General features: G+C 75.1%; 50 protein-coding genes (1 of these 50 running past the window's edge). 29 read left to right on the forward strand and 21 right to left on the reverse strand.

Annotated features, from left to right (window positions below):
- The first annotated feature begins 66 nt into the window (after positions 1–66).
- From lanM to AB0I11_RS18855, 7 genes are all read left to right on the forward strand, one after another.
- Positions 67–3,168 carry a type 2 lanthipeptide synthetase LanM gene (gene lanM, locus AB0I11_RS18825; RefSeq protein ID WP_357321567.1) on the forward strand — a complete coding sequence of 1,034 codons (3,102 nt, stop codon included), beginning with the start codon at positions 67–69 and terminating at the stop codon, positions 3,166–3,168.
- Positions 3,156–5,384 (forward strand): peptidase domain-containing ABC transporter, encoded by a 2,229-nt coding sequence (locus tag AB0I11_RS18830; RefSeq protein ID WP_357321571.1) that lies wholly within the window; start codon positions 3,156–3,158, stop codon positions 5,382–5,384. The genes lanM and AB0I11_RS18830 overlap by 13 nt, the downstream gene beginning before the upstream one ends.
- A complete protein-coding gene (locus AB0I11_RS18835) occupies positions 5,366–5,974 on the forward strand; it encodes a flavoprotein (RefSeq protein WP_357321575.1) in 609 nt (202 codons plus the stop codon). Before AB0I11_RS18830 ends, AB0I11_RS18835 begins: the two co-directional genes overlap by 19 nt.
- Positions 5,967–6,623 carry a DUF3105 domain-containing protein gene (locus AB0I11_RS18840; protein WP_357321578.1) on the forward strand — a complete coding sequence of 219 codons (657 nt, stop codon included), beginning with the start codon at positions 5,967–5,969 and terminating at the stop codon, positions 6,621–6,623. Before AB0I11_RS18835 ends, AB0I11_RS18840 begins: the two co-directional genes overlap by 8 nt.
- A gap of 118 nt (positions 6,624–6,741) precedes the next feature.
- Positions 6,742–7,203 carry a DUF4231 domain-containing protein gene (locus AB0I11_RS18845; RefSeq protein WP_357321582.1) on the forward strand — a complete coding sequence of 154 codons (462 nt, stop codon included), beginning with the start codon at positions 6,742–6,744 and terminating at the stop codon, positions 7,201–7,203.
- Positions 7,204–7,313: 110 nt separating this feature from the next.
- Positions 7,314–7,502, forward strand: a complete 189-nt coding sequence (locus tag AB0I11_RS18850) for a hypothetical protein (RefSeq protein WP_357321584.1) — start codon at positions 7,314–7,316, stop codon at positions 7,500–7,502.
- Complete coding sequence (locus tag AB0I11_RS18855; RefSeq protein WP_357321588.1) at positions 7,499–8,665, forward strand: FxsB family cyclophane-forming radical SAM/SPASM peptide maturase; 1,167 nt, start codon at positions 7,499–7,501, stop codon at positions 8,663–8,665. The genes AB0I11_RS18850 and AB0I11_RS18855 overlap by 4 nt, the downstream gene beginning before the upstream one ends.
- Here the strand turns inward: AB0I11_RS18855 and fxsT are convergent.
- The 5 genes from fxsT to AB0I11_RS18880 all read right to left on the reverse strand — a co-directional run bounded on the left by fxsT (position 8,658) and on the right by AB0I11_RS18880 (position 15,592).
- A complete protein-coding gene (gene fxsT, locus AB0I11_RS18860; RefSeq protein ID WP_357321590.1) occupies positions 8,658–12,551 on the reverse strand; it encodes an FxSxx-COOH system tetratricopeptide repeat protein in 3,894 nt (1,297 codons plus the stop codon). The two genes, AB0I11_RS18855 and fxsT, sit on opposite strands and share 8 nt — an antisense overlap.
- Positions 12,552–12,582: 31 nt before the next feature.
- A complete protein-coding gene (locus AB0I11_RS18865) occupies positions 12,583–13,362 on the reverse strand; it encodes a TIR-like protein FxsC (RefSeq protein ID WP_357321593.1) in 780 nt (259 codons plus the stop codon).
- The gene (gene fsxC / locus AB0I11_RS18870; RefSeq protein ID WP_357321596.1) at positions 13,359–14,561 is read right to left on the reverse strand and encodes an FxsC protein; all 1,203 of its coding nucleotides are present in this window, start codon (positions 14,559–14,561) and stop codon (positions 13,359–13,361) included. Before fsxC ends, AB0I11_RS18865 begins: the two co-directional genes overlap by 4 nt.
- Before the next feature lie 237 nt (positions 14,562–14,798).
- Positions 14,799–15,077 carry a hypothetical protein gene (locus AB0I11_RS18875; RefSeq protein ID WP_357321599.1) on the reverse strand — a complete coding sequence of 93 codons (279 nt, stop codon included), beginning with the start codon at positions 15,075–15,077 and terminating at the stop codon, positions 14,799–14,801.
- Positions 15,078–15,193: 116 nt separating this feature from the next.
- Complete coding sequence (locus AB0I11_RS18880) at positions 15,194–15,592, reverse strand: DUF2267 domain-containing protein (protein WP_357321602.1); 399 nt, start codon at positions 15,590–15,592, stop codon at positions 15,194–15,196.
- Positions 15,593–15,773: 181 nt separating this feature from the next.
- Between AB0I11_RS18880 and AB0I11_RS18885 the strand changes: the two genes are divergently transcribed.
- The 4 genes from AB0I11_RS18885 to AB0I11_RS18900 all read left to right on the forward strand — a co-directional run bounded on the left by AB0I11_RS18885 (position 15,774) and on the right by AB0I11_RS18900 (position 20,067).
- The gene (locus tag AB0I11_RS18885) at positions 15,774–16,526 is read left to right on the forward strand and encodes a dienelactone hydrolase family protein (protein ID WP_357321606.1); all 753 of its coding nucleotides are present in this window, start codon (positions 15,774–15,776) and stop codon (positions 16,524–16,526) included.
- Positions 16,527–16,640: 114 nt separating this feature from the next.
- On the forward strand, positions 16,641–17,969 hold the full coding sequence (locus tag AB0I11_RS18890) for an FUSC family protein (RefSeq protein WP_357321609.1): 1,329 nt from the start codon (positions 16,641–16,643) through the stop codon (positions 17,967–17,969).
- The gene (locus AB0I11_RS18895; RefSeq protein WP_357321612.1) at positions 17,966–19,198 is read left to right on the forward strand and encodes a low temperature requirement protein A; all 1,233 of its coding nucleotides are present in this window, start codon (positions 17,966–17,968) and stop codon (positions 19,196–19,198) included. The genes AB0I11_RS18890 and AB0I11_RS18895 overlap by 4 nt, the downstream gene beginning before the upstream one ends.
- A gap of 155 nt (positions 19,199–19,353) precedes the next feature.
- Positions 19,354–20,067, forward strand: a complete 714-nt coding sequence (locus AB0I11_RS18900; RefSeq protein WP_357321615.1) for an RraA family protein — start codon at positions 19,354–19,356, stop codon at positions 20,065–20,067.
- A 24-nt stretch (positions 20,068–20,091) separates the two neighbouring features.
- On the opposite strand, the gene AB0I11_RS18905 is transcribed toward AB0I11_RS18900, so the two are convergent.
- From AB0I11_RS18905 to AB0I11_RS18955, 11 genes are all read right to left on the reverse strand, one after another.
- Complete coding sequence (locus tag AB0I11_RS18905; RefSeq protein ID WP_357321619.1) at positions 20,092–20,718, reverse strand: response regulator transcription factor; 627 nt, start codon at positions 20,716–20,718, stop codon at positions 20,092–20,094.
- Positions 20,715–21,992, reverse strand: a complete 1,278-nt coding sequence (locus tag AB0I11_RS18910) for a histidine kinase (protein ID WP_357321622.1) — start codon at positions 21,990–21,992, stop codon at positions 20,715–20,717. The genes AB0I11_RS18905 and AB0I11_RS18910 overlap by 4 nt, the downstream gene beginning before the upstream one ends.
- Before the next feature lie 105 nt (positions 21,993–22,097).
- On the reverse strand, positions 22,098–23,024 hold the full coding sequence (locus AB0I11_RS18915) for a hypothetical protein (protein WP_357321626.1): 927 nt from the start codon (positions 23,022–23,024) through the stop codon (positions 22,098–22,100).
- 102 nt (positions 23,025–23,126) lie between these two features.
- Positions 23,127–23,930, reverse strand: a complete 804-nt coding sequence (locus AB0I11_RS18920; RefSeq protein ID WP_357321629.1) for a TIGR02452 family protein — start codon at positions 23,928–23,930, stop codon at positions 23,127–23,129.
- 61 nt (positions 23,931–23,991) lie between these two features.
- Entirely contained in the window at positions 23,992–25,179 is a 1,188-nt protein-coding gene (gene dinB, locus AB0I11_RS18925; protein WP_357321633.1) for a DNA polymerase IV, read from the reverse strand.
- A gap of 49 nt (positions 25,180–25,228) precedes the next feature.
- Positions 25,229–26,149: an NADP-dependent oxidoreductase gene (locus AB0I11_RS18930; protein WP_357321637.1), complete on the reverse strand. Its 921-nt coding sequence runs from the start codon at positions 26,147–26,149 to the stop codon at positions 25,229–25,231.
- 34 nt (positions 26,150–26,183) lie between these two features.
- Positions 26,184–26,687, reverse strand: coding sequence for a DUF2231 domain-containing protein (locus AB0I11_RS18935; RefSeq protein ID WP_357321641.1), 504 nt, complete (start codon positions 26,685–26,687; stop codon positions 26,184–26,186).
- A 73-nt stretch (positions 26,688–26,760) separates the two neighbouring features.
- Positions 26,761–28,908: a glycogen debranching N-terminal domain-containing protein gene (locus tag AB0I11_RS18940; protein ID WP_357321644.1), complete on the reverse strand. Its 2,148-nt coding sequence runs from the start codon at positions 28,906–28,908 to the stop codon at positions 26,761–26,763.
- Between the two features lie 107 nt (positions 28,909–29,015).
- On the reverse strand, positions 29,016–32,213 hold the full coding sequence (locus AB0I11_RS18945) for a penicillin acylase family protein (protein ID WP_357321648.1): 3,198 nt from the start codon (positions 32,211–32,213) through the stop codon (positions 29,016–29,018).
- Between the two features lie 230 nt (positions 32,214–32,443).
- Positions 32,444–32,857 (reverse strand): VOC family protein, encoded by a 414-nt coding sequence (locus AB0I11_RS18950; RefSeq protein ID WP_357321652.1) that lies wholly within the window; start codon positions 32,855–32,857, stop codon positions 32,444–32,446.
- Between the two features lie 152 nt (positions 32,858–33,009).
- A complete protein-coding gene (locus AB0I11_RS18955) occupies positions 33,010–34,143 on the reverse strand; it encodes an N-acetylmuramoyl-L-alanine amidase (RefSeq protein ID WP_357321655.1) in 1,134 nt (377 codons plus the stop codon).
- Between the two features lie 326 nt (positions 34,144–34,469).
- On the opposite strand from AB0I11_RS18955, the gene AB0I11_RS18960 reads away from it, so the two are divergent.
- The 3 genes from AB0I11_RS18960 to AB0I11_RS18970 are packed head-to-tail and all read left to right on the forward strand — an operon-like array spanning position 34,470 to position 38,689.
- Positions 34,470–35,792: an NAD(P)/FAD-dependent oxidoreductase gene (locus AB0I11_RS18960; RefSeq protein WP_357321658.1), complete on the forward strand. Its 1,323-nt coding sequence runs from the start codon at positions 34,470–34,472 to the stop codon at positions 35,790–35,792.
- Entirely contained in the window at positions 35,780–36,829 is a 1,050-nt protein-coding gene (locus tag AB0I11_RS18965) for a glucose 1-dehydrogenase (protein WP_357321661.1), read from the forward strand. Before AB0I11_RS18960 ends, AB0I11_RS18965 begins: the two co-directional genes overlap by 13 nt.
- Before the next feature lie 12 nt (positions 36,830–36,841).
- Positions 36,842–38,689, forward strand: a complete 1,848-nt coding sequence (locus AB0I11_RS18970; protein ID WP_357321664.1) for a glycoside hydrolase family 15 protein — start codon at positions 36,842–36,844, stop codon at positions 38,687–38,689.
- Positions 38,690–38,784: 95 nt separating this feature from the next.
- On the opposite strand, the gene AB0I11_RS18975 is transcribed toward AB0I11_RS18970, so the two are convergent.
- Entirely contained in the window at positions 38,785–38,958 is a 174-nt protein-coding gene (locus tag AB0I11_RS18975) for a hypothetical protein (RefSeq protein WP_357321667.1), read from the reverse strand.
- A gap of 104 nt (positions 38,959–39,062) precedes the next feature.
- On the reverse strand, positions 39,063–39,566 hold the full coding sequence (locus AB0I11_RS18980) for a MarR family transcriptional regulator (protein WP_357321670.1): 504 nt from the start codon (positions 39,564–39,566) through the stop codon (positions 39,063–39,065).
- Between the two features lie 134 nt (positions 39,567–39,700).
- Between AB0I11_RS18980 and AB0I11_RS18985 the strand changes: the two genes are divergently transcribed.
- The 3 genes from AB0I11_RS18985 to AB0I11_RS18995 are packed head-to-tail and all read left to right on the forward strand — an operon-like array spanning position 39,701 to position 42,057.
- A complete protein-coding gene (locus AB0I11_RS18985; protein ID WP_357321674.1) occupies positions 39,701–40,585 on the forward strand; it encodes an SPFH domain-containing protein in 885 nt (294 codons plus the stop codon).
- 42 nt (positions 40,586–40,627) lie between these two features.
- Complete coding sequence (locus AB0I11_RS18990) at positions 40,628–40,975, forward strand: PadR family transcriptional regulator (RefSeq protein ID WP_357321677.1); 348 nt, start codon at positions 40,628–40,630, stop codon at positions 40,973–40,975.
- Complete coding sequence (locus AB0I11_RS18995; protein ID WP_357321680.1) at positions 40,972–42,057, forward strand: hypothetical protein; 1,086 nt, start codon at positions 40,972–40,974, stop codon at positions 42,055–42,057. The genes AB0I11_RS18990 and AB0I11_RS18995 overlap by 4 nt, the downstream gene beginning before the upstream one ends.
- 22 nt (positions 42,058–42,079) lie before the next feature.
- On the opposite strand, the gene AB0I11_RS19000 is transcribed toward AB0I11_RS18995, so the two are convergent.
- Genes AB0I11_RS19000 through shbA form a run of 3 tightly spaced genes read right to left on the reverse strand, consistent with a single transcriptional unit; the run spans position 42,080 to position 45,184 of the window.
- Complete coding sequence (locus AB0I11_RS19000; RefSeq protein ID WP_357321684.1) at positions 42,080–43,690, reverse strand: ATP-binding protein; 1,611 nt, start codon at positions 43,688–43,690, stop codon at positions 42,080–42,082.
- A gap of 46 nt (positions 43,691–43,736) precedes the next feature.
- Complete coding sequence (locus tag AB0I11_RS19005; protein ID WP_357321687.1) at positions 43,737–44,609, reverse strand: anti-sigma-D factor RsdA; 873 nt, start codon at positions 44,607–44,609, stop codon at positions 43,737–43,739.
- Positions 44,606–45,184, reverse strand: coding sequence for an RNA polymerase sigma factor ShbA (shbA, locus tag AB0I11_RS19010; protein ID WP_357321690.1), 579 nt, complete (start codon positions 45,182–45,184; stop codon positions 44,606–44,608). The genes AB0I11_RS19005 and shbA overlap by 4 nt, the downstream gene beginning before the upstream one ends.
- Before the next feature lie 164 nt (positions 45,185–45,348).
- Here shbA and AB0I11_RS19015 point away from each other — a divergent pair, with 164 nt between their 5' ends.
- The 12 genes from AB0I11_RS19015 to AB0I11_RS19070 all read left to right on the forward strand — a co-directional run.
- Entirely contained in the window at positions 45,349–46,332 is a 984-nt protein-coding gene (locus tag AB0I11_RS19015; RefSeq protein ID WP_357321695.1) for an ABC transporter ATP-binding protein, read from the forward strand.
- 17 nt (positions 46,333–46,349) lie between these two features.
- Positions 46,350–47,099 (forward strand): ABC transporter permease, encoded by a 750-nt coding sequence (locus AB0I11_RS19020; RefSeq protein ID WP_357321918.1) that lies wholly within the window; start codon positions 46,350–46,352, stop codon positions 47,097–47,099.
- Position 47,100: 1 nt separating this feature from the next.
- The gene (locus AB0I11_RS19025) at positions 47,101–47,904 is read left to right on the forward strand and encodes an ABC transporter permease (protein ID WP_357321698.1); all 804 of its coding nucleotides are present in this window, start codon (positions 47,101–47,103) and stop codon (positions 47,902–47,904) included.
- Positions 47,905–47,909: 5 nt separating this feature from the next.
- Complete coding sequence (locus AB0I11_RS19030) at positions 47,910–49,196, forward strand: MCE family protein (protein ID WP_357321701.1); 1,287 nt, start codon at positions 47,910–47,912, stop codon at positions 49,194–49,196.
- Entirely contained in the window at positions 49,193–50,227 is a 1,035-nt protein-coding gene (locus AB0I11_RS19035) for an MCE family protein (RefSeq protein ID WP_357321704.1), read from the forward strand. The genes AB0I11_RS19030 and AB0I11_RS19035 overlap by 4 nt, the downstream gene beginning before the upstream one ends.
- On the forward strand, positions 50,224–51,210 hold the full coding sequence (locus AB0I11_RS19040) for an MCE family protein (RefSeq protein ID WP_357321708.1): 987 nt from the start codon (positions 50,224–50,226) through the stop codon (positions 51,208–51,210). Before AB0I11_RS19035 ends, AB0I11_RS19040 begins: the two co-directional genes overlap by 4 nt.
- On the forward strand, positions 51,210–52,454 hold the full coding sequence (locus AB0I11_RS19045) for an MCE family protein (RefSeq protein WP_357321711.1): 1,245 nt from the start codon (positions 51,210–51,212) through the stop codon (positions 52,452–52,454). The genes AB0I11_RS19040 and AB0I11_RS19045 overlap by 1 nt, the downstream gene beginning before the upstream one ends.
- Complete coding sequence (locus AB0I11_RS19050) at positions 52,451–53,905, forward strand: MCE family protein (RefSeq protein WP_357321714.1); 1,455 nt, start codon at positions 52,451–52,453, stop codon at positions 53,903–53,905. Before AB0I11_RS19045 ends, AB0I11_RS19050 begins: the two co-directional genes overlap by 4 nt.
- Positions 53,902–55,137 (forward strand): MlaD family protein, encoded by a 1,236-nt coding sequence (locus AB0I11_RS19055; protein ID WP_357321717.1) that lies wholly within the window; start codon positions 53,902–53,904, stop codon positions 55,135–55,137. Before AB0I11_RS19050 ends, AB0I11_RS19055 begins: the two co-directional genes overlap by 4 nt.
- A gap of 23 nt (positions 55,138–55,160) precedes the next feature.
- Positions 55,161–56,066: a hypothetical protein gene (locus AB0I11_RS19060; protein ID WP_357321720.1), complete on the forward strand. Its 906-nt coding sequence runs from the start codon at positions 55,161–55,163 to the stop codon at positions 56,064–56,066.
- 13 nt (positions 56,067–56,079) lie between these two features.
- Positions 56,080–56,586, forward strand: a complete 507-nt coding sequence (locus tag AB0I11_RS19065) for a hypothetical protein (RefSeq protein ID WP_357321723.1) — start codon at positions 56,080–56,082, stop codon at positions 56,584–56,586.
- 238 nt (positions 56,587–56,824) lie between these two features.
- Positions 56,825–57,671, forward strand: partial view of a serine/threonine-protein kinase gene (locus AB0I11_RS19070; RefSeq protein WP_357321727.1) — the 5' portion only. The gene runs 821 nt beyond the window's last position; 847 of the gene's 1,668 nt are visible here — the first part of the coding sequence; the start codon lies at positions 56,825–56,827; the stop codon falls past the right edge of the window.

Raw genomic sequence — 57,671 nt, forward strand, 5'->3', positions numbered from 1 at the left:
TGGTTGGGGGGGCGGGGCCGCGGCCCGGACCCCCGCCGGCCCGCCCGAGCCAAGCTGGAGCGCCGCATGTCTTCCCCGCACCCCACCGTCGACCCGACCGCCACCGTCGCCGAGCGGCTCACCGCCGCCGCGACCCTGCCGGAACGGCTCACCACGGCCCCGCCCGAGCAGCCGCACCCCGGCGACCGTGCCCGGTGGCGGCTGTCCCGCTGGCGTACCGGCGGCGCGTTCGCCGGCGACGCCGACTGGCACCGCCGGCTGGCCGCCGACGGCCTGGACGAGCAGGTGCTGCTGGCGCTCCTGGACGAGTCACCGGCCCGGCTCGCCGCCCGCCTCGGCCGGCCCCCGGCGTGGGTCACCGACCTGCTGGCCGGCTACCGCGCCGCGCCGGCCGCGCCGATCGAACCCGAGGTGCTGCCCGGCCGGCCCCTGGACGCGGCGCTGGTCCTGGTGGGCCCGCTGATCGCCGCGGCCCGGGCCCGGGTCGCCCGGCGGGCCCGGGAACTCGCCACCGCGGCGCCCGACCTGATCCCGCCCGACGCCGACCGGCTCGGCCTCACCGGGCTCCTCGACGAGCTGGTCGTGCTGCTCAGCCGGGCCGTCGTCCTCGAACTCAACATCGACCGGCTCCGCGGCGCGTCCGCCGGCGCGACGGCCCGGGACCGCTTCGCCGCCTTCTTCCGCCGGCACGAGACGCCCGACGCCGCGCTCACCCTGCTGGCCGACTACCCGGTGCTGGCCCGGCAGGCCGACGAGCTGATCCGCGACTGGGCCGACCGCACCGTCGAGTTCCTCACCCGGCTGTGCCGGGACGCCGACCTGCTCGGCGCGACGTTCCACGGCGGCGCCCGGCCCGGCCGGCTGACCGGGACACGGGAGACCGGCGACCCGCACCGCGCCGGCCGCCGGGTGCTGGTGGCCACTTTCGACAGCGGCCTGCGGCTGGTCTACAAGCCCCGCCCGGTCAGCGTGGAGGCCCGCTTCCAGTCCCTGCTCGACTGGCTCAACCGGCACGGCGCCGACCTGCACACCTTCACCGTGCTGCCGCGCGGCGCGCACGGCTGGGCCGAGTACGTGGTCGAGAACCCACCGGACACCCCGGACGGCCAGCGCCGCTTCGCCCGCCGCTTCGGGGCGCTGCTGGCCCTGCTCCAGGCCCTCGGCGCGACCGACTGCCACCGGGAGAACGTGCTCGGCCACGGCGAGCACCCGGTCCTGGTCGACCTGGAGACGGTGTTCACCCCGGCGGTCACCCGCGCCGCCACCGCCCGCGCCGGCGACGCCATCGCCGACTCGGTGCTCGCGGTCGGGCTGCTGCCCCGCGCCGACGACGCGGCCGCCCCCGCCGCCGACAGCTGCACCTGCTCCGCCTGGCAGGGCGAGGGCACCGACGAGATGCGGCTGGGCGTACCCGAGCACCGCCACGACCACGCCGCGCCGACCGCCGGCGCGGCCGACCAGGTCGCCGCCGACCTGCCGCAGGTGCTCGCCGGCTTCGACGGCATGTACCGCCTGCTCACCACGCTGCGCGGCGCGCTGCTCGCCCCGGACGGCCCGTTGGCCGCGTTCGCCGGCGACGAGATCCGGGTGGTGCTCCGGCCCACCCGGACCTACCTGCGACTGCGCGACGCCGCGCTGCACACCGACGCGGTGCAGGACGGCCTGGACGCCGAGCGGCTGCGGGACTGGCTCTGGTCGGGCACCGCCGAGTTGCCGCTGCTGGCCGCCACCGTGGCCGCCGAACGTGCCGACCTGGCCCGCCGGGACGTGCCGATCTTCACCACCAGGGTGGCCTCGCGGGACCTGTGGACCAGCGCCGGGCGGCGGCTGCCCGGCCTGCTGGCCCGCTCCGGCCTCGACGAGGCGCGGCGCCGGCTGGCCCGGCTGGACGAGGCCGACCTGGCCCGGCAGCGCTGGCTGGTCCAGGCCGCCTACGCCGCCCAACTCGACCCCGCCGACGCCCCGCACGCGCGGGTCCGCTGGCGGCTCGCCGACCAGCCGCCCGCCCGGGTGCCCGGGCCGGACGCGTACCTGTCCGCCGCGGCCGAGGTGGCCGACACGGTCGCCGGCCTGGCCGGTCCGGGTGCCGAACCGACCTGGTTCGCCCTCACGCCCGGCCCGGGCGGGCCGGAACGGCTCGCCCCGGCGCCGCTGGGCCCGCACCTGTACGACGGCGTCGCCGGGGTGGCGCTCTTCCTGGCCCACGCCGGCCGGCACACCGGCGAGCACCGGTTCACCGACCTGGCCGAGCGCGCCGCCGCCGGGCTCGCCGCCCGCATCCTGAACCGGGCGGTGGCCGACCACCGGATCGGCGCCTTCACCGGCTGGGGCGGCCTGGTGTACACCTTCGCCCACCTCGGCGCGCTCTGGCGCACCCGCCGCTTCGAACCGGTCGTCGACGCGGCGCTGGACCGGATCATCGCCCTGGCCGGCGTCGCGCAGACCCCCGATCTGGTCGACGGGTACGCCGGCGCGGTCCTCGCGGTGGCCCGCGCCGGCCTGGACCCGGACCGGGCCGGGCCCGCGGTGCGCGCCGCCGCCGGCCGGCTGCGCGCCACCGCCGACCGGTACGCCCGCCCCGCCGGCGCGCTGCTCGGCGGGCTCTCCCACGGGGCCGCCGGGGTGGCCGCCGCGCTGGCCCACGCCGGTCACCCCGACGCCGCCGCCGGTGCCCTCGAGTACGACCGCAGCCTGTTCCGGCCCGCCGAGGCCAACTGGGCCGACCTGCGCCGGCCCGGGCGGTGCGCGGTGACGTGGTGCCACGGCGCCCCCGGCATCGGCCTGTCCCGGCTGCTGCTGCGCGATGCCCTGGGCCCCGACGACCTGCTGGCCGGTGAGATCACCACCGCGGTCCGGACCACGCTGGCCGCCGGCTTCGGCCGCAACCACTCGCTGTGCCACGGCGACCTCGGCAACCTCGAGCTGCTGCTGGCGGCCGCGCCCGCCGCCGCCGGCGCCCCCGCCGCCGCGGTGCTGCGCGACGGCCGCGCGGAGGGCTGGCGCTGCGCCAACCCGGCGATGCTCGCCTCGCCGGAGCTGATGACCGGCCTGTCCGGGATCGGGCTGGGGTTGCTGCGGCTCGCCGCGCCGGACCGGGTGCCGTCGGTGCTCCTGCTCGCCCCGCCCGCCGCCGCCCGCGACCGCCGGGAGCAGCGGTGCGCGGCGTGAGCGCCGCCGGCCGGCGCTGGCCGCCGCGCCGGCGGGTGCCGCTGGTGCTGCAGATGGCCGACGCCGACTGCGGTGCCGCCTGCCTCACCATGATCGCCCGGTGGCACGGTGTCCGGGCCACCCTGGCCGGGGTACGCGAGCGGCTCGACCTCGGCCGCGACGGCGTCACCGCCCGGGCGCTGCTCGCCGCCGGCCCCCGGTTCGGGCTCGCCGGCCGGGCCTTCCGCGCCGACCCGGCCCAGGTCGGCGCGCTGCCGCTGCCCGCCGTGGCGCACTGGGAGAACGCCCACTTCGTGGTGGTGGAGCAGGTCGGCCCGCGCGGGGTCCGGCTGCTCGACCCGGCGCTGGGACGCCGGCTGCTCACCCCGGAGGAGTTCGCCGCCGGTTTCACCGGCACGGTGCTCACCTTCACCCGCGACCCGCGTTCCGCGCCCGAACCGCCGGCCACCCGGCCCGGGCTGCGCACCCGGCTGCGCCGGGCCCGGCCGCTGGCGCGCCCGTTCCTGCCCCGGCTGGCCGCCGCGTTCAGCGTCTCGCTGGTCCTGCAACTGCTGGGGCTCGCGCTGCCGATGGCCACCACGGTCGCCTTCGACCAGATCATGCCGGCCCGGGAGACGGCGCTGATGCCGTACCTGGCACTGGCCATCGTGGCGCTGATGCTCACCCAGTTCGGGGTGGCCTACCTGCGCTCCCGGCTGCTGGTCACCCTCCAGGCCAGCGTGGACGCCACCCTGATGACCCGGCTCTTCGGGCACCTGCTCAAGCTGCCGTACGCGTTCTTCCAGCAACGGGCCAGCGGCGACCTGATGCAGCGGCTGTCCAGCAGCATCCTGCTGCGCGAACTGGTCACCACCCAGGTGCTCACCGCGGTGATCGACGGGGTGCTGGTGCTCGCGTACTTCGCGGTGCTCTTCGCCAGCGACCTGGCCTTCGCCGGGCTGGCCGCGGCCATCGGCACCACTCAGGTGGTGGCGGTCGCCGTCGTCAACCGCCGGCTGCTGCGGCTCGGCCAGCGGAACCTCACCGTGCAGGCCGACGCCGAGAGCGCGTTGATGGAGGCGCTGTCCGGCATCGCCACGGTGAAGTCGATGGGCGCCGAACGGCAGGTCTTCGACGGCTGGCTGCGCCGCTACACCACGGCGCTGGACGCCGACGTGGCGCAGAACCGGCTCTCGGCCACCGTCGCCAACATCACCGCGAGCGTCCAGCTCGCCGGCCCGCTGGCCCTGCTCTGGCTCGGCACCGGGCGGCTCTTCGCCGGCGCCGGCCTCGGCGAGACGCTGGGCCTGCAGGCGCTCGCGCTCTCCGCGCTGACCCCGCTGGCCTCCCTGGTGGCCAGCGCCCAGGTGCTCCAGTCCGTCGTGTCGCACCTGCAACGGCTGCGGGACGTGTTCGCCGCGCGGCCCGAGCCGACCGGCGACCCGGACCTGCCCGCGCCCCGGCTGACCGGCCGGATCAGCGTGCGCGACGTGACCTTCCGCTACGACGGCACCGCCCCGCCGGTGCTGCGGGACGTCTCCTTCGAGATCACGCCGGGGGAGAAGGTGGCCATCGTCGGGCCCTCCGGCAGCGGCAAGAGCACCCTGGCCATGCTGCTCACCGGCCTCTACCGGCCGAGCGACGGGGAGATCCTCTTCGACGGGGTGCCGCTGTCCCGGATCGACCCGACCGCGCTGCGCCGCCAGTTCGGCGTGGTGCTCCAGGAGAGCTACCTGTTCCGCGACTCGATCCGGCGCAACGTCAGCCTGGTCCACCCGGGCATCGGCATGCCGGCCATCCGGGCCGCCGCCGAGGTCGCCGCGATCGACCAGGACATCGCGGCGATGCCGATGGGCTACGACACCCAGGTCGCCGAGCGGGGCCAGGCCCTCTCCGGCGGGCAGCGGCAGCGGTTGGCCATCGCCCGCGCGGTCGCCGGGCAACCCGCCGTGCTGCTGCTCGACGAGGCCACCAGCCACCTCGACGTGGCCACCGAACGCCGGGTCGACCGGGCGATCTCCGCCCTGCGCTGCACCCGGGTCGTGGTGGCGCACCGGCTGAGCACCGTGCGCAACGCCGACCAGATCCTGGTGGTCGCCGACGGCCGCATCGTCGAGCGCGGCCGGCACGACGACCTGCTGCGGGCCGGCGGCGTCTACGCCGACCTGGTGCGCTGCCAACTCACCGACGACGACTCATCCCTGCCGGGAGGCGAACCGTGGCTGCCCGTACCGTGACGATCCCGCCCCCGGCGGCCGACCCCGGGGTGTTCCCGGCGCGCCGGGTCCTGGTGGCCGCCTGCGGCTCCGCCGACGTGCTCACCCTGCCCCAGTCGATCCTGGTGCTGCGGCACGCGCTCGGCCTCGACGTGCGGGTCGTGCTCACCCCCGCCGCCGCCCGGTTCGTGCCGGCCCGCTCGTTCAGCCTGCTGACCGGGCATCCGGCCCTGGTCGGCGAGGAGGGCGGCGAGGACGTGCCGCACCTGGCCCTGACCGGCTGGGCGGACCTGGTGCTGGTCCTGCCGGCGACCGCCAACACCCTGGCCAAGGCGGCGCTGGGCATCGCCGACAACCTGGTCGGCACCTGCCTGCTCGCCGCCGCCGCGCCCGTCGTCCTGGTGCCGTCGATGAACCAGGCCATGTGGGAGCGGCCGGCGGTGCGGCGCAACGTGGCGCGGCTGCGCGCGGACGGTTACCTCGTGGTCGAGCCGGTGCCGGTGCTCGCCCTGAGCAGCGGCACCCGGACCGGCCGGGGGATGCCACCGATCGAGGTGGTGCTGGAGCAGGCCGCCGCGCACCTGCGGGCGGCGGGAGCCTCCCGTGGCTGAGCCGCGCCGGGCCGCCGGGCCGCGGATCGCCGCGCTGGTCACCGCGCTCGGCACGCTGCTGCTGGCGGTGGCGGTGGTCCCGTTCGTCCGGGCGTACGCGGACTCACCGGCCCGCCGGTCCGCCGCCGCGATCGGGGTCCCGGCCGACCGGGCCGGCTGCGACGCGGAGCTGACCGACCCGGTGCGCGGCGCCGGCGTGCACGTCGGTCCCGGCACCGCCGAGCCCTACGCCACCCGGATCCGGTACGACCTGGTGCCGCCCTCGTCCGGGCCGCACTTCGTGGTGCCCGCCCCGGCGGTGCGCCGGTTCTACACCACCCGCGACCGCCCGGCCGTGGAGATCCTGGTGCACAACCTCGAGCACGGCTACACCATCCTCTGGTACGTCGAGCCGCTGCTCCGCGACCAGATCGAGCCGCTGCGGGCGCTGGCGGCCAAGTTCGGCGACGACCGGTACGGCGGCCGGTTCGTGGTGGCCCCCTGGGACCCGGGGTACGGCGAGTTCCCGGCCGGCCGTCCGCTGGCCCTGTCGCACTGGGGCGCGACGGCCGGCTACCGGCAGTTCTGTGCCGCGGTCAGCGGCGCCGCCGTCGAGCGGTTCGTCCGGGCCCACCCACCCGCTGACTCGCCGGAACCGACCGGGATGTGACCGTCGCCGGCGGGGCGCCGGCAGCGACGCCCGGTGACCAGAGCTGTCCGGTCGGTGCTTGTCGGCGGGCGAACCCGGCGGGGATCATCGGGGGTGGCCGGCAGAGAGGGGCGGGGACGTGGTCGTCGAGCCGAACGATTCCGCGACGGCTCGGGCCTACGCCATGGACGTGGCGGACGGCTCGTACCGGTGGTACCTGGTGGCGGCGAAACGGTCCCGGCGGGCGCACCGCGTCTCCGAACTCGCCACGGTGGTGCTCTCCGCCGCGATTCCGCTCGCCGCGGTGCTCGTGCCGAGGCTGCCGCAGATTCCGGCGGTTCTCGGCTCGGTTCTGGTGGTCATCGCCGGTTTCCGGGCGGTGTTTCATTGGCAGGAGAATTACCTGCGGTTCAGCCAGTCCCGGGAAGCGGTGGATGAACAGCGGAGGCTCTACCGGGTCGGCGCGCCGCCGTACGATGATCCGGCGCAGCGCGACGCCGAACTGGTCCGGGCGGTGACGCGGATCGAAGGCGATGAAATGATGCGATGGGCGCAAATCGCGCAGGAGCGCGTGTCCCCGCAGCGATCGCTGCCCAGTTGACCCATCGGAAACCGCCGAGGTGAGGAGTCGTTTTCCGATCGGCGGTTTGTTTTAATGCAGGAAGTGAGGCAATTTCGCCGCGGCCAGGGGGCGGTATGCCGATAGGTGATGTGTCAGACCGGACCCCGCGCGTGCCGGCCGGCGGTCCCGGCCGCGCGACGGCCACGGTGGACGACGGGGACGGCGACGCCGACGGTCAGGGCCTGGACGTGCTCTCCCACCACCTGCGCGAACAGGGGCGCCGCCGACGCGAGCCGGGCGCCGTCGAGCGGGTCGCCTCCTGGGACTCCGCGATTTGACGCCGGCCCTCCCGTTCCGGCAGTTCGTGGTCAAGATCCACGGCTGGTGCGACCTGGCGTGCGAATACTGCTACGTGTACGAACACGTCGACCAGAGCTGGCGGGACCGTCCCCGGGCCATGGCGCCGGCCGTGGTGGACGCCCTCGCCGCCCGCCTCGGCGCCCACCTGCGCCGGCACGAGCCGCCCGAGGCGCGGGTCATCCTGCACGGCGGTGAGCCGCTGCTGGCCGGGGCGCGGCACCTCACCAGGACGCTGGACACCCTGCGGGCCGTCGCTCCCGCGACCACCACGCTCGAGTTCGCCGTGCAGACCAACGGGGTCCGGCTCGACGACGGGTTCCTGCGGCTGTTCCGCAGCCGGGGCGTGCGGGTCGGGGTGAGCCTCGACGGCGGGCTGCCCGGACACAACCGGCGCCGCCGGTTCCCCAGTGGACGGGAGAGCTTCGACCGCGTCGCGCAGGCGCTGTCCCGACTGGACAGCCCGGCCTACCGGGACATCTACGGCGGCATCCTGTGCACCATCGACCTGGACAGCGACCCGGTGGAGGTCTACCGCAGCCTCCTCGCGTTCGGCCCCCCGATGATCGACTTCCGGCTGCCGCACGGCAACTGGGCCCACCCGCCACCCGGACGGCAGCCGGACGACCCCGCGACGCCGTACGGCGACTGGCTGATCGCGGTCTTCCAGGAATGGTACGACGCGCCCCGGCGGCGGGTCGCGATCCGGCTGCTCGACTCGATCATCCAGCTGCTGCTGGGCGGCCCCAGCGCCAGCGAGGACATCGGCACCACCCGCACCGGCGCGGTCATCGTCGACACCGACGGCAGCATCCAGGGCAGCGACGTGCTGAAGACCACCCGCCCCGGCGCGCCGGAGACCGGGCTGAACGTGCTCACCCACTCCTTCGACGACGCCCTCGACGCGCCGGGCATCCAGGCCGAGCAGCGCTCACCGCTGACCGTCCCGACGGCCTGCGCCGGCTGCGACGTCGTCGACGTCTGCGGTGGCGGCCTCTACGCGCACCGGTACCACCCCGACGCCGGCTTCGACCACCGCTCCGTCTACTCCCCGGACCTGCGCCGGCTCATCCGGCACGTCCGGGCGCGAGTGACCGCCGACCTCGCGGCCCGGCACCGGCCACCCGCGCCCACCGTCAGATGACGAACGGCTCGATGTCCAGGTCGACCCGGTGCTTCTCCCGCCCCAACTCGGTGAGCGGGTGCTGCTCGCCCAGCACCTGCGTGGCGTACGCGACGGCCTCGGTCCAGCCCGACTGGTCGTAGTCCCCGCCGGCGAGCCGGCCCACGGCGACGTTCATCATCGCCCCGATCAGCGCGATGTTCTCCGGCCGTAGCGCCGTACGGAGGACGTCGTAGGCCCGCTCGTCGGTCCGCCGGGCGTACTCGTGGTCGCCGGCGGCGTCCGCGGCGTTGGCGACGTTGACCAGGGCCAGCGCCGTGATCGTGTGCCGCTCGCCGAGCACCTCCTCGAAGCCGGCCGCGGCCTGCTCGGCCATGGCGCGGCCGCCCGCCACGTCGCCACACCGGCGGGTGAAGACCCCGAGGTTGTTCAGCGCCACCAGGTACATCGGGTGCTCTGGGCCGAGCAGGTCCCGGTAGATCCGCTCACCGTCGGCGGCCAGCCGCCGGGCGGTCTCGTCGTCGCCGAGGTCGGAGGCGACATTGGCCCGCTCCAGCCGGCACCCCACGGTGGCCGAGTGGTTGGCGCCCAGCACCCGCTCGTAGCGCGGCAGCGCCGTGTCCAGCAGGCTGGCGGCCAGTTCCGTCTCGCCCAGCCAGCGCAACGTGGTGGCGAAGTTGCGCATGCTGCGCAGGGTGATGTGGTGTTCCTCGCCGAGCACCTCCTCGCACGCCTTCCAGGCCGCCTCCAGCGTCTTGCGGGAGCCCTGCAGGTCACCGTTGTCGCGCTGGTCGGTGCCGTAGGCGTTGGCTGAGGAGAGGGTGAACGGGTGCCGTTCACCCAGCAGCCGCCGGCGCTTGGTCAGCGTCTGCCGGTTCAGCCGCGCGGCCTCCCGGTAGTTGCCGGCCAGCCGCATGGTCAGCGCGTAGTTGTTCGCGGCCATCAGGGTCCGCGGGTGGTCCTCACCGAGCACCACCGGGATCAGCGCGAACGTCTTCGCCTCCCGCTGCTCCGCCTCGGCCCACCGGCCCTGCGACCGCAGGTCCTGCGCGTAGCTGCCGGCCACCATCAGCGTGTACGGGTGGTCCTCGCCGGCCACCCGGGTGAACCGTTCCATCAGGTCGTGGTCGATGTCGTACGCCTCGTCGGTGCGGCCCAGATCCCGGATGAGGACGGCGTACTGGAACCGCAGCAGCAGGGTCGTCACGTCGTCGGGGTCCGGGAACAGCTCGGCCCAGGCCGCCAGGGTCCGCTCGGCGAGCTGCTCGCCACCGGCGTGATATCCGCGCAGCCGCAGGAAGCGGACCAGGTCGACGAGCAGGTTGCGGACCGCCGGCGCGATCGACGTCACCGCCGCGACCGCGTCGACGTGCAACCAGAGCGCCTCGTAGAGCGGCCAGTTGGCCGCGTTGTCGGCGTCGCCCGGGTTGATGTCGGCCAGCGCCTCCTGGACGACCCGCAGGTTGGTCGCGCGCTCGGCGTCGCTCAGGCCGTGCCGGATCGCCTGCTGGGTGAGCACGTGCATGGAGATGCTGTTGTGGGCCGGGTCGGACTTGAGCAGACCGAACCGGCCGATGTGCTGGATCAGCCGGCTGAGCAGCAGCGGATCGCGCAGTGACGCGTCGTGCTCGGCGAGCAGCGCGCCGATCCGCTCGGACTTGAGGATGGCGGTGGGGATCGGCGCCGGCGCCAGGAACGCGAGCAACTCGGCCAGGCGGGCGGCGGCCGGGCTGCGCTCGCGCAGCGAGGACATCGCCACCGAGAACGTGGCGGTGATCGGCGCGTCGTAGCCGGGGAGCTGCAACGCCTCGGGGACGTGCGCCTCCAGCAGGCGCAGGTACTCCTCGACGGTGCCGGCGGTGCTGGCCAGCCAGTATCCGGCCGTCCCCACCGCCGCGGGGAGGTCGCCGAGCCGCTGCGCCAGCACCGAGGACTCGTCCGGGGAGAGCTTCGCCCCCTGGTTGGCGAGCAGCGCCACGCTCTCCGCCCGGTCGAAGACCTCGACCGGCAGCTCGCTGGTGATCCGGGACCAGGCCTGGTCCCGGGTGGTGATGATGGTGTCGCCCGGACCGGTGGGCACCAGGTCCGCCAGTGCCGCCGGGTCCTCGGCGTTGTCGAGCACGACGAGCCAGCGGCTGCCCGCCTCCCGCTCGCGCAGCGCGCGCAGGACCTCCTCGACCCGACCGGCGCCGTCCCGCGCGGGCGCCAACCCCAACACCTCGGCGAGCGCCTCGAGTCCGGCGGTCACCTGTTCCACCCCGCCGGCCGGGATCCACCAGACGACGTCGTACGCGGCGGCGAAACGGTAGACGTACTCCAGGGCGATGTGGGTCTTGCCGACGCCGCTCATCCCGATCAGCGCGACGGCGGTCGAACCGGCCAGGTCCAGCAGCCGGCCGCGCAGTTCCTCGATCGTGGCCTCCCGCCCGACGAAGGTCGGGTTGCGCCGGCTGGGCACCCGCCAGTGCCGGGTGTGCTGGGCGGGGTACCGGATCCGTCCGCCGTCGCCGCTCGGCGCGCGGTGCGGCGTGTAGCGGATGCCGAGCGCGGTGAACACGGCCTGCACCGCCTCCTCGGCGTGCAGGTTGGGAAAGTCGACCGTGCCGGCCACCGAGGCGGGCATCGGCAGCACCGGCCCGTTGATCCGCATCAGCGCCATGAAGTCGGCGGGCCGCAGGTCGGCCCGCTCGACCTCCCGCCGCCAGTACCGCTCGGCCGTCTGGTGGGCCAGGCCGTCGTGGGAGAGCAGCACCACCACCCGGTCGATGCCCTCCAGCGGCGGGGCCTGCCGCTGGGCCGGCCCGACGAGCAGGCAGTCGTGGCCGGCGCGGGCGAGCTCCTGGGCGATCCACTCCGCCCAGACCCGGTCGATCGAGGCGTAGTGCACCACCACCCGGATCGGCGCCGACGTGGCCGTCCGCTCGAACCTCGCCAGTACCGCGAGCCGCTGCTTCTCCGGGGTGTCGGGCGCCCGCAGCGGGCGGTCGGCCAGCAGTTCGGACAGCGCCATGAACGCCGACAGCGGGGAGTTGGGCTCGTTCGGTCGGTCGCCGAAGACCGCCAGGATCTCCTCGTACGCGTAGTAGGGCTTGTACGGCACCTCGACCCGGCGCCAGTACTCGTCGGCGTCGAGGCCGAGCTCGTCGGTGTACCGGCGGAACTTGCGCTGGGCGTAGTCGCGGCCGCGTTGCAGCTTGGCCTGTTCGCCCGGCTCCACCCGGCCGGGCAGCGGGTAGATCCGGATGTCCGGGTCGGCACGGGCGATCGACCGGGCGACGCTGACCGCGCCGTCGACGCCCTGGGTGTTCAGGGCGAAGCAGTCCACGACCGCGTCCGGGAGGGTGATGGTGCTGACCCCCGCGGTGTCGCTGAGCCCGGTGCGCGAGTCGATGAGCACGAAGTCGTAGTCGCGGCGCATGCCCTCGGCGAGCGCCTCGATGAACCGCTGGCCGTTGAGCCGCTCCCAGAAGTTGTCCCAGTCGAACTTGGACACCTTCGCCGAGTACCGGTGGTCCTGCTTGCCGGAGGGCAGGAAATCGAGGGTGCCACCGTTGGGGAACATCCAGTTCAGCGAGACGATCGCGCTGTCCAGGCGGGTGACCTCCTCGAACCAGGACGGCGCGGGATCCGCGGTGACCGTCGCGGCGCTGTAGCGCTGCAGCAGCTCGATCAGCCCTTCGGTCTGGCGCAGCTCCGCGTCGACGAGGAAGGGGTGGAAGTAGCGGTGCAGGCCGGGCGACTCCAGATCCCAGTCGATGGTCAGCACCCGGTAGCCGTTGCCGGCGAGGATCCACGCGGTGTTCGCCAGCGCCATCGTCCGGCCGCTGCCGCCCTTGTACGAGTAGAAGGTGATGATCCGCCCGCCGCGCGGCGCGCCGGCGGCGGATTCGGGAACGGTGACGGACACCGGCGGACCTCCTCTGGATCGCTGTCACCGGTCAGGTGCCGTGCAGGCGGGGAAGCTCGTTGCCGCCGCTCAGGTCCGGCGGCCGGCGGGCCCCGTCCCCGGTGGACGGTTGCCGCGAGCTGATCGTGCCACCGGGGCGTTGCTCGGGAATGGTGCGTTCGGGTGGGGAAACTGTCGGAAAGTCGTACGGGAGGCGGGCGAAGTCGGGGCCGAGCCGTGCCGGCGGAATCGGATGATCCCGAGCCGTCCGCACGATCTGACCGGCGAGCACGCCCACGAATTCATGGTAGTCGTCGTGGCCACGCTTGAGCCGCATGACGTGTGCGAGTCCGTCGGCGAGCACCGCCGCCGGCCATTCCCGGTCGACATATTGAATGGTGCCGAGCTGGGCGGGTATGGGAGTCGGCCGCCACGGCACCGGAAGAAGTGTGGGAGCGCTGCGTTTCGTCGATCGGCGGTACGCGGCGAGCCGGTCGGCGAATGCGCGCCATTCCCGCCCGCAGGAATCGCTGGCGAAATAGGCCGGCGAGCAGAGCGCCACGAACACGCGGCAGGTGCCCAGCGCCGCGAGAATCTGCTCCGACCAGTCGACGCCGGACCGCAGACTGGCGTGGCTGAGGAACCCGACCGGCGCCGGGTCGCTGCCGCGGATGCCACCCACCGCCCGGACCTCGTCGCACAGGTCCCGGAAGAAGGTCCGTACCCGGCCGTCCTCGCGCTCGGTCGACTCGGCGAAGCTGAGGAAGAACCAGAGGTCGGGGTCGGCGGTGGTCCGCGCCGCCCGGGTCGACCGTTCGGGGGCCCGGCTCAAGGGGCGTCGAGCAACGGGCGGCTGCCGGCCGGGGCGCCCGGGGCGACCCGGCGGACATCCGCCGACCGGAAGCTGCGATTGCGGGCCGCCTCCAGAATGCCGCCCACCTCCTGGGCGAACTCCTCGGCGGACTCCGCCCCGATGCGCAACAGCGGATCCGCCCGGGCGGACCGGAGGGCCAGCAGTTGCGCCAGCATCGCGGTCAGCTGGGCCCGGGCGCCGGTGGTCTCGGGGTCGGTCGCGCTGATCGGCACCACCACCGCGTGCGCGGGATCGGCGTGTCGGTCCAGCTCGGTCAGCGCCCGCCGGTGGGCCGCCAGGCGCACCACCCAGGCGTCGACCAGCATGACGACCAGCTCGTCGTCGGCGTCGGCCCGCTCCAGGACGGCCACGATGTCCTCGACGTCGGCGACCACGTCGGAGTGGTAGAGGTGGTCGGCGGCGACGGCCTGCGCCTGCACGGCCAGCGCCTCCGGCCGCTCCGGCTGGTACGGGCGCCAGTCGGCGCGGTGGGCGCCGTAGAACTCGACGTCGTGCCGGACATCCGACATCTCGTCGCGCCGGCCGGCCGCGAGGACGAAACGCACCGCCGGCGGGGGAGGGCCGGACCCGGGCAGCGGCGGCCGGGCCGGATGCCCGGAGATCCGGAACGCGTTCGGGGTGGCCCGCAGCGGCGGCAGCACCGCGGCCGGGCGTACCGGATCGTCGCGGCCGACCTCGACCACGTGCCAGGCCAGGCGCTCGACCAGGTCCCGGTAGCGCGGTCGGTTCCGGGTGAGCCGGGCCAGCGCCCGCACGTCGGTGTGCCGGGCGACGTCCGCGGTGAACTCGTCCGCGGGCAACTCGCCGCGCAGGCCGTTGTCGCCCCAGGCGACGGGGACGAAGGCGCGGGGCCGGCGCCCGGTGGCGGCCTCGTGCTGCGCCAGCCGGTCCTGGAAGACCCACCATTCCCGGCCGCACCGCTCGGTGAGGAAATAACGGGGCGAGCAGATGGCGACGAAGACCGTGCATTCGGCCAGGGCCTGCGCCGCGGCCCGGCTCCACTCGTCGCCGACGACGGCGTCAGCTCCGGCGGCGAAGACCTGAAGCGTCGCGTCGGGGCCGCTGATCAGCCGGATCGCATCACAGAGGTCGTCGAGCAGCGCCTCGGCATAAGCGCCGTCGTCGTCTGGTCTGTAGCTAAAAAAAATGGAAGCCACAACCCCTCCGGACACGCTCGGTTGGACGCGGAGGCGCGGTCTCGGCGCAGGTCGCAGGATCCTCCAGAGCTACATACATACACGGCAAGCCGGTAAGAGCGCAATCGCCCGGCTATCCGGAGATCTGTCGGCCAAAACGGGCAAAGTTGATGGCCCGCCGGTGGTGGCGAATCGCTTTTCACCGCCCGCCGCCGGCCACGGCGGACCGGTCGGGCGGCGGGGCGGATCGGCGCCCGGTCAGGCGCGGCGGTCCTCGTCGGGCAGCGGGATCTCCAGGTTCTGCTCGATCGCGTCGGCCGGGTTCGGGGCGCCGCGCACCGCGTCGGCCAGGTCGGCCTGATCGCTCGGCGGCACCAGCACGCCCTGCTCGGCCAGGTCCGCCTCGCTGGCCTCGGGCACCGCGCCGGAGATGGTGTCCGGTGGCCCGACCACCGTCTCGTCCTGCCGCTGCTCCTGCGCGTCGGCCTCCGGCGGTCGGCTCAGCGGGTCGGCCTGCTCGTCCCAGCTCGCGGTCATCACAGCCCTCCGGTGGTGGTGCGCCAGTGCCCCCGCCTACCCGCGCCGGCACCGGTCATGCCGCCCGGCCCGCTCGGCGGCGCTGGTGGCGGGTCCGGGCGCGGGCGTCGGGCGGCTCAGCGGGTGCGCTCGACGTAGGGCGCGCTCTGGTCGGCGACCTCCCCGAACTCCCCGGGAAGCTGGGCGACGACCTGCTCGTACGCGTCGGCCGCCAGCGCCTCGCGGAGGACGTCGAGGACCGCGGTCACGCCGTCCCGGGCCTGGTCCACGTCCACCTCGGCGCGGCCGCTGACCCGTTCCACGAAGACGTCGAGGCCGAACCGCTCGGCGGTCTCGCCGGAACCGAAGGCGTACGGACGCAACGCCTCGGGAAGCTGATCGGCCAGGTCGCGCGCCTCGCCGCCGTCGATCCGTTCGGCGAGGGTGGTCAGCGTGGCACGGGTGAGCGCGGTCGCCTGCTCCGCCGACGTGCCCGCGCGGGTGGCCACCAGGTCGATGAACTGGTTGTCGTCCACGTTCAGCGCCCCTCTCTCGGCTGGATACCCGGGCTTCCCGGCCACCACTCGATCAAACGGCGGCGCGGTGGCGGCGTCGACCTGCCCGCCGTGCCCGCCGGACGGCACGCGCGCTGGATGCCGGCCCAACCCGGCGGGGTAGCGTGCTCGGCGGTGAAACCAGGGACGAGGAGGTCCGACCGTGCAGACGACGACCGTGGACGTGCCGACCGGCGACGGGGTGGCTGACGCCTGCCTCGTCCGGCCCGACGGGGCGGGGCCCTTCCCGGCCGTGCTGGTCTTCATGGACGCGTTCGGGCTGCGGCCGCGGTTGACGGAGATGGCCGAGACGATCGCCGCACGCGGGTACCTGGTGCTGGTGCCGAATCTCTTCTACCGGTCCGGTCGGACCCCGCTGGTCGACCTGTCCGGGCTCGGCGACGAGACGCAGCGCGGCGCGCTGTTCCAGACGCTGTCCCCGATGATCGCCGCGTTGACCCCGGACGCGGTGGCCCGGGACACCGCCGCCTACCTGGACTTCCTGGCCGGCCAGCCGGACGTCGCGGCCGGCCCGGTGGCCGTCACCGGCTACTGCATGGGCGGCACGAACGCGCTGCGCGCCATCGAGGCGCACCCGGACCGGATCGCCGCGGCGGCCGCGTTCCACGCCGGCCGGGTGGTCACCGACGCCCCGGACAGCCCGCACCGGGGCGTCGGCGCGGTCACCGGCGAGCTGTACTTCGGCCACGCCGACCAGGACCCGTCGATGACCGCCGAGCAGATCGCCACCCTGGAGCGGAGCCTGGACGCGGCCGGGGTCACCTACCGCTCGGAGGTCTACGCGGGGGCCCGGCACGGCTACACCCAGTCGGACACCCCGATGTACGACGCGCGCGCCACCGAACGGCACTGGGCCGCCCTGTTCGACCTGCTGGACCGCGCGTTCCGGCACTGACCGCCCGGGCGGTCCGGCCCGCTGCGCGCCGTACCGCCCGGCGGCGGCCGCCGTGGGCGGTGCCGGCCGGGCCGCGGCGACGATTCACCGCGACCGCGCCGGGTATCCGCCGCCATGCCCGACGAGCGCGCGACGGCGGACAACGTCCGCTCACCGCTGGACCGGGTCGCCGAGGAGGGCGGCCGGGCCGTCGCCCGGGTCCGTAGCGAGAGCGGGCAGGCCGGGCGGGTGCGGAAGCGGCAGATGGAGATCACCGTGGTGATCGCGGTGCAGGCCGGGCTGGCCGCCGCGCTCGCCGCGCTGCTCGCGCAGCGCCTGCTCGGGCCGGGGGCGCACGTCTTCGCGCCGGCCGCCGCGGTCGGCACCATCGCCACCGCGATCGGCCAGCGCGCCCGCCGTACCTTCGAGCTGCTCGTCGGGGTCGGTGTCGGCATCGCCGTGGGTGACCTGTTGCGCGCCCTGCTCGGCACCGGGGTCTGGCAGACCGGTGCGGTGGTCGCCCTGGCCGTCGCGACGGCCCTGCTGGTCGCCGGGCGGGGCGGCGCGCTGGTCGGGCAGGCCGGCGGTACGGCGGTGCTGATCGCCACCCTGGCCCCGATGCAACCCGGCCTGGAGGTGCCCCGCGTCTTCGACGCGCTGGTCGGCGGGGTGGTCGGCATCCTCGTGGTGGCGCTGCTGTTCCCGGTCAACCCGCTGCGGATGCTGGACCGGGCGGCCGAGCCGGTCTACGGCGGGCTCACCACGCAGCTCGACGCGGTCGCCCGCGCGCTCACCGACCGGGACGCCGACGTGGCGATCCGCGCCCTGGACGGGCTGCGCGCCCTGGAGGCCGACGTCGGGCGGCTCAACGACGCCCTCAGCGGCGCCGAGGAGGTGGTCACCATCGCCCCGGCCCGCTGGCGGCGCCGGGCCCAGTTCCACCGGTACGCCGACGGCACCCGCCACCTGGAACGGGTGATCCTGTACAGCCGGTCGATGGCCCGTCGGTGCGCCACCGTCCTGCAGTACGGCGAGCCGGTCCCGCCGGAGCTGCCCGCCGCGCTGACCCGGTTCACCGAGGCCATCCGGGAACTGCACCGCGAGTGCCGCTCCGAGACGGATCCGGAATCTGCCCGCCGGCTCGTCCGGGAGAGCGCCGAACTGGCCGGCCGGGCCTGGGCCCAGGGCGTCCGGGTGTTCGGGGACGCCGTGATCACCGACCTGCGTACCGCCGAGAGCGAGGTGCTGCGCGCCACCGGATGCCCGGCCGACGAGGCCAACCGGATCGTGCGCCGGGCGGCCGGGGCGGGCGAGGCGGCGGTGCGTCCGCCGGCGCGGGCCGAGCTGATCACCCGCCGGCACACCGCCCGGGCCCGGCGCCGGACCCGGATCGAGCGGCGCGCCCACGGCCGGCGCCGGCCCACCGGTCCGGCCGCCGCCCCGGTCCGGGCGCCCGCGGGATGACCGGGGACGACCGCGGGTGTCCGGCCGCCCCGCGGCCGTGGGCCGCGCCCCGGGACCGGGCGGTACGCCCGTTCGAGATCTTCTTCGACCTGGTCTTCGTCTTCACCCTCACCCGGATCATGGTGCTGATCGGCCGGCCGCCGACCGCGTCCGCGATGGGGCAGGGGCTGCTCCTGCTGGTGCTGCTCTGGCTCGCCTGGTCGTCGTTCACCTGGCTGGGCAACCAGACGCCGGCCGACCTCGGCGTGGTCCGCGCCGGGTTCCTGGTCGCCATGGCGGCGCTCTTCGTCGCCGCGCTGGTGATGCCGCAGGCCTGGACGCCCGCGCCGGGTCTGGACGGTCCGCTGCTCGTGGCGCTGGCCTACGTGCTGCTGCGGGCGGTCCACCTGGCGCTGTACCACCGGGCGGCGGGCGACCTGCCCGGGCTGCGGCAGCGGATCCGCTTCTTCGCCGTGATCAGCGCCGTCAGTTGGCTCCCGCTCCTGCTCGGCGCGCTGCTGGGCGGCGCCGCGCACACCACCCTCTGGGTGCTCGCGTTCCTGGTGGAGATCGGCGGGCAGCGGCTGTCGTACGCGACGCGCGGCGCCTGGCCGCTGCGCGCCCCGAACTACTTCGCCGAGCGGCACGGCCTCGTCCTGATCATCGCGCTCGGCGAGTCGCTGGTCGCCGCCGGGTTGGGCGCCGGCCCGGCGGCCACCGCGCCGGCCGTGCTCGGGGTGGCGCTGCTCGGCCTCACCACCACCGTCTGCCTGTGGTGGCTCTACTTCGACCAGACGGCTCCCACGGCCCGCCTTGTCCTGGCGCGGGCCCCGGAGGACCGGCGGGACCGGATCGCCGCGGACGCCTACAGCCAGACCCACCTGCTGCTCATCGTCGGGGTCATCTACCTGGCGCTCGGCGTGGAGCAGGTCCTCGGCCACGTCGCCGAGGAGCACTCCGCGCCGCTGGGCTGGCCCGGCGCCGTGGCGCTGTACGGCGGCGCGGGCACCTACCTGGCCGGCCGGCTGCTCCTGGGCCGGCTCACCGGGCAGGCGGTCCGGCCGGCGGCGGCCGTCCTCGCCGTGGCGGTGCCGCTCCTGCTGCCGCTCGGGCGGGCGCTGCCGCCGGCCGCGGCGCTCGGGCTGCTCACCGCGCTGCTGCTCGCCGCCACCGTCGCCGATCGGCTGACCCGGTCGCGGCACCCGGCCGCCGGCGCGGACCCGGCGGGCTTCCCGACCGGGCCGGCCTGAAGCCGCCGGGCGCTCGGCCTGAGGCCGCCGGGCGCTGCCGGTCGGGAGAGCCGGATCCGGGCGGCCGGTGGCTGGCGGACCCGGCGCCGGCCGGGGAGGCCACCGGCCGGAAACTGGCTCCTCCCGGCCCGGCCGGCGCTGGCTACCGTCTGCCCATGAGCATCGATCCGGAGGGGTTGACCGGGCGCTTCGCCGCCCTGACCACCGCTCACGTCGCCGACGCGTGCCTGCGGGCCGGTGTCCCGGTGCGCTGCGCACCGGCCGAGGTGCGGCCGGTGGTCGCCGGCGGACGGCTGGCCGGGCGGGTGCTGCCGGCCCGGCACGCCGGCAGCGTGGACGTCTTCCTCGAGGCCATCGACCGGGCCGCCCCTGGCGATGTGCTGGTGGTGGACAACGCCGGGCGCACCGACGAGGCGTGCGTCGGCGACCTGGTGGTGCTGGAGGCCCGGGCCGCCGGGCTGGCCGGCCTGGTCGTGTGGGGCCTGCACCGGGACACCGGCGACATCGCGGCCCTCGGCCTGCCGCTGTTCAGCCTCGGCGCGACACCCACCGGGCCCCAGCGGCTCGATCCGCGGCCGGCCGACGCGCTGGCCGCCGCCCGGGTCGGGCCGTGGACCGTCGGGCCCGCCGACCTGGCGCTGGCCGACGCGGACGGGGTGCTGTTCGTGCCCGCGGACCGGGCCGGCGACCTGTTCGCCCTCGCCGAGTCCATCCGGGACACCGAGCGGCGACAGGCCGACCGGATCCGGGCCGGCGAGTCGCTGCGCGCGCAGGTGGGCTTCGACGCATACCTGGCCGGCCGGGCGGAGCACCCGGGGCTGACCTTCCGGGAGCACCTGCGCGCGGTCGGCGGCGCCATCGAGGAGTGACGGCGCGCCGGCCGGCGCGGCGGTTCAGGCGCCCCGGGCGAAGAGCGCCAGCCGCACCCGGTTCGGGCTGTCCGTCTTGGCCATCAGGCTGGTGATGTGGGTCTTCACGGTGGTGACCCCGATGTGCAGCCGCTCGGCGATCTCCGGGTTGGACAACCCCTCGCCCACCAGGTCCAGCACCTCCTGTTCCCGGGTGGTCAGCCCCGGCACCGCCCGGGGCGTCCCGGCCTGCGCGTCCACCGCGCGCCGCACCAGCCGCCGCAGCACCTCCTGGCTGAACGGGCTGTCGCCGCCGGCGGCCCGGCGGATGCCGTCGAGCAGGTCGGCGGGGGGCGCGTCCTTGAGCAGGAAGCCGCACGCGCCGGCGGCGAGCGCCGGGTACAGGTGGTCGTCGTCGCCGAACGTGGTCAGCACGACCACCCGGGTGGCCGGGCGCCCGGCCAGGATCCGGCTGGTCGCGGTGATCCCGTCGACGCCGGGCATGCGCAGGGCCATCACCACCACGTCGGGCAGCAGCCGGGCGGCCAGGGTGACCGCGTCCCGCCCGTTGTCGGCCTCACCGACGACCGACAGGTCGGGCTGGGCGTCGCAGAGCATGCGCAGGCCCGCGCGGATCAGGTGCTGGTCGTCGACCAGCAGCACGCGGATCACGCCGGCTCCGGCGCGGCCGGCGTCTCGCGGGTGCCACGGGGCGCGGGGGCACTGGCCGCCGCCCCGCCCGGTGCCGCCCCGCCCGGTGCCGCCCCGCCCGGTGCCGTGCCGGCTGTCGCCGCCGGAAGCACCGTCCGCACCCGCCAGCCGGTGCCGGTGGGGCCCGCGTCGAGGCGGCCGCCGAGCACCTCGACCCGCTCGCGCATGCCGATGATGCCGTGGCCGCCGCCGGAGGGCACCGCCGCGGGGCCCCGGCCGCGCCCGTCGTCCGACACCTCCCAGTGCACGGCGCCCTCGACCACGCTGACCGCCAGCCGGGCCCGCGCGGCCGGGCCGGCGTGCCGGGCCACATTGGTCAGCGCCTCCTGGGTCAACCGGAGCACCGCCAGGCCGCGTACCGCGTCGAGCGCGCCGACGGCGGGGTCCACCTCGGCCTCCACCGTCACCCCGGCCCGCCGGGCCCGGTCCACGGCGGCGCCCAGGGCGGCGGGCACGGCCGCCGGCTCGATCGCGGTCAGCGCCGCGTCCCCGCGCACCCCGCCGGGCTCCCGCAGGACCGCGACCAGCCGGCGCAGCTCGGCCAGGGCGGTCGCCCCGGTGCCGTGCACGTCGTCGAAGACCTCGTGCACCCGGGGGTCCAGGTCGGTCAGCACGTGCCGGGCCACCCCGACCCGCAGCACCATCGACGCCACGTGGTGCGCCACCACGTCGTGCAGCTCGCGGGCGATCGCGGCGCGCTCGTCGGCGCGGGCGGCCCGGTCCTCCGACTCGCGTCGCCGCTGCTGCTCGGCGGCCCGCTGCTCGGCCTGCTGGCCCAGCTCCTGGGAGGTCCGGATGACCAGGCCCAGCAGCAGCGGTACGCCCACCTCCAGGATCAGCCCGAAGACACCCGAGGCGAACCGCCGGGGCGGGTCGCCGATCGAGTCGACCAGGTCCACGGCGGCGAGCAGCCCGGCGGCGAGCCAGATCGTCCGGGTCCGGCGGGCCTGCCTGGTCAGCTCCAACAGGGCGAAGCTCGCGCCCACCTGGTTGATGGTGAGGTCGTCGAGCAGGCAGATCGCGACCAGCAGCAGCCCGGCCTGGACGAGCAGGTTGACCAGCGGCCGGCGGTGCAGCACGGGGCCCGCGCCGAAGGCGAGCAGCGCGAGCGTCCACTGGGTCCGGTCCGGCTGCCCGTGGGTGCCGAAGACCAGGTAGCCGACGCCGGTGAGGTTCAGCAGCAGGATCCGCACGAGCGCGTCGCGCGTGTCGAACAGGCGGCTCACCCATTGCACGGCTTCAGCCTAGGGGGTGCGGCGCGGGTGCCGGGGCCGCCGCCACGCCCCGCGCGGCGACCCGGGGCGTGACCGGCGCGCGGGGCGGGGTGGCCGGGGTCGCGGTCATGCCACCAGCGCCAGGTCGGGGCGGCGCCGCCGGGCCAGCGTCGCGCCGGCGGCCGTGGCGGTCGCGACCAGCAGGACGGCCAGCGCGGCGAGGGTGAGCGCGTCCGGACCCAGCAGCGGCTGCCCGCGCAGCGCCTGCCAGGTGAGCAGCACGGTGAACACCCCGTACGCCACGCCGGCGACCGCCAGCAGCCGCAGCCGGGTCCGCTCGTCCAGCCGGTCGGCCCAGCGGTGCAGCAGCAGCGCCAGGATCGGCATCGCCTGCAGGGCGTGCAGCCCGACGAAGTGCCCGATGCGCAGGTCCCCGCCGGTGGTGCTCCAGCCCAGCAGCGGCAGGCCCGGCCCGCCGTCCGGCACGCCCACGCTGTGCGCGCCGGCGATGCCCTCGACGTCCGGTGCCTGGCCGGGCAGCACCATCGGCACGGCGACCAGCATCCCGAGCAGGGTCAGCCCGAGGCCGAACCCGACCGCGCACCGGGCGACCCGGTCGGCCAGCGGCTGGCGTACCAGCACGATCCCGATGACCAGGTGCGCCGCGAACAGCACCATGATGGCCGCGCCCATCAGCTGCCAGAGCGCGGCGTCGAACGGCGTGCTCTCGTTGTAGTGGCTGGTCCGGCCGCGCAGCACCTGCCCGACGATCACGGTCATCTCCACCAGCCCCACGGCCACCACCACGGTGCCCGCCCACTCGGCGACGCGGCTGCGCCGGGGCAGCAGGGAGAGCATCCAGGCGAGGGTGGCGCCGTAGACGACGAAGGAGAGGCTGAACTTCAGCGGCTTGAGCCAGATCGGCACGCCGGTGAGCACCCGCGGGTCGGCGGCGAGACCGACCGCGCAGACGACGGCGAGCACCGCCATCGTCGAGACGAAGAGCATCAGGGGGCGGTGCCAGTGGGCCGCCCGGTGCAGGACAGTAGTCATGCCTGTAGATGCTGGTCGGGCCGCTTCGCGTCCGCGCCCGACCGGAAGCCCTGGTTGCGGCCGGTGGTCGGAGCGCCACCTCCTACCGGGGGAGGAGGCGGATCAGCCGAACCGGGCCGTGAACGCGGCGTGTGCCGGCCCGCCGGCCCGGTCCAGCACCGCGAAGGTGACCAGGTCGAACCAGCCCGCCGCGTCGGCGAGCGCGAGGTCGAACGCCTCGGCCACGGTGGCCGGGTCGTTGCGGAACACGCCGCACCCCCAGGCGCCCAGCACCAGCCGCCGGTGGCCGTACGCGGCGGCGACGGCGAGCACCCGGCGGGCCCGGGCACGCAGCACCGGGGCCACCCGGACGGCGTCGTCCGGCTGGTTGCGCAGCACCGCCCCCCGGTTGGGCGCCGCCGCGGTCAGGAACGACACCGGGTACGCCGCGTCGAGCAGCCGGCCCCTGTCGTCGCGGAACACCGGCACCCGGGGCGAGTGGATCACCCGGTCGCTGTAGAGCAGGTCCCGCTGTCCCCGGTGGAAGTCGTAGAACCCGCCCGCCGCGGTCAGGCACGGATAGAGCGCCGAGGCCCGGGCGATGCTCTCCTCCTGGGCCTGCGCGCCGGTACGGAAGCCACCGCCCGGGTTCTTCGCCGAGGCGAAGACCAGCGCGGCCACGTCGTCGTCGGCGGCGAGCCGGCGGGCGGCCAGCAGGGTGCTCTCCCCGGTCACCTCGATCCGCGGGCCGGCGTCGCCGCAGGTCGGGGTGGGCAGCGGCTCGTCGGGCAGGTGCAGGCGGGTGCCGGCGACCGCGGCGCGGACCGCCTCGGCGAGGGGTACGGTCGCGCCGTGCGCGTTGACGTACCGGCCGGCGTCGATGATGTCGAGGGTGTCGCGGGCGATCGCCCGCAGCCGGGTGCTCATGATGGGCCCGATTGTGCGCCCGGCGCCCGGACGCCGACGAGCGGATTCCCGGCCGGGCCGGTCAGTCCGGCAGCCGGGGCAGCTCCACGCCGGGATCGCGGCCGAGCAGCACCGCCCGGGTCAGCGCCGTCGCGCCGAACCGGTCGCGTACCCGGTCGACCGCCGCGTCCAGCTCGATGCTCGGGTCGCCGGTGAACGGCAGGCTCAGCTGCACGTGCCCGCCGTCCAGGTTGCCCACCGACACCCCGATGAGGGTCACCCCGCGGGTCTCGATCTCCGGCAGCGCCGTGCGTAGCAACGTCCGCGCCGCGTCGCGCAGCGGGCTGGTCTGCGCGGTCGCCTTCTCCAGTGTGTGCGAGCGGGTGGCCCGGGTGTAGTCGCCGAAGCGCAGCCGCAGCGTCACCGTGCGCCCGGTGCGGCGGGCGCCGCGCATCCGGCCGGTCACCCGGTCGACCAGTCCGGCCAGCACGGCGTCCAGCTCGGCGGGGGAGTGCGGGCCGGCGCCGAGGGCGTGCTGGGCGCCCATCGAGGAGCGGCGCCGCCCGACCTGCACCGCGCGGGGGTCCCGGTTGTGGGCGAGGGCGTGCAGATGCCGCCCGGCTCCCGCACCGAGCAGCGACACCAGCGTCGGCTCGTCGAGCCGGGCCACCTGGCCCACCGTGCGGATGCCCCGCTCGCGCAGCCGCGCCGCGGTCACCGGGCCGACGCCCCAGAGCCGCTCGACCGGCAGCGGATGCAGGAACGCCAGCTCGCCGTCGGGCGCGACGACCAGCAGCCCGTCCGGCTTGGCCACCCCGCTGGCCACCTTGGCCAGGAACTTCGTCCGCGCCACGCCCACCGTGATCGGCAGCCCGACCTGGTCGCGTACCGCCCGGCGCAGCGCCGCCGCGATGTCGGCGGGCGGGCCGACGAGCCGGCGCAGCCCGCCCACGTCCAGGAACGCCTCGTCGATGGAGAGCCCTTCGACCAGCGGGGTGGTCCGCCGGAAGATGTCGAACACGGCCCGGCTCGCCGCCGTGTACGCGGCCATCCGCGGTGGCACCACGAGCGCGTGCGGGCAGAGGCGGCGGGCCTGCCGGCCGCCCATCGCGCTGCGCACCCCGTACGCCTTGGCCTCGTAGCTCGCGGCCAGGACCACGCCGCCGCCGACGATCACCGGCCGGCCGCGCAGCCGCGGGTCGTCGCGCTGCTCGACCGACGCGTAGAACGCGTCCAGGTCGGCGTGCAGGATCGTGGCCTCGCTCGACACCCCCACATGTTCGCACACCTGTTCGGATGGGTGGTGGTGACCAGGGCGGTCAGGGGATGTCGACGGCCAGCTTGCCCAGCGAGCCCCGGAAGTCGGCCAGCGCGCGCGGCACCTCGGCCAGGGGGTAGCGCCGCTCGACCGGCACCCGGATCCGGCCGGCGACCACGTCGGCGGCGAGCCGGTCCAGCGTTCCCGGGGTCGGCTGGCCCAGCACGGAGGTGGCGGCCGGGTGCTGCTCCGGGCCGAAACCGATGGTGGACGCGAGTCGACCGTCCGGGGCGAGCAGGCCGGCGAGCTGGTTGCCGTCGCCGGCCAGGTGCAGCACCGCGGACACCCCGTCCGGGGCCACCGCCCGGACCTGGCCGGCCAGGTCGCCGGTGTGGTCGACCACGTCGCCGGCGCCCAGCTCGCGGACGAAGTCGGCGGCCGCGCCGGCGCGGGCCGTGGCGATCACCCGGGCCCCGGCGGCGCGCGCGTACTGGATCGCGAACGCCCCGACGCCGCCGGTGGCCCCGGAGATGAGCACGGTGTCGCCGGGCCCGGGGGCGACCGCCGCCAGCGCGTCCAGCGCGGTGGCGCCGGCCAGCCCGAGCGCGCCCGCGTCGACCGGGTCGAGTCCGTCCGGGCGGCGGGTGACGGCGTACCCGGCGTCGACGGTCAGGTACTCGGCCCACGCGCCGTCGCCGAGGTAGGAGCGCATGACCACGCCGAACACCGGGTCACCGACCCGCAGCGGGCCGGTGCCCTCGCCCATCGCCTCGACCTCGCCGGCGAAGTCCTTGCCCAGCACCACCGGGAACCGGTACTCCATCGAGCCGCGCATCATCCCGGCGGCCGCCTTCTGGTCGAAGCCGTTGACCGAGGAGGCGCGCACCCGGATGAGCACCTCGCCCGGGCCGGGAGTGGGCCGCGCCACGTCGTCGCGCGGCGCCGGGGCCGCCCCCTCGGCGTCCAGTGTGATCGCCCGCATCGGCGTCTCCTCTCGTCGCTGCGACCGGTGGTGTTCAGACGCCGCGGGTGCGGGGCCGGCCGGCGGAGTGGCGCAACGAGCTGGGCGCGTTCACGCCCGCCCCGTCGCTCACGCTCATGCCCAGCCGTTCCACCAGCTCACCGCCGAGCCAGCCGGTGAACCCGGCCAGGATGACGCCGGCGAAGCTGCAGATCAGCGCCCCCGCGTTCGGGTCCCAGTTGTCGGCGCCCCGGCGCAGCAGCCAGCTCACCGCGAACAGCACCAGCACCACCACGTTGCCGAGGCCGTGCACCGCGCCGACCCGTTTCGCCCGGGTGCCGGCCGGGATGGCGGACCAGTCGATCAGGCCGAACACCGCCGCCACCAGCCCGCCGATGATGCCGGCGGCGATCGTGTACGCGGCGGAGATCTGGAACCCCGCCCGGTCGGTGATCAGGTAGAGAATGTCGAAGATCACCGAGGTGGCGAGCAAACCCAGCGGAAACACGATCAGGATGGGATGGATCCCGTGTCCCATCGCCCGCGCGCGACTCTCCATGCCGGTCCTCCTGTTCTCGGCCCCAGGCCGGGCCCGGGTTCCCCGCTTCGGCCGAATCACACCTGCGGAACGCTCAGCGGTGGCCGGGACCGGGAATGGCCTGGCGCGAGGCGCGCCGGACCACCACCAGCCGGTCGCCGCGGGCGCGCACCGAGATGCCTCCGCCGCGCCGGCGTCGCACCGTCAGGTCGACCGTCGCCCGGCCCACCCGTAGCCCTTCCAGCCGCAGGTCGGGCAGCCAGTCGGGCAGGTGCGGGTCGACGAGGACGGTGCGCAGCGGCGCGGCCGGGCGCAGCGCCAGCAGCGCCTGGACCAGGGCGACCACCGCGCTGGCCGACCAGGCCTGCGGCGAGCACGAGTCCGGGTAGACCCCCGGGTGGGGATGGTCCGCGTCGCGGGGCAGCCCGCTGAGCACCTCGGGCAGCCGGTGCTCGGTGAACAGCCCCGCCGCCGAGAACATCCCCTCGGCCAGCCGGTGCAGCTGCGGCCAGCAGCCGTACCGGGCCAGCCCGAGACCGATGGTGCCCGCCTCCACCGGCCACACGCTGCCCCGGTGGTAGCTGAACGGGTTGTACGCCGGGTGGTCGGCCGAGAGCGTACGGACGCCCCAGCCGCTGAACATGTCCGGGGCGAGGAGCCGCTCGGCCACCCGCGCGGCGGCCCGCTCCGGCACGATCCCGGTGGCCAGCAGGTGCCCGTCGTTGGAGTTGGTCGAGCGCACCGGCCGCTTGTCCGGTCCGAGCGCCATCGCGTAGCAGCCCCGCTCGGGCAGCCAGTACGCCTGGTGGAAGCGGCGGCGCAGCGCCCGCGCCCGGGCCAGCAGGGCGGCGCCCCGGGCCGGGTGGCCGGTGAGCGTGAACACCACCGCCGCGTGCCGCAGGCCCGCGTACCAGTAGCCCTGCAGCTCACTGGTGGCGATCGGGTTGGGCACCACCTGCCCGTGCTCGTCGACGATCGCGGTGTCGGAGTCCTTCCAGCCCTGGTTCTTCAACCCGGCCCGGGACCGGCAGTGGTACTCCAGGAACCCGTCGCCGTCGGGGTCGCCGTACCGCTCGATCCAGCCGAGCGCGCGCCGGGCGGTGGGCAGCAGCTCCCGGACCGTCTCCAGGTCGCCGGTCCAGGCCAGGAACTGGCCGAGGAAGACCAGGAAGTCCGGCGCGGTCGACCAGTCGCCGTAGTAGCGGTCGAACGGGTTGAGCCCGAGCACGGAGACCGGCCCCTGCCGGGCCTCGTGCAGCGGCTTGCCCGGTTCCTCGTCGCGCCAGTCGTCCAGCCGCCGGCCGAGGTGCGCGGCGTTGAGTCGCAGGCTGTCGGCCAGCATGGTGGGCCCGGCCAGCAGCGCCTGCCAGGACGAGGTCATCGTGTCCCGGCCGAAGATCTCCTGGTAGATGGGGAGCCCGGCGATCGGCGCGGTGGGTCCGGCCGGCTCGCCGAGCGGCAGCACGGACAGGTCGGCCACCGCGCACCGCCAGGCCGCCGTGACGTCGAAGTTGCTGCTGTGCAGCCGGGTGAGTTCCCCGGCCAGCCGGGCGCGGGCCCGCGCGGCCGGGTCGCCCGGCTCGTCGTAACCGGCGTCCGGGGCGGGCAGCCGCTCGCCGTCGAAGACCGGTTCCACCAGCACGTCCACCCGGGCGCTGCCGCCCGGCGGCACGGTGAGGTCGACGGCGAAGGTGCCGCCGGCGTAGCCGACCGGGGCGTCGCCGGTCACCCGGACCGCCACCGCCCGGTCCAGATCGTCGCGCCGGTAGGTCAGGCGCAGCTCGCCCGCCGCCGGGTCCCAGCCGGCGTCGACGGCGCCGCGCTGCAACCGCCGGCCGGTCTCGGCCTCGCTGGTGTCGGCGAAGTCCGCCTCGACCGCCAGCCGCAGCGGGAAGCTCATCGGGCCGTCGGCGTAGCTGACCACGGTGAGCCGGGTGCGCAGCCCCGGCCCGACGAACCGCTCGATCAGCAGGTACGCGGCCCGCGACGGCAGCTGCTCCCGGTCGCCCAGCTCGGCGTAGGACAGCTGGGCGTGGCCGCGTACGTTGGCCGTGCTGAACGGCACCGGCGGAAGGCCGGCGACCTCGATCCGCTCGCGGCTGAGCACCCGGGTGTTGCGGGCGAAGAAGCCCTGCGGGTCGGTGCCGCCGATCCGGCCCCGCACGTCGGTGACCAGCGTGCTCCACCCGCTCGCCACGTAGAGCACGTCGGGTCGGACGCGCTGGTTTTGGACGCGGACCATCGGGCCGGCTGTACCCCTTACCGCCGCGGGTACACCCCGCCCGGGGGGCCGGCCGGCGGTGCTGGTCCGCCAGCCGGCCCGATCGGGTCGGGTCAGGTCAGGTCAGGTCATCGGGCGTAGGCCTCCAACTCGTAGAGCGAGAAGCCGTACGAGGTGGCCCGCTTCACCCCGTACATCCGCAGGTAGCGGGCGCTGACCGGGGCGAAGGTCAGGTTGTCGACCCCGCCGTTGCCGGCGGTGGTGCTGAACACCGGCTGCCAGGTCGTGCCGTCCCCGGAGACCTCGATCCGGTACGCGCTGCCGTACGCGCTCTCCCAGCGCAGCACCACCCGGCCGACGGTGCGGGCGGCGCCCAGATCGACCCGCAGCCACTGGTTGTCGTTGTAGCTGCTGCCCCACCGGCTGCCCAGGCTGCCGTCGACCGCCTTGGCGGGGGTGTAGCTGGTGAGGAACTGGGTGCTCGACGCGGTGGCGGGCCGCCCCTGGGCCAGGTTGGTGACGTCGTCGCCCCGGCGCGCCGGGAAGGAGACGACCTGCTGGTAGGTGGGGCGGTTCTGCCAGGCGATCAGCGGGTGGGTGATGCCGCCGAGCCCGGACTGGGCGATGGTGTCGGCGCACCACTGGTCGCCGGCCCCGCAGTGTGAGTCGCCCGGGTAGACCGTGCTGGCCGGCAGCGCCGCGGCCTGGCCGAGGGCGCCGAGCAGGGCCTGCCGGCAGGCGCTCAGGCTGCCGTTGCCGCAGTACGTGCGCCCGAGACCGCCGGCCGCCGGGTCGCCGAGCACGGCCCGGATGTCCTTGTCGACGTAGCCCCACCAGCCGTACTGGAACGCGGAGCCCTTGTGCGGCTGGCCCTGTGCCGCCCAGACGGCGGCGCCGTCGCGGCCCCCGTTCTGGCCGCCGGAGGGCGCCTCGTTGACCTCGATGGCGTCGACGAGGGCGGCGTAGAGGTCGCCGCCGAGGCCGGGGCGGAACTGCGCGGCGGCCAGCAGCGGCCACCAGGCGTCGAAGATCCGGATCGCGTCGGCGTGCTGGTACACCTTCGACCCGGCGGCCGTCTCCACCCGCTTGGCGCCGGCCCGCTGCCAGGCCTGCAGCGTGGCGACCGCGTCGGCCTGGGCCGGGTCGGTGACCGGCTGGCTGGTCAGCACCCGCAGCAGGTTGCCGAGCACCTCCTGACCGCGCAGGTCGGTGACGGCCGCGTCGGCCATGATCCGGACCACCCCGGCCCGGTCCAGCTTGCCCTGGGCGAGCGCCGCGCGTACCCGGCCGTCGAGCAGGTCGGCGCGGTGCACCGCGCCGTAGCTGAAGTTGCCGTCCGCGGCGCCGTAGTCCCGGGCCTGCTTGTTGTTCCAGCTGACGTAGTAGTCCTGGTTCACCGACTGCGGGTGGGCGCCGGTCGGGGTGTAGCTCGCGGTGTTCGTGTCCGGGTTCCAGCCCTGCCACTCGTAGGCCGCCTCGGCCCGGGTGGGCAGGCTCGGGTCGGCGCCGGCCGGGCGCACCGGGTTGCTGCCGGAGTTGTAGTACGCCGCCTCGGTGGAGTTGACGTAGAACCAGTTGAACGCGTAGCCGACGTTGGCGGCGGACTGCTGGAACGCCGCCGCGGAGCCCATCGCGGCCGGGTCGTTGTAGGCCTGGAAGCCGATCGCCGAGTCCGCCTCGTGCCGGTAGGTGGAGCGCAGCTTGGTGAAGGCGGTCGGCTGCCCGTTCACCGTGCCCCGGTACGCCACCAGGCCGTACCGGGTGCGCAGCGCCCGCAGCGTGTACGAACCGGCCGGGGTCGAGTCGGCCAGGGTGGGCGACCAGGAGTTGGTGTGCTCCAGCACCTCCATGGCCACGCACTGGCCGTGGTAGAGGTAGCGGTTGGACTGCAGCGTCGGGGCGCTGCCGTCGGTGGTGCACAGCGGCACCGCGTACGTGTCGGTGAGGTCCTGGCTGGCCGAGGTGGCGCTCCAGGCGTAGTCCTGGCCGCGGCCGAGCAGCACGTAGAGGTTCAGGCCGGCGAAGGCGGCGCCTCGGGCGCTGACGCCGGGGCCCTGCAACTCCTGGAGCATCAGCAGCTGCGGGGCGAAGTAGCCGGTCTGCGGGCCGAACACGGCTACCGGGTTGCCGCTGGTGGTGTGCCGTCCGGAGATCACCACGGCGTTGGACATGCCGTGCGCCTTCAGGCTGGCCAGCCCGCTGAGCAGCCCGTCGGTGCTGCCGCCGGTGCTCTTCGCGGCGGTGGCGCCGGCGGACCCGGTGCCGTTGTAGACCTGCGGTTCGGCCACCACGGTGCCGGCGTCCGGCAGCGCCACACCGGGCGCGTTGTCCGGGGCGCCACCGTACGGGAAGCTCTGCCCGTCGTGGAGGGTGAGCACGGTCTCCGGGTCGTTCTGCTGCCGGAACGCCCGCCAGACCTGGTCGCCCGTGGTGGTGCCGAACTTGGCGCGGGCGGCGATCCGGACCAGCGCGGACTGGATCTCCGATCCGCCGCCGCCACCGAAGAGCCCGCCGACGACCCCGGCCGTGGCGATCAGGTCGGTCATCGTGAAGTGCGTCGGCTTGCCGTTGCCGGTCAGCACGTACTCGCCCGGGTAGTTGTCGTCGGCGATCGACTTGTCGATGTAGGCGTTGACGCCGGCGATGTAGTCGATGACGTCGGTGTAGAGCTGCTGGCCCCGGGTGCCCTTCTGGCGCAGCGCGTCGGCCTGGGCCTGGAGGTCGGCCTCGGTGTAGGGGGAGTTGGCCCAGATGCTCTGCTCCAGGTCGCGGTTGCCGGGCGCGCCGCCGGCGAAGGAGGTGAGGGTGCCCCGGCCGGCGTGCCGGAGCAGGTCCATCACCCAGAGCCGGTCCTGGGCGCCGGCGTAGCCGGCCCCGAACATGGTGCCGGAGCGGGTGGTGCCGGTGACGTGCGGTACGCCGGTGGCCTTGTCCCGCACGATGGTGACGTCCGAGCGGGGCTGGATCCGGCTCTCCACCTGGGCGTCGGGCACGCCGAACGAGGCGTCGTTGTAGAACTGGGCGATCTGCTCGTCGGTCAGCCCGGCGTAGTTGTAGACCAGGTTCGCGTACTCGTCGAGCTGGTCGCTGGAGTGCGCGGGCCGGGTGCCGAGGGCCTGGTGGGCCAGGATCCCGGCGAGGGTGGCGTTGCCGTTCTCGCCCGGCGGCAGGATGTCGGCGCACTGGCCGAGGCAGTAGTCGTTGGGGGCGAAGGTGGTGGCGGCGAGGGCCGGTGACGGTGGGACGACCGTCAGGACGCTCGCCGCGGCGGTGAGGGCCGCGGTCAGCGCGGCGATCCGGGTGCGGGTGGTGGCGGGACGGGGCATGCGGATTCCTCCGGGGTGCGGAGTCGGGCCGGTGGTCGCGCCCGGCTGCCGCTGTGCCGACGTCTCGCCCTCCGCGCCCGGGCGTCATACCCGGAGGTGAGAGTGACTCATATCTACCTGCCGGTAATGATTGATCGAGTTCCATGCCCCGGGATAGGTGCTGTTCACCACGCGCCAATGCCGACCTATCGCCTGGATTGGGACGCGCGGCCATCGTCCGCGGAGGCAGGTCAGGCCGGGGGTGACGCGATGTTGACCATCCAGCCGATGCCGAACCGGTCCACGCACATGCCGAACTCGTCGCCCCACATCTGCTTCTCCAGCGGCACCGTGACGGTGCCGCCCTCGGCGAGCCGCGCCCAGTAGCCGCGCAGCTCGTCGGCGTCGTCCCCGCTGAGGCTGATCGCGATGTTGGTGCCCGGACGGTATTCCATCTCCGGCGGGGTGTCGGAGGCCATCAGGGTGAACCCCCGGTCGGTCTCCAGCATGGCGTGCATGACCTGGTCGGCCACCGCCGGCTCCGGGTTGCCGAACTCGCCGAACGTGCTCACGGCCAGGTTGCCGCCGAACACGTCCCGGTAGAACTCCATGGCCTGCCGTGCGTTGTCGCGGAAGCTGAGGTACGGGTTGAGCCGAGACGCCATCGTGCGACCCTCCTTCGTGGTGGACGAGGGTCATGGTCGCAGTCGGGTGCGCCGGCGACAACGAAGCGTGACGGCGAGTCGCCCGGCGGGCCGGGCCGGACGCGGTGGGACGGCGCCGTTGCCGCCCCACCGCTCTCCCCGCCGGTGCGGCGTCAGTGCTTCTGGAACGACTGCCGCACCACACCCCCCACCAGGGCACACCAGGTGGTGGTGTTGACCTTGCCGTGGGCCGGCAGACCGTGCAGGCGCTGCAGGTCCTGGAGGGCCTTCTTGGTCACCCAGTCGTACTCGCCGGTGACCGCGACGTCGGCGTAACCCTTGGAGTTGAGCATGAACTGCACCGCGCTCACCGGGATGCCGGTGGCGTCCCGGTCCAGCTCCGGGGCGAGGGTCTCCCAGGTCGGCGCGGTGAGCGTCGCGTCGATGTCGACCGGGATGTTGTTCCTCGCCTGCCAGTCCTGCACCGCCGCGACGGTGGCCGCGTCGAAGACGCCGGTCACCGGGACGGCGTAACCGCGGAAGGTGAGCAGGTACTGGGCGACCCGCACCACCGGGCCGCCGACGAACCGCCAGATGTCCGGCCAGCGGCGGGCCGGCACGTCGGCCAGGTCGGTGCCGAGCTCGGCGAAGACCCGGCGGCGCAGCGCCGGGAACTCCCGGTAGAACATCGCGCCCGGGCACTGGGTGGCCCGGAAGTCCCAGTGGCCGAAGATGTCGTGGGCGTGCAGCCCGTACTGCCGGCAGACCGCGGTGCAGAGCGTGACCAGCGAGTCGAGCAGCGCCTGCGGCGGCGTCTCGGTGACGTAGGTGCCCTCGTTCTCGATGCCGATGGCGCGGCCGTTCTCGCCGGGGCAGTGCGCCGAGATCATCTGCCGGTCGCCGGCCTGCAGCCGCTCCAGGCTGCCGTGCCGGCCCTCCAGCACGTGCCCGCCCCGGCTGACCGTGAAGTGCTGGCCGGTGTCGGACCAGCCGTTGCCGTCCATGTGCAGGTCCTGGCAGTCCCGCGCCAGCTGCTTGGCGTGCTCCTCGGAGTAGTCCGTGACGTTCGGGAACGCCATGTGGTGCACGATGATCTTGTTGGTGGCGATCGCGCTGATCGACAGCGGGTCGGCCGGCGGGCGGGCGCCCCATTCGTCGCAGCTGATGATCCAGTCGAGGTCCGCGCCCGGGTCGGCCTGCGCGGCGGCCGGGAAGGCGAGTTCGCTCCCGACGACCGCGACCGCGGCGGCGCCGAAGCCGGCCCGCAGCAGGGTACGGCGGTCCAGCTCGGGATGGTCGAAGTGCATGTCAGCTCCTTTGTGGCCGGCCGGGCGGCCCACGACGGCACGCGGCAGGGGCGGCGGCCCGTCCCGGGCGCCCTGAAAAGGACCTCCAGGAGTGGCGCGTGTTGTGGAGGATATTGCCAAGACGGTTCGAGGTCCAGAGGGTGCGCCGGATCGATGCGGACGGTGTGCAGTGGAGGGTCGACCCCCAGGGCCGCCACCCCGGCCGCCCGGCCCGCCCCGGCGCTGAAGATTGCACTATGCAAATAATCTCGCCGGGCCCCGGTTTCCCCACCCCCGGCCCGGGTAGCGACCTCTGTGGCGCACCCCCCACGGTCAGGAGGCCCCCCATGACACGACCGCACGTCGTCATCGTCGGCGCGGGCTTCGCCGGCTTCCACGCCGCGCGCCGGCTGTCCCGCCTCGCCCGCGGCCGCGCCGACATCACCGTGGTGAACCCCACCGACTACTTCCTCTACCTGCCGCTGCTGCCCGAGGTGACCGGCGGCGTCCTGGACCCGCGGCACGTCGCGGCGCCGCTGGCCGGGGCGCTGCCCGGCGTCCGGCTGGTGCTGGGTGAGGTCGACGAACTCGACGTCGCACGCCGCCAGGTCGGCTACCGGAACCCCACCGGGAGACGCGACCGGCTGGGCTACGACCGCCTCGTGCTCGCCGCGGGCAGTGTCAACAAGCTGCTGCCGATCCCCGGCGTCGCCGACCACGCGCACGGCTTCCGCGGCATCCCGGAGGCGCTGTACCTGCGCGACCACCTGGTCCGTCAGCTCGAACTCGCCGACGCCACCGAGGACCGGGCGGAGCGGGCCGCCCGCTGCACCTTCGTGGTCGTCGGCGCCGGCTACACCGGCACCGAGGTCGCCGCTCAGGGGCAGCTGCTCACCGGTGACCTGGCCCGCCGCCACCCCCGGCTGGCCGACGTGCCGATCCGCTGGCTGCTGCTCGACACCGCCGACCAGGTGCTGCCCGGCATGCCGCCCCGGCTCTCCGGCACCGCCGCTCGGGTGCTTCGGGAACGCGGCGTCGAGGTCGTCCTCGGCGTCTCGGTGGCGGAGGCCACCGCCACCGGTGTCCGGCTCACCGACGGTCGCAGCCTGGCCACCCACTCGCTCATCTGGTGCGTCGGGGTACGCCCCGACCCCCTCGTCGAGGCCACCGGCCTGCCGCGGGAGCACGGCCGGCTGACGGTGGACGAGTACCTGGCCGTACCGGCGCACCCGGAGATCCTGGCCTGCGGCGACGCCGCCGCCGTGCCCGACCCGCAGCACCCGGGCCGCGCCACGCCGATGACCGCGCAGCACGCCGTACGCCAGGGTCGGCTCGCCGCCGACAACATCGCGGCCGACTACGGCACCGGCCGCCGGCGCCCGTACCGGCACCGGGACCTCGGCTTCGTGGTCGACCTGGGCGGCTGGCAGGCGGCCGCCGCGCCGCTGCAGGTACCCCTGTCCGGGGTCCTCGCCCGGGCGGTGACCCGCGGCTACCACCTGGCCGCGCTCCCCGCCGGCCGCGCCCGGGTGGCCACCGACTGGCTGCTCAACGCGCTGGGCTCCCGCCCGGCCGTCAGCCTCGACCTGGTACCCGCAGCGGCCGTGCCGCTGGAGACCGGCACCCCGGAGACCGTCCAACCCGCAGAGGAGGCGAGGTGCGCGCCCTGACCGTCGTCCCCCAGCACGCCGACACCGCCGCCCTGACCGACCTGCCTGACCTCCGCCCCGACGACGGGGAACTGCTGGTCGAGGGGATCGCGGTGGGCATCTGCGGCACCGACAGAGAGATCGTCCAGGGCCGGTACGGTTGGCCGCCGCCCGGCCACGACCGGCTGGTGCTCGGCCACGAGTCCCTCGGCCGGGTCCGTCACGCCCCGCCCGGTGGCGACTTCACCGCGGGGGACCTCGTGGTCGGCGTGGTCCGCCGGCCAGACCCGGTGCCCTGTGGGGCGTGCGCCAGGGGCGAGTTCGACATGTGCCGCAACGGCCGCTACACCGAACGCGGCATCAAGGAACTGCCCGGCTACGGCAGCGAACTGTGGACCGTCGAAACCGACTACGCGGTCCGGCTCGACCCGAAGCTGGAGCGGGTCGGCATGCTGATGGAGCCCGCCAGCGTGGTCGCCAAGGCCTGGGAGCAGGTCGACCGCGTCGGTGCCCGCTCCTGGTACGAGCCGCGTACCGCGCTGGTCACCGGCGCCGGGCCGATCGGCCTCCTGGCCGCCCTGCTCGGCGTGCAGCGGGGCCTCGACGTGCACGTGCTCGACCTGGCCGACGATGGACCGAAGCCGGCCGCGGTGTCCGCGCTCGGCGCGACCTACCACAGCCGGCCCGTCGCCGAGGTCACCGACCAGCTCCACCCCGACGTCGTCATCGAGGCCACCGGCGTCGGCCGGGTGGTCGTCGACGCGATGGGCGGCACGGCGGCGTACGGGATCGTCTGCCTGACCGGCGTGTCCCCGGCCGGCCGGACCATCCCGGTGGACGCGGGCGCCACCAACCGGGAGCTCGTCCTGGAGAACGACGTGGTGGTCGGCTCGGTGAACGCGAACCTGCGGCACTACGCGGTCGCCGCCGACGCCCTGGCCGCCGCCGACCCGGACTGGCTGGCCGGCCTGATCACCCGCCGGGTGCCGCTCGGCCGCTTCGCCGAGGCGCTCACCGCGCGGCCGGACGACATCAAGGTCGTTCTCACCCTCGACTGAGAGGAGGGCGGGATGCCCCGCCGGATCGAGGACTACGCGCTGATCGGCGACCTGCACACGGCCGCGCTGGTGGCCCGGGACGGGTCGATCGACTGGCTCTGCCTGCCCCGGTTCGACTCGCCCGCCTGCTTCGCCGCCCTGCTCGACGACGACGAGGCGGGGTGCTGGCGGCTGGCCCCGGCCGCCGGCGGTCCGGCCACCCGCCGCCGCTACCGCGACGGCACCCTGCTGCTGGAGTCCGAGTGGGACACCCCGGACGGCAGCGTCCGAGTGGTGGACCTGATGCCGCCGCGCGACCGGGCGACCCAGGTGATCCGGATCGTCGAAGGGCTGTCCGGACGGGTGCCGATGCGGATGGAGTTGCGGCTGCGCTTCGACTACGGCCACGTGGTGCCGTGGGTCCGCCGGCACGGCCGGGACCTCGGCGCGATCGCGGGGCCGGACGCGGCCTGGCTGAGCACCGACGTGCCGCTGCACGGCGCGGACCGGTCCAGGCCGTCGGGCGGGACGGACCGGTCCACCGTGGCCGACTTCATGGTGGCGGCGGGGGAGCGGGTGCCGTTCGTGCTCACCTGGCAACTGTCCCACCTGCCCCGGCCCACCCCGGTCGATCCCGAGACCGCGCTCGCCGACACCGAGCGGTACTGGCGGACCTGGATCGCCCGGTGCGACTACCACGGGCGCTGGCCGGACGCGGTGCGGCGGGCCCTGATCACCCTCAAGGCGCTCACCTACGCCCCGACGGGAGGCATCCTCGCGGCGGGCACCACCTCGCTGCCCGAGCAGTTGGGTGGCCCGCGCAACTGGGACTACCGGTACTGCTGGCTGCGCGACGCCACGTTCGCCCTGCAGGCCCTGCTCGGCACGGGCTACGTCGCCGAGGCCAGGGCGTGGCGGGAGTGGCTGCTGCGCGCCGTCGCCGGCGACCCCGCCGACCTGCAGATCATGTACGCCCTGGACGGCACCCGCCGGATTCCCGAGCTGACCCTCGACTGGCTCGACGGGTACGCCGGCTCCCGGCCGGTGCGGATCGGCAACGCCGCCGCCGACCAGTTGCAACTGGACGTGTGGGGCGAGGTGCTCGACGGACTGCAGCTCAGCCGCGAGGCCGGTATCGCCGCCACCGAGGAGGCGTGGGACCTGCAACGCGCCCTGCTGGACTTCCTGGAGGGCAACTGGCGTCGGCCCGACAACGGCCTCTGGGAGGTCCGCGGACCCCGGCGGCACTTCGTCCACTCCAAGGTGATGGCCTGGGCCGGGTTCGACCGGGCGGTGACCGCCGTCGAACGGTACGGCCTGAACGGACCGGTGGACCGGTGGCGAGCCCAGCGGGACGCCGTGCACGCCGAGGTCTGCGCCCGCGGCTTCGACCCGGACCGGAACACCTTCACCCAGTTCTACGGCTCGCGCGGGCTGGATGCCGCGCTGCTGCTCATTCCCCGGGTGGGCTTCCTGCCGTGGTCCGACCCGCGGGTGGTCGGCACGGTGGCGGCGATTCGCCGCGAGCTCTGCGTCGACGGCTTCCTGCTCCGTTACCGGCCCGAGCGCGACGGAAACGTCGACGGCCTGCCCGGCGGCGAGGGCGCCTTCCTCGCCTGCACCTTCTGGCTGGTCGACGCCCTGCACAACACCGGCCGCGTCGGTGCGGCGGAGGAGCTCTTCAGCCGGCTGCTCGACCTCCGCAACGACGTCGGCCTGCTCAGCGAGGAGTACGACCCGGTGGCCGGCCGGCAGCTCGGCAACACGCCGCAGGCGTTCAGCCTGGTCGGGCTGGTCAACTCGGCACGCCAGCTCAGCGGGGCCAGCACCCGTACCTCGGCGTCCCGCGCGGAGCAGCGTACGCCGGCCGGGCGGGGGTAGCGTCGCACGGGCTGGCGGCTGAGGGCGGGGCCACCGTCCCGGAACCGGCCGGTCCGACGGGTGAGGGCGCCACCGGGCACCGCGGGCGGTCGGTGTCAGCCGTGGGCCGGGTCCTGGCGGGCGTGGGTCAGCCCTTCGGCGATGCCCTCGATCGTCTGGACCAGGTAGTCGAAGTCGGGCACCGCGACCCGCTCCGCGCGCTCGTGCAGGTTCGCCCTGGTGACCGTGTCGTCGATCCGGGCCACCTCGTGTCGTCCGTCGCGTTCCATGACTGCCTCCCTCAGGCGGGCGACGCTGCGATGACAGCGCCGTCAGGCCGCTCGGTGCACAAACCAATCATTGCACCGTGCAACCGTTCCCGCCAGGATGACTGTCAGGCGTCGACGGGTGCCTCCTCGTCCCGCCCGGCGAAGCCGAGCCACCACTCCTGCTCGGGCACCTCGCCCGCGGCGGCGGCGAACGCGGCGAGCGCCTCGGTCACCGCCGGCTGCCAGCAGTCCGCCGTGGCCGCGACGATCCGGGACAGTTCCTCCCGGCGGCGCCGGATCACCTCCGCCACGAGCCGCTGCCCGGCCGGGGTGACGCGCAGCCGGACCACCCTCCGGTCGGCGGTGGAGCGGGTGCGGCGGATCAGGCCCTTGCGGATGAGCCGGTCGCACATCCGGGTCCCGGTCGACGGGGCGACCTGCAGCTCCGCCGAGACGTCCGCCGCGCGCTGCGGGCCCCGGGTCGCCAGCACGACCAGCGCCCGGAACTGCGGCAGGGTGACGTCGGCGTCCAGGTCGGCGAGGGACCGGGCGGCCAGCCCGACGAAGGCCCGGCTGGCGGCCATCAGCGCCTCGACGGCCCGCTCGGCGTCCGGAGCAGGTGGTGGCATGCCGACCATCATCGCAGTCCGCCCGGACTGCGGCCGTCGTCGGGACCGGCGGCGCGCGCGGGCCGCAGGCGTGCGGCGCCGCGGAACGGGTACGCGCGGCGCCGGAGGCGGGCGCCTCCGGGATCGAGGGGACCATGGGAGCCGCCGTCGCCATCACGCTGGTCGTCATCGCCGCGCTCGTCGTGCTGGTGCTGTCGTCGAGCGTCCGGCTGGTGCAGCAGTACCAGCGGGGCGTGGTGTTCCGCTTCGGCCGGGTGCTGGACCGCATCCGGCAGCCCGGGCTTCAGCTGATCATTCCGGTCGCCGACCGGATGGTCCGGGTGAGCATGCAGACGACGGTGATCGGGGTGCCGGCGCAGGGCGTCATCACCCGGGACAACGTCACCCTCACCGTCGACGCGGTGGTCTACTACCGGGTGGTCGATCCGGTGAAGGTGCTGGTCAACGTCCGCGACTATTCCTCGGCGGTGCTCCAGGTGGCACAGACCGCGCTGCGCTCGGTGGTCGGCAAGGCCGACCTGGACACCCTGCTGCGCGACCGGGACCGGATCAACGCCGAGCTGAAGGCCGTCATCGACGCGCCCACCGAGAAGCCCTGGGGCCTGCTCATCGAGCGGGTCGAGGTGAAGGACGTGGCGCTGCCCGAGGGGATGAAGCGGTCGATGTCCCGCCAGGCCGAGGCGGAACGGGAACGCCGGGCCCGGGTGATCGCGGCGGACGGCGAGTACCAGGCGTCGCGGCGGCTCGCCGACGCCTCCCGGGCGATGGCGGACACGCCCGGGGCGTACCAGCTGCGGCTGCTGCAGACGGTGGTGGACGTGGCCGCGGAGAAGAACAGCACCCTGGTCATGCCGTTCCCGGTGGAGCTGCTGCGCTTCTTCGACGAGGTCGCCGGCGGCGGCCGTGGGCGGTCGGCCGCCACCGAATCGGGCCGGCGTCAGGAGCCGTCCCCGCTCGGCCCGGTGACCGGGAACGTGGCGGCGGCCGCCGAGGGGGACGGGCACCGGGGCGGCGGGTAGCGGGGACGTGCATATACCGTTTGCCGGTATATGCTGTCCGCCATGGCCGACAGTCCACTCCGGGAACCCACCTTCCTGATCCTCACCGCGCTGGCCGAGACGCCCCAGCACGGCTACGCCGTCATCGAGGACGTGCTGCGCATCTCCGACGGCCGGGTCCGGCTGCGCGCCGGCACCCTCTACGCCGTCCTCGACCGGCTCCGCGCCGACGGCCTCATCGAGGTCGACCGGGAGGAGATCGTCCAGTCCCGACTGCGGCGCTACTACCGGCTCAGCGCGCTCGGCGCGACCCGGCTCGCGGCCGAGGTCGACCGGCTGCGCCGGCACGCCGACGCCGCCGGTGCGCGGCTGCGCCGCGCCCGCCTGCTCGCCGGGGGAGGGGCGGCGTGAGCGCGGACCGGCTCGAACGCCGCTACCGCCGGCTGCTCGCCTGCTACCCCTGGGAACACCGGCGGACGTACGAGGAGGAGATGCTCGCCGTGCTCCTGGCCGGCGCCCGGCCCGGCCAGACCCGCCCCGACCTCGCCGACGCGGCCAACCTGATCGGCGGCGGCCTGCGGGCCCGGCTGCGGGTCGGCGCCCGGGGCCTCACCGAGCCGGCCTGGGCCGACGCCGCGGCCGCCACCGGCGTGCTGGTGGCGCTGGTCCTCTGCGCCGCCGCCACCAAGGGCCTGCTCGACCAGGCCCTGCCGGCCCCGTCGCTGCCCCCGCCGTACCCGGCGGCCGGACCGGACCCGGTGGACTGGCTGCGGGTCGCCGGCTGGGCGGCCGTCGCGCTCGCCGCGCTGGTCGGGCTGCGCCGGCTCGCCGCCGGACTGGCCTGGGCCGGGGTCGCCGGATGGCTGGTGCTGGTCGGGCCGGCCGTGGCCGACCAGCAGACGTACGTGGTGGACACCCTGCCCCAGTTCGCGCTCGCCCTCGTGGCGGCCGCCGCGCTCACCGTCCCCGCCCCACCCCGCCGGGCGGTGGCGGTGCTCGGCCCGGCCCGCCTGGTGGCGCTGGTGCTCGCGCCCCTGTCGGTGACGGCCCTGCTCGAACTGAACCGGGTCAACCGGCCGGGCTTCACCGAGAGCCCCGGGACGGGCTCGTTCGTGCGCCTGTCGGCGGACATCGACCTGGAGGCCGGCACCTCGCCCGTGCTGTGGCTCTACGTCGCCGGGCTCGCCGCCGCCGGACTGGCCGTCCTGGCCGCCCTGGCCACGCTCGCCCCGCCGGTGCGCCGGCGGGTCGCCGTCCTGCTCAGCCCGGTGGCCGCGCTGGCCCTGGTGATCGAGAACGCGCTGTCCGGCTGGGTGACCTCGACCGCGCACATGGGACACCTGATCCCGCTGGTGCCGGCGCAGTGGGCGGTGCTGGTGCTGGCGCCCCTGGTGACCTTCCTGGCCGGGGTGCTGCTGGTCCGCCGCCGGGAGGAGACCCTGCGGATGATCGAACTCGGGCGGGCAGTCGACCGGGAACGGCCGGCACCGTAGCCACCGCCGGTGGCCCCGCCGGTCAGACCGGGGCCACCGGCGCCGGCTCGCCGGCCTGCGCCGGCACGCTCACCGGCGCCGCCGGCTTCGGCAGCGTGAAGACGAACCGGGCCCCCTCGGCGTACCCGTCGTCCAGGCGCAGCGTGCCGCCGTGGTACTCGACGATCTTCTTGCAGATCGCCAGCCCGATCCCGGTGCCGTCGTACGTGCCCCGGGGGTGCAGCCGCTGGAAGATCAGGAAGATCTTGTCGGCGTACCGCGGCTCGATGCCGATGCCGTTGTCGGCCACCGCGAACGTCCAGCCGGCCTCCTCCTCGGCCACCTCCACCCGGATCCGGGGCACCCGGCCGGGGCGGCGGAACTTCACCGCGTTGCCGAGCAGGTTCTGCCACAGCATGGTCAGCAGGGTGGGATCGCCGTGCACCACCGGCAGCGGACCCGCGACCACCACCTCCGCGCCCGCCTCGGCGATCGGCCCGGACAGGTTCGACTCCGCCTGCGCCAGCAGCTCGGCCAGGTCCACCTCCCGGTCGTCGCTGTACACCCGGCCGATCCGGGAGAACGCCAGCAGGTCGTTGATCAGGTTCTGCATGCGGGTCGCCCCGTCCACCGCGTACCCGATGTACTGGCGGGCCCGATCGTCGAGCTGCTCGCCGTAGCGGCGCTGGAGCATCTGGCAGAACGACGCCACCTTGCGCAGCGGCTCCTGCAGGTCGTGCGAGGCCACGTAGGCGAACTGCTCCAGGTCCTCGTTGGACCGGCGCAGCTCGGCGGCCTGCTCCTCCAGCGCGTCCCGGTGCCGCCGGCTGGTCTTCAACGCGTCGACCACGCGTTGCCGCATGGTCTCGACGTCCTCGGTGAGCCGGGCGATGTCGGCCGGCCCCTCGGCGGTGAGCCGGTGGTCGAAGTCGCCGCCGGCGACCCGGCGCACCGAGGCGCCCAGCCGGCTCAGCGGGCGCAGCACGGTCACCCGGACCAGCGCCGCGATGACCACGCTGGACAACAGCAGCGTCGCCAGGATCGACACGAAGAGCAGGTCGCGCAGCGCGCGGGCGTCGTCCAGGTCGGTCCGCCCGGCCTGCACCCGGTCCAGCCGGGCCTCCAGCGTGGTCAGCGCGCGGCGGGCGACGTCGAAGGCGAGCCGGCCCTGCTCTTCCACCGGGGCGAGCTCCGACGGGGTGGCCCCGGCCTGTCGGGCCGCGATGAGCCGGGTGGGGTAGTCGGCCCGCCAGCGGTCGGCGAGGACGAGCGCGGCGTCCAGTTCCCGGCGCGCCGCTGGCTCGTCGGCGAGCAGCTCCCGGGCCCGCTGCGCGGTCACCCGCTCGGTCGCCACCCCCTGGTCGTACGGGCCCAGCAGCTCGGGGTTGCCGATGATCACATACCCGCGCACCGCCGCCACCTGCTCCAGCAGGCCGCTCTCCAGCCGGCTCACCGCCGTGCGGGCCGGGGAGATCCGGTCCGCCAACCGGTTGGAGACCGCGGCGGTGTGCGACAGCGCCACCGCGCCCACTCCGCCGCCGGTGAGCACCAGGACGGTCATGGCGAGCATCATCACGCTCAGTCGCCGGCTCATCGTCATCCGCGACCGGCGGCCCTCGGGGGCGCCTCCAGCCGCCGTCGCTGCGCTGCTCACGGCAGCACAGTAACGGAGTGCCGGGCGGGTCGCCGGAAGGCGTCGCTCAGCCGAGCAGGCCGCTGGTGGGCAGCGGCAGCCCCGGCAGCAGCGGCGACAGGCTGGGCACCGGCAGCGGCGGAAGCGGGAGCGTCGGCAGCGGCAGCCCGGGCAGTAGTCCGCCCCCGTCGGACGCGGAGGAGGTGGGCGCGGGGGAGGTGGCCGGCCGGGACTGCCGCGGCGACGGCGAGGGCGCGGGGCGCGGGGCGGACGGCCCGGTGGTCGGCGAGACCGACGGAACCGCCGGCGTGGCGACGCTGGGGGCGGGCGCCGGCGGCGGGGCCGACGCCGCGGCGAGGTCCCGGGCGAGCGCGTCAAGCTCGGCGCGCAGCCGGGCCGCCGTGGCCGGATCGGTGACGTCGGCGAGTTCCCGCCCGGCCCGGTCGATCAGATCCCGGGCCTCGTCGAGGCGCCCGGCGTCCCACGCGGCCCGGGCCTGGGCGATCAGCGCCTCGACGTCGCGCACCTCGGCCCGCTGCGGGTACAGCACCTTGGTCAGCGACCACAGCGGACCACCCGGCTCGGCGCTGCGGCTGGCCACACCGAGCCCGCCGGCCAGGGCGAGCAGGGCGACCCCGGCCGCCGCGAGGCGTACCGCCCGGCGGGGGCGACGGGCCGGCAGCGGCGTCACCGTCGCGTCAAGGGACTCCGCCGGGTCGGTCTCCGCGTCCGCCGGGTCGGCCTCCGCGTCCGGCGCGGCCGGCCGCAGCGGCGGCGCCTCGTCGGCGACGTCGGCGTGCCAGGCGGCGAGCATGGCCGCGAGGTCGTCGCCGGCCGGGGCCGGCTCACCCCGCCCGAGGGCGTCGAGCAGCAGGTCGTCGCGGGCGAGGACGTCCAGGTCCATCGCCTCGTCACCCCCGCCCGCCATCCGCTCGCTCACGCCGCCACCTCGTCCAGGGAACCCTCGGCCAGGGTACGGAGCCGGGCCAGCGCCCGGGACTGGGCCATCCGGACGGCGGCGGCGCTCATCCCGACGATGGTGCCCACCTCGTCGGCGGACAGGCCCACCGCCACGCGCAGCAGGATGATCTCCCGCTGGACGTCGGGCAGCCGCCCCAGCAGCGCCGACAGGCGTCGGGCCAGGTCGGTGGAGACCGCCTGCTGCTCCGGCCCCGGCGCGGCGTCGGCCCGCTCCAGCGGCGCGTCGGTGGCGGTGACCGTCGCGTCCCGGACGGCGGCGCGATGGGCGTCGGCGACCTTGTGGGCGGCGATGCCGTACACGAAGGCAGCGAACGGCACCCCCTGCTCCCGGTAGCGGGGCAGCGCGTGCAGCACCGCCACGCACACCTCCTGGGCGACGTCGTCGGCGGTCGTGTACGCGCCGCCGACCCGCCCCAGCCGGGCCCGGCAGTAGCGGACCAGCCCGGGGCGGACATCGGTGAGCAGCGCCTCGGTCGCCGCAGGGTCGCCCGCGGCGGCCCGGCGGACGAGCTCTGACTCGATCGCTGTCGTCATGGCGTTCGCGAGACACCCTCAATGCCGGCCCGTTTCTCGGCACGCTATCGGCACCCGGCCGGCTTTGCCTAGCTCGCCGACTGTCCGACCCGGGTCACGGAAAGTAGTTGTTGCGTCTGCGCGCCCCAGCCCGATGTCCCGGATGAGAGACGAAGGGAGGGGCGATGGGCGTCGAAGTGGCGGTCCGCGGGCTCACCAAGTCGTTCGGCGGGCATCCGGTGTGGTCGGACATCAGCCTGACCCTGCCCGCCGGGGAGATCTCCGTCCTGTTGGGACCCTCCGGCACCGGCAAGTCGGTGTTCCTCAAGACCCTCGTCGGGCTGCTCCGGCCCGAGCGCGGTTCGGTCCTCATCGCCGGGAAGGACCTGCCCCGGCTCTCCGAGCGGGAGCTGTACGAGGTACGCAAGCTCTTCGGTGTGCTGTTCCAGGACGGCGCCCTGTTCGGCTCGATGACCATCTACGACAACGTGGCGTTCCCGCTGCGTGAGCACACCCGCCGGACCGAGGCCGAGATCCGGGCCGTGGTCACCGAGAAGCTGGACATGGTCGGCCTCGTCGGCGCCGAGCAGAAACTGCCCGGGGAGATCTCCGGCGGGATGCGCAAGCGGGCCGGCCTGGCCCGGGCCCTGGTGCTCGATCCCCAGATCATCCTCTTCGACGAGCCGGACTCCGGGCTCGACCCGGTCCGCACCGCCTACCTCAACCAGCTCATCATCGACCTCAACCAGCGCACCGAGGCGACCTTCCTGATCGTCACCCACGACATCAACACCGCCCGCACGGTGCCGGACAACATCGGCCTGATCTACCACGGCCACCTCGCCATGTTCGGGCCCCGGGAGATGCTGCTGTCCAGCACCGAACCCGTGGTCCGGCAGTTCCTCAACGCCCAGCGGATCGGGCCGATCGGGATGGCCGAGGAGAAGGACGCGGAGGAGCTGGCCGCCGAGGCGCAGGCCGGGGTGGAACTCCCGCCGCTGCCGCCCATCCCGCCGCAGCTGCCCCCGTCGAACGGGCAGCCCCGGCGGGCCGAACGCCCGCCCGGGCAGTGGTGCCGCGAGCACGGCGTCGCCCCGCCGCCCGGCTCCTTCGACGACCGGTGGGACGACGACCGGTCCACCGTCGAGCTGCCGGAGGTGGTCTCGTGAGCGCGCCCGTGGCCGCCCTGCGGACCTCCGGCGAGTTCGTCGCGTTCTGCCTGGACACCCTGCGCGGGCTGGTCCGGCGGCCGGTGCAGGTGCGCGAGTTCGTGCAGCAGGCGTGGTTCATCAGCTCGGTGTCGATCCTGCCCGCCGCGCTGGTGTCGATCCCGTTCGGCGCGGTCATCGCGCTGCAGCTCGGCTCGCTGGTCCGCCAGCTCGGCGCGCAGTCGTTCACCGGCGCCGCGTCGGTGCTCGCCGTGGTCCGGGAGGCCGGGCCGATCGTCACCGCGCTGATCATCGCCGGCGCCGGCGGCTCGGCGATCTGCGCCGACCTGGGCGCCCGGAAGATCCGCGAGGAACTGGACGCCATGCAGGTGCTCGGCATCGACCCGATCCAGCGCCTCGTGGTGCCCCGGGTGCTCGCCGCGATGCTGGTCGCCGTGCTGCTCAACGGGCTGGTCAGCGTCGTCGGGGTGACGGGCGGCTACGCGTTCAACGTGATCCTGCAGGGCGGCACCCCCGGGGCGTACGTGGCCAGCTTCCAGGCCCTCGGGCAGCTGCCCGACCTGCTGGTGGGGGAGGTGAAGGCGCTGCTGTTCGGGGCCGCCGCCGCGCTGGTCGCCAGCTACCAGGGAATGACCGCCAAGGGCGGGCCGAAGGGCGTCGGCGACGCGGTCAACCGCAGCGTGGTCATCACCTTCATGCTGCTGTTCGCGCTGAACTTCGTGGTCACGGCCGTGTACTTCCAGGTCGTCCCGCAGAAGGGGAGCTGACATGACCGTGCTGCGCCACCTCGACGACCTCGGCGGCCAGCTCGCCTTCCATCTGCGCGCCCTGGCCTGGGCTCCGCGCACCCTGCGCCGCTACCGGCGCGAAGTGCTCCGGCTGCTCGCCGAGGTCAGCTTCGGCACCGGCGCCCTCGCGGTGTTCGGCGGCACCGTCGGCGTCATCTGCTTCCTCACCTTCTTCACCGGCACCGAGGTCGGCCTCCAGGGCTACCAGGCGCTCGACCAGCTCGGCAGCAGCGCGTTCAGCGGCTTCATCTCCGCGTACTTCAACACCCGGGAGATCTCCCCGCTGGTGGCCGCGCTGGCCCTCTCCGCCACCGTGGGCTGCGGGTTCACCGCCCAGCTCGGCGCCATGCGCATCGCCGAGGAAGTGGACGCCCTGGAGGTGATGGGCGTGCCGTCGCTGCCGTTCCTGGTCACCACCCGGATGATCGCCGGCTTCATCGCGGTCGTCCCGCTGTACGTGCTCGGCCTGCTCGCCAGCTACCTGGCCACCCGCACCATCGCGGTGGGCTACTACGGACAGTCCGCCGGCACCTACGACTACTACTTCCACCTGTTCCTGCCCCCCGGCGACGTGCTCTGGTCCTTCGCCAAGGTGCTGGTCTTCAGCGTCATCGTCGTGCTGGTGCACTGCTGGTACGGCTACACCGCGCAGGGTGGCCCGGCCGCCGTCGGCGTCGCCGTCGGGCGGGCCGTCCGCACCGCCATCGTCGCGGTCAACGTCGTCGACTTCTTCCTGTCGCTGGCCATCTGGGGCGCCACCACCACCGTCCGGATCGCGGGGTGACGGCCATGCGACACCGGGTCCTCGGCATCCTCTTCGTCGCCGTGCTCGCCGCGGCGCTGACCGCCTCCGTGCTCCAGTACCGCCACGCGTTCACCCCGGTCGACCGGGTGACGCTGCACGCCGACCGGGCCGGCCTGCAACTCCTCGACGGGGCCGACGTCAAGGTGCGCGGCGTCGTGGTCGGCGACGTCCGTTCGGTACGCAGCGACGGCCGGGGCACGGTCATCGGGCTCGCCCTCGACCCGGCCACCACCGACCGGATCCCCGCCGACGTGACGGCCCGGCTGCTGCCCAAGACCCTCTTCGGCGAGCGGTACGTGGAACTCGTCCCGCCGCCGGCCAGCACCGCCGGGCCGATCCGCGACGGCGCCGTCATCACCCAGGACCGCAGCCGCACCGCCGTGGAACTGGAACGGGTGCTCGACCAGGCGCTCCCGCTGCTGCAGGCCATCCGCCCCGACCAGCTCGCCGCCACGCTCGGCGCGATCGCCACCGCCCTGGACGGCCGCGGTGACCGCCTCGGCGCGAACCTCACCCGGCTCGACGCGTACCTGCGGCAGCTCAATCCGGAACTGCCGACGATCAGCGAGGACGTGCGCCGTCTCGCCACCGTGCTGGACGGCTACGACGCCGCGCTGCCCGACCTGCTGGCCCTGCTACGCGACGTCACCGTCACCGCGGCAACGGTCGCCGACCAGCGCACCCAGCTCGCCGCGTTCCTCGCCGACACCACCGACACCGCCGACACCACCCGGGGCTTCCTCGACCGGCACGGGGACCAGTTGATCCGGCTCGGCCAGGTCAGCCGTCCGGTGCTGGAACTGCTCGCCACGTACGCCCCGGAGTACCCGTGCCTGGTGCGCGGGCTGGTCGAGCTGCAACCCCGGGTGGAGGAGGTGTTCGCCGGTGGCCGGATGCACGTCACCCTGGAGGTGACCCGCGACGGCGGCCGGTACGAGCGGGGCCGCGACGAGCCGGCCTACGCCGCCCACGACGGGCCGGACTGCCGGGGTCTGCCGCGCCCGCGGGTGCCCGCGCCGCAGGTGCCGGTCGCCGACGGCTACGACTACGACGGCAGCCGTACCTCGGCGCCGCTGCCCGTCGGGTTGCCGGCCGCCGCGGCCGCGCCCCCGGCCGGCCCGGCGATGGGTCAGGCCGGCACCGGCGAGGAGCGGGCCCTGGTCAAACCCCTGGTCGGTGGCCTGACCGGGACGCCTCCGGCGGAGGTGCCGGACATCGCGGTGCTGCTCTGGGGCCCGCTGCTGCGTGGAGCGGTGGTGAACGCCCGATGACCGGCCGGACCACCCCCGCGCTGCTGAAGCTGATGCTCTTCGCCGCGGTCACCCTGCTCTCCACCGGGCTGCTCGCGCAGACCCTCGGCGCGTTCCCGCCGGACGGGGTCACCTACCGGGCCCGGTTCACCGACGTGACCGGGCTGCTTGCCGGCGACGACGTGCGCGTCGCCGGCGTCCGGGTCGGCAAGGTCACCGACATCGCCGTGGTCGACGACACCGTCGCCGAGGTCGCGTTCACCGTGGACCGGGACGTGCCGGTGGCGGTCGGGGTGCGCGCCGCCGTCCGCTACCGCAACCTCGTCGGGCAGCGCTACCTCGCGCTCACCGAGGGGCCGGGGGACCGCCGGCCGCTGCCCGCCGGCGGGCTCATCCCGCTCGACCGGACGAAGCCGGCACTCGACCTGACCGTGCTGTTCAACGGCTTCCGGCCGCTGTTCACCGCGCTCGACCCGGACGACGTCAACACCCTCGCGTACGAGATCATCCAGGTTCTCCAGGGCGAGGGTGGGACCGTGGCGAGCCTGCTGCGGCGCACCGCGTCGCTGACCACCACCCTCGCCGACCGGGACGCCGTGATCGGCCGGGTGGTCACCAACCTCAACGCCGTCCTGGCCACCCTGGCCGGCCACGACCGGGAGCTGGACACCAGCATCACCGAGCTGCAGCAGTTCGTCTCCGGGCTCTCCGCCGACCGCACCGCCATCGGCGCGGCGCTGACCAGCCTCGGCGAGCTCACCGACACCACCGCCGGCCTGCTGCACGACACCCGGCCGCCGCTCGCCGCCGACGTCCGCGCCCTCGACGAACTGGCCGGCACCCTCGACCGCAACTCCGCCGTCATCGACGGCACCCTCGGCCGGCTGCCGCAACGGTACGAGCAGCTGACCCGGGTCGCCTCCTACGGCTCCTGGTTCAACTTCTACCTCTGCGACTTCGACGGCCGGGTGACCCTGCCCGGCCACCCGCCGCTGACCCCCGCCGGCGTCAGCGCCCCCGCCGCCCGCTGCGCCACCGGAGGTGCCCGGTGAAGCCGTTCCGCGAACGCAACCCCGTCGTCGTCGGGGCGGTCGGGCTGACCGTGCTCGTCGCCGCCCTGCTCGGCGCCTTCCAGCTCGACCGGATCGCCGCGCTCACCGGCCGCCCGTACAGCGCCGCGTTCCACGACGCCAGCGGGCTGGCCGCCGGCAACGAGGTCCGGGTGGCCGGGGTCCGGGTCGGCGTGGTCACCGGCGTCGACCTGGCCCACGACCCCGGACCGTACGTGCGGGTCCGGTTCCGGGTCGACGACGACGGGGTACGCCTCGGCGGCGCCACCGGCGCCACCATCCGGATCAAGACGGTGCTCGGCCAGAAGTACCTCGCGCTCACCCCGGCCGGGTCGGGGACGCTGCCCGAGCACGGGCAGATCCCGCTCGACCGCACCGCTGCCCCGTTCGACGTGGTGCAGGCCGTCTCCGGGCTCGCCGACACCCTCGACCGGGTCGACACCGACCAGCTCGCGCGGGCGTTCACCACCCTGTCGCAGACCTTCGCCGACACCCCGGCCAGCGTGGGCACCTCGCTGACCGGGCTGTCCCGGCTGTCCCGCACCGTGGCCTCCCGCGACGCCGAGCTGCGGACGCTGCTCGCCCGGGCGCGGAGCGTCACCGGGGTCCTCGCCGAGCGCGACGAGGAGTTCCGGCGGCTGGTCACCGACGGGGAGAAGCTGCTTGCCGAGGTCAGCCGGCGCCGCGACGCCATCCACCAGCTCCTCGTCGGCACCGACCAGCTCGCCACCGAACTGTCCGGGTTGGTCGCCGACAACCGGGCCCGGCTGGCACCGGCCCTGGGCAAGCTGCGCGACGTGGTCGCCGTGCTGCAACGCAACCGCGACGAGCTGGAGCAGACCATCCGGCGGATGGGACCGTTCGTCACCACCTTCGCCAACGTGGTCGGCAACGGCCGCTGGTTCGACTCCTACGTCGACGGTCTGCTCCAGCCGTACCTGCCCACCGCCGGAGGGGGACGCTGATGCCCGGCCGGATGCACCGCTGGCGCCGTCCCGTCGCGGCGGCCACCGTCCTGCTCACCGCCGTGGCCCTCGGCGCGGTGGGGTGGCGGCACGAGGCGCCGCAGCGGCGCGTCGTCGCGTACTTCACCCGCGCGGTCGGGGTGTACGCCGGCTCGGACGTCCGGGTGCTCGGCGTCCGCGTCGGCGAGGTGACCGCGGTGATCCCGCAGGGCGCAGCCGTCCGCGTCGAGATGCGCTACGACCCGGCGCTGCGGGTGCCCGCCGACGCCCAGGCGCTGATCGTCCCGCCCAGCGTGGTCAGCGACCGGTACGTCCAGCTCGCCCCGGCCTACGCGGGCGGGCCGGCGCTTCCCGACCGGGCGGAGATCCCGGTCGCCCGGACGGTCGCCCCGATGGAGATCGACGACATCTACGCCGCGCTCGACGAGTTCAACCGCACCCTCGGCCCGGAGGGCGCCAACGCCGACGGCGCGCTGTCCGACCTGGTCGCCACCGGCCGGGCCAACCTGGAGGGCAACGGCGCCAATCTGCACGACACCCTCGACGGACTGTCCCGCGCGCTGACCACCCTGTCCGACGGGCGGGGCGACCTGTTCGGCACGGTCGCCAACCTGCAACGCTTCACCACCACCCTGGCCCGCAGCGACCAGCAGGTACGCCTGTTCCAGCAGCGGCTCGCCGACGTGGCCGGGCAGCTGGCGGGGGAGAAGGAGGAGCTGGCCGCCGCGCTGCGCGACCTGGCCGTCGCGCTGGCCCAGGTCACCACCTTCGTCCGGGACAACCGCACCGCGCTCACCTCGAACGTCACCGCGCTGACCGACATCACCCGGATCCTGGTCCGCCAGCAGGCGGCCGTCATCCAGATCCTCGACGTGGCGCCGCTCGCGGTGAGCAACCTCAACCCTGCGTACAACCCGCGCTCGGGCACCCTCGACACCCGCGACAACGCGCTCGGGCCGTACGACCCGGCCACCTTCGCGTGCTCGCTGCTGGTGTCGCAGCTCCCGGCGGCCGAGGTGCCGGCCATCTGCACCGCCCTCGCGCAGACCCTGCGCGCCAAGGGCCTTCCCCTCACCGACCAGCTGCGCAAGCTGCTCAAGCTGCCGCCCGGCGCCCCGGCGGCCGGCGGGTCCCCACCGGGTTCCATCAGCTCCCCCGGTGCGCCGACCGCCGACGAGGCGCCGGGCGGCTCCACCATCACCAGCGACCCGACCCTGGGCGGCATCCTGCGAGGGCCGGCATGAGCGAGCGTCAGCGAGCGAATCGTCCGGTGCCGCGCGGTGGCGGCCTGATGGCCCGGTTGCCGCGCCTGCTGGCCGCCGCGCTCGCCGTGGCGCTGCTGCCCGCCGGTTGCGGCCTGCCCGAGGTCGCGGACCTCCCGCTGCCCGGCGGCCGGCCGGCCGGGGACGGCTACACCGTCGACGCGGAGTTCGCCGACGTGCTCGACCTGGTGCCGCGCGCCGCCGTGAAGGTCGACGACGTCACGGTCGGCACGGTCGAGAAGATCTCGCTGTCCGGCTGGCACGCCCGGGTCCGGCTGCGCATCGACCGGGCCGTGCGGCTGCCCGCGAACGCCACCGCGGCCGTGCGCCAGAGCAGCCTGCTCGGCGAGAAGTACGTGACGGTGGCCCCGCCGCCCACCGAGGCGGCGCGCGGCCGGCTCGCCGACGGCGACCTCATCCCGCTGTCCCGCACCACCCGCGGCGCCGAGGTCGAGGAGGTCCTCGCCGCGCTCGGCCTGCTGCTCAACGGTGGCGGCCTGGCCCAGCTGCGGACCATCAACGCCGAACTCGGCGCGGCCCTCGCCGGTCGGGAGGCGGACCTGCGGGACACCCTGACCCAGCTGGACACCTTCGTCGGCGGGCTGGACCGGCAGAAGGCCGACATCGTGCGCGCCATCGACGCGCTCGACCGGCTCACCGGCCGGCTCGCCCGGCAACGGCAGGTGGTCGGGGACGCGCTGGACTCCCTCGGGCCGGGCCTGACCGTGCTTGCCCGGCAACGCGCCCAGCTCACCCGGGCGCTGACCGCCCTCGGTCAGCTCGGCACGGTCGGGACCCGGGTGGTCGAGCGCAGTCGGGCGGACACCGTGGCCAGCGTGCGGGCGTTGCAACCGATCCTGGAACAGCTCGCCCGGGCCGGTGACGACCTGCCGAAGTCGCTGGACTTCATGCTGTCGTACCCGTTCCCGCCGAACGTCACCGGTGCGATCGTCGGCGACTTCGTCAACCTCTCCATCACGGCGGACCTGGACGCCGCGACCATTCTGGCCAACCTGGTGGCGGCCCCGCCGCCTCCGGCGGCCCGCGCCGCCCCCCGGGCGGCGGCCCCGGCCACACCCCGCAGGCCGTCCGCCCCGACCGCCCCCGGCGCCCGCCCCGGCCGCGGCGGCGTCCTGCCCGAGCTGCCGCTCAAGTGCCTGCCGGACCTCACCCACTTCCCGGCCACCTGGACCCCGCCGAAGGAGTGCGGGCTGCCGGAGGGCTGCCGGCTGCTCAAACCGGGCTCGACCGTGCCGCTCGGCGGGCTGCTGCTGCCCAAGGGCCTCGTGCCGCCGGGCACCGCGTTCCCCGCCGGCACGGAGCTGCCGGACGGCACCGTGCTCACCGCCGACTGCGTGCTCCCGATCACCGGGGCCGTCACCGGTCAGCTCGGCGGCCTCACCGACATGTTGGGCGGAGGGCTGATCCCGTGATCGGACGTACCGTGAAGCTCCAGCTGCTCGCCTTCGTGCTGGTGAGCCTCCTCGGCATCGGTTACGTCGGGATCCGCTACGTCGGCCTCGGCGACCGCCTGCTCGGCGCGAACTACGTCCTGCACGTCGACCTGGCCCGAGCCGGCGGCCTCTTCGCCAACGCGCCGGTCACCTACCGCGGAGTGCCGGTCGGCCGGGTCACCGCGGTCGCCCTGCACGCCGACGGCGTTCGCGCCGACCTGCGCATCGAGCGGGGCGTACGGGTGCCCGACGCGCTGCGGGCCGTGGTCAGCCAACGCTCCGCCGTCGGCGAGCAGTACCTCGACCTGCGTCCCGACCGCGACGGTGGGCCGTACCTCGCCCCCGGCGCGGTGATCCCCGCCGACCGAACCGGGCTGCCGCTCGCCCCGGAGACCCTGCTGACCAACCTGGATGCCCTGGTCCGCTCGGTCGGCCCGGACGATCTGAGCGTGCTGATCAGCGAGCTGGGCACCGCGTTCGAGGGCAACGAGCAGACCCTCGCCCGGATCCTCGACTCCGGCGACGCGCTGCTCACCGAGGCCGACAGCCGGCTGCCCGAGACGCTCGCCCTGATCCGCGACGCGCGTACCGTGCTCACCACCCAGGCGGAGTCCACCGAGGCGCTGCGCCGCTGGTCGGCCGGGCTGGCGCAGCTCGCCGCCACGCTCCGCGCCGCCGACCCGGACCTGCGCCGGCTGCTCGCCGACGGGCCGCCCGCCGGCGCCGAACTGCGGGCGCTGCTGCGCGGGCTGGAACCCGACGTCGGCACCCTGCTCGGCAACCTGGTCACGGTCAACGGCATCGCCGCCCGCCGGCTGCCCGGCATCGAGCAGCTGCTGGTGGTCTACCCGATCGCGGTGGCCGGCGGCTTCACCGTCACCCCCGGCGACGGCACCGCCCACCTCGGACTCGTGGTCAACGTCGGCAACCCACCGTCCTGCGTCTACTCCGGCGGGGACACCCGGTGTGGTGCGCGCGACCGGGCCGCCGGGGCGAGCGTCCGGGGCGCCGGCAACGCGCCCCGACCCTCCGGCGCCGACCCGGCGCCACCCGCCGCCGACGAGCAGACCGCCCCGGGGTACGACCCCGCGACCGGCCTGGTGCTCGGCTCCGACGGCCGGCCGCTGCAGTTCGGCGGCACCGGCGGGCAGTACCGCACGGCCGGTGACCAGTCCTGGAAACAGCTGTTGCTCGCCGGCCTGACCCCGTGACCGGCCTACCGGAGGAGGTGGCGGTGCCCAGCCGCAGGAACACCACGCTGAAAGTCATCAAGGGCGCGAAGCCCGGCGGCCCGAACCCGCCGCGCCGCCGGGTGGTCACCCGGGCCGTCTTCCGCCCGGTCGAGCCGATCGAGCAGGTGCTGGAGCGCCTCGACCGGGAGCCGGTGGAGGACCCGCTGGAGGGCGGCGACCTGACCGTCATCGGCGATCCCGCCGAGGTCGAGGAGCTGCCCGAGCCGCGGCGGGCCCTCCGTCGCCGCAACCGGCCCGTCCGCGCGGTCCCCGACCCGCCGGCCGGGGACGAGGCCGCCGACCCGCCCGGCGCGGACGAGGACGGCGGCGCCGACCCGCCCGACGCGGACGCGGGATCCGACGCGGACGGCCCATCCCCGCGCGGCACCGGCCGCCGGTCGCCGGCCACCCCGGCCGGTCCGCGCTCCGGCCGAGCCGTCGCCGCCGTGCTCGCCGTGCTGCTCGCCGCTGCCCTGGCCGGCGCCGGTGTCTTCGGCCAGCGCTGGTACGCCGACCGGGCCACCGACCGGGCGCACCGGGAGGCGGTCGCGGCCGCCCGGCAGGCCGCCGTCAACTTCGTCTCGGTCAGCGCCACCAGCGTCGACCGCGACCTGCAGCGGGTCACCGCCGCCGCCACCGGCGACTTCAAGGACGAGTTCACCCGCGGCCAGGCGCAGGTCCGCACCGCGGTCGTGGAGAACAAGGTGCAGTCACAGGGCAGCGTGCTCCGCGCCGGTCTGGTCTCCGGCGACCGCCGGCACGCGGTGGTGCTGGTGGCCGTCGACGCCACGGTGAAGAACGCGAAGGCGCCCGACGGCCGCCCGTCGCACTACCGCATCCAACTCGACCTGGTCCGCGACCGGGACTCGGGCGAGTGGCTGGTGTCCAAGCTCCAGTTCGTCGGCTGAGGAGGAGAAACCCATGCGTGTCCCGACCGTGCCGCTCCGGCGCCCCGGGTGGCTGCGCCCGGTACCCGCGCTCGCCGTCGCGATCGTCCTGGCCGCCGCGGTGGCCCTCGCCGGCTGGTACGGCGACCACCGTGCCGGCCAGCGCGACCGGGCCGTAAGCCAGGCCCTGGCCACCGCCCCATCGGCGGCGAAGGCGCTCTTCTCGTACGACTACCGCACCTTCGACGACAGCGTCGCCAACGGCCGCACCTTCGCCACCGGGGCGTTCGCCGACGAGTACGCCCGGACCACCGCCGCGCTCAAGCCGACCGCCACCAAACAGCAGGCCGTCGTGCTGGCCGAGGTTTCCGCCACCGGCGTGGTCCGCGCCGAGGCGGACCGGGTCGAGCTGCTGCTCTACCTCAACCAGTACCGGCGCAACGTGACCACGGCCGGGGAGAAGGTCGACCAGAACCGGGTGGTGCTCACCCTGGTCCCGGTCCGTGGTGAGTGGAAGGTGGCCCAGGCCACCGCGATCTGATCGGCGGGGTTGCCGGCGTCTGGTACCACTGGCGACGTGTCCGTGACCGATCACGCCCGGGCCGGTCGCCCGGCCGGCGCCCGACCGACCCCGGACCCGGCCGGCACCCCGGGTCCGGGATCGCCGTCCGGTCGCCGGAAACACCCGTTGCGCCGATGGACGCCGACCCGCGGGCGGCCAGAATGATCGGCGAGGCGGACGCCGAGACCCGCCCCTGGAGCGCCGTGGAGTTCCTCGCATGAGCGGGTGGCAGCTGTCCGGCTACACGTCGGTGCGTCAGTTGGGCGCCGGCGCGTCGGGCAGCGTCGTGCTCGCCACCCACGACCCGACCGGCACCCCCGTCGCCATCAAGTACCTGGTGCGCGACATCGGCGACGACCCGTCGTTCCGGACCGCCTTCCGGGAGGAGGCCCGGCTCCTCGGCGCCATCGACGACCCGCACGTCTCCCGGCTCTACGAGTACGTCGAGTCCGCCGACGGCGCGGCCATCGTGATGGAACTGGTCAACGGGGTGTCGCTGCGGCAGATGCTGCGGGCACACGGCCCGACCACGCCGGAATCGGCGCTCTGCGTGCTCAAGGGCTCCCTCGCCGGCCTCGCCGGCGCGCACGCCCACGGCGTCGTGCACCGCGACTACAAGCCGGAGAACGTGCTGGTCACCGGCGACGGGTTGAGCAAGCTGGCCGACTTCGGCATCGCCGTGCCGATCGGGCAGGGCGACGGCACGACCGTCTCCGGCACCCCCCGCTACATGGCCCCCGAGCAGTGGACCGGCGCCCCGGCCAGCCCGGCCTGCGACATCTACGCCGCGACCGCCACCTTCTTCGAGTGCCTCACCGGCCGGCCGCCGTACCAGGGACGGGACCTGCTCACCCTGCGCGAACAGCACGCCTCCGCGCCGATCCCGACCGATCCGGCCCCGGTGCCGGTGCACGACCTGCTCCGGCACGGCATGGCCAAGGAGCCCGCCGACCGTCCGCAACCCGCCCAGGTCTTCCTGGCCGTCCTCGACCAGGTGGCCGGCGAGGCGTACGGGCCGGAGTGGGAGGAACGCGGGCTGCGCGAGCTGGCCCGGCGGGCCGCCC

The sequence above is a fragment of the Micromonospora sp. NPDC050495 genome, assembly GCF_040655175.1.
Taxonomy (GTDB): Bacteria; Actinomycetota; Actinomycetes; order Mycobacteriales; family Micromonosporaceae; genus Micromonospora.

Coding starts and splice junctions, on each gene's coding strand:
- AB0I11_RS18930 (WP_357321637.1), bottom strand. CDS start 26,149: ATGCGGGCGATCACACTGGACGCCGAGGGGGCGGCCCCGGCGCCGCGC.
- AB0I11_RS18940 (WP_357321644.1), bottom strand. CDS start 28,908: ATGGTCCGCGTCCAAAACCAGCGCGTCCGACCCGACGTGCTCTACGTG.
- AB0I11_RS19050 (WP_357321714.1), top strand. CDS start 52,451: ATGAGCGAGCGTCAGCGAGCGAATCGTCCGGTGCCGCGCGGTGGCGGC.
- AB0I11_RS18990 (WP_357321677.1), top strand. CDS start 40,628: ATGGCCGACAGTCCACTCCGGGAACCCACCTTCCTGATCCTCACCGCG.
- AB0I11_RS19015 (WP_357321695.1), top strand. CDS start 45,349: ATGGGCGTCGAAGTGGCGGTCCGCGGGCTCACCAAGTCGTTCGGCGGG.
- AB0I11_RS19025 (WP_357321698.1), top strand. CDS start 47,101: ATGACCGTGCTGCGCCACCTCGACGACCTCGGCGGCCAGCTCGCCTTC.
- shbA (WP_357321690.1), bottom strand. CDS start 45,184: ATGACGACAGCGATCGAGTCAGAGCTCGTCCGCCGGGCCGCCGCGGGC.
- AB0I11_RS18875 (WP_357321599.1), bottom strand. CDS start 15,077: ATGACCGCGAGCTGGGACGAGCAGGCCGACCCGCTGAGCCGACCGCCG.
- AB0I11_RS18920 (WP_357321629.1), bottom strand. CDS start 23,930: ATGAGCACCCGGCTGCGGGCGATCGCCCGCGACACCCTCGACATCATC.
- AB0I11_RS18945 (WP_357321648.1), bottom strand. CDS start 32,213: ATGCCCCGTCCCGCCACCACCCGCACCCGGATCGCCGCGCTGACCGCG.
- lanM (WP_357321567.1), top strand. CDS start 67: ATGTCTTCCCCGCACCCCACCGTCGACCCGACCGCCACCGTCGCCGAG.
- AB0I11_RS18895 (WP_357321612.1), top strand. CDS start 17,966: ATGACCGGGGACGACCGCGGGTGTCCGGCCGCCCCGCGGCCGTGGGCC.
- AB0I11_RS19045 (WP_357321711.1), top strand. CDS start 51,210: ATGCCCGGCCGGATGCACCGCTGGCGCCGTCCCGTCGCGGCGGCCACC.
- AB0I11_RS18985 (WP_357321674.1), top strand. CDS start 39,701: ATGGGAGCCGCCGTCGCCATCACGCTGGTCGTCATCGCCGCGCTCGTC.
- AB0I11_RS18950 (WP_357321652.1), bottom strand. CDS start 32,857: ATGGCGTCTCGGCTCAACCCGTACCTCAGCTTCCGCGACAACGCACGG.
- AB0I11_RS19035 (WP_357321704.1), top strand. CDS start 49,193: ATGACCGGCCGGACCACCCCCGCGCTGCTGAAGCTGATGCTCTTCGCC.
- AB0I11_RS18980 (WP_357321670.1), bottom strand. CDS start 39,566: ATGCCACCACCTGCTCCGGACGCCGAGCGGGCCGTCGAGGCGCTGATG.
- AB0I11_RS18955 (WP_357321655.1), bottom strand. CDS start 34,143: ATGCACTTCGACCATCCCGAGCTGGACCGCCGTACCCTGCTGCGGGCC.
- AB0I11_RS18890 (WP_357321609.1), top strand. CDS start 16,641: ATGCCCGACGAGCGCGCGACGGCGGACAACGTCCGCTCACCGCTGGAC.
- AB0I11_RS18915 (WP_357321626.1), bottom strand. CDS start 23,024: ATGACTACTGTCCTGCACCGGGCGGCCCACTGGCACCGCCCCCTGATG.
- AB0I11_RS19065 (WP_357321723.1), top strand. CDS start 56,080: ATGCGTGTCCCGACCGTGCCGCTCCGGCGCCCCGGGTGGCTGCGCCCG.
- AB0I11_RS19030 (WP_357321701.1), top strand. CDS start 47,910: ATGCGACACCGGGTCCTCGGCATCCTCTTCGTCGCCGTGCTCGCCGCG.
- AB0I11_RS18960 (WP_357321658.1), top strand. CDS start 34,470: ATGACACGACCGCACGTCGTCATCGTCGGCGCGGGCTTCGCCGGCTTC.
- AB0I11_RS18970 (WP_357321664.1), top strand. CDS start 36,842: ATGCCCCGCCGGATCGAGGACTACGCGCTGATCGGCGACCTGCACACG.
- AB0I11_RS18935 (WP_357321641.1), bottom strand. CDS start 26,687: ATGGAGAGTCGCGCGCGGGCGATGGGACACGGGATCCATCCCATCCTG.
- AB0I11_RS18975 (WP_357321667.1), bottom strand. CDS start 38,958: ATGGAACGCGACGGACGACACGAGGTGGCCCGGATCGACGACACGGTC.
- AB0I11_RS18900 (WP_357321615.1), top strand. CDS start 19,354: ATGAGCATCGATCCGGAGGGGTTGACCGGGCGCTTCGCCGCCCTGACC.